The following is a 44,572-nucleotide window of genomic DNA, read 5'->3' as shown; positions in this document are numbered from 1 at the left end:
GGGCGGGGACTTGGGGGGCCGTTCGGGCTTGCGAGGCATGGGCGCGGCACTGTAGCCGCGCTTGAGGCGGCGGCGTGTCCTTCAGTTAGTGGCGGACGGGTTCGTCGGGGTCATCGCCCTCGGCGGAGCCCGGCGTCGGGCCCGGCTCGTCGCCGTCCGCCATGCGGTGGGACTCCTCCTCCAGCCCCCCGTCCTCCGCCGTCCCGGGCGTGCGGCCGGGTTCCTCGAAGACCTCTTCGTGGGCTGGCGCCTGACGGCCAGGGCCGGGCTCGGTGCCTCCCACGATCATCGACTCGTAGGGCATGTGGTTCACGCGGTGCTCCTTTCCGTGAGGCTTCGGTCGTTCCAGGAAAGGTAGCGACGCGCGGGCATCCCGCCGCGCGGGGTGGGGTGCCCCCCTGCCTGCTCAGGGGTCGTCCCTGCCCGGGAAGTGTTTGCGAACGGTGTGCAGCGCGGCCAGCCAGAGCCGGGCCTCGTTGCGCGTGAGGCGGGAGCGGCGCAGGGGCGCGACCAGGTCTCGGACCGCCGTGCGCCCGGGCTTTTCGTCCACGAGGAAGCCGCCAGTGCTCAGGAGCGCCTCTAGCGTCGCCTCCACGCGGGCCAGCTCCGCGTCCGTGGCGGCCAGGGGCAGGGGACCCGGCGGCGGGGCGGTGTCCGCCAGGTGCGCCATGCGGACCTCGTAGGCGTAGAGCAGCACCGCCTGCGCCAGGTTGATGGAGGGCTGCTCCGGCGCGGTGGGCACCGCGGACAGATCGTGGCAGCGCTCCACCTCCGCGTTGGTGAGGCCGCTGCGCTCATCCCCGAAGACGAGCGCCACCGGGCCCTGCTGCGCTCTCGCCACCAGCTCCTCCCCCACGGCCCGGGGCGACAGGCGGCGTTTGCCCTCAACCTTGCGGGAGCTGGTGCCCACCACCCAGACGCAGTCGGACACCGCCGCGTCCAGCGTGTCCGGCCGCTTCACCCCACCCAGCACGTCCTCCGCGTGCACCGCGAGCCGGTGGGCGGGGCCCAGGTCCTCCACCTCCGGCGTCACCCAGGCCCAGTCGGACAGGCCGCAGTTCTTCAGGGCGCGGGCGGCGGCGCCCAGGTTCTCCGCGTTGCGCGGGCGCATGAGGACGAATCGGACGGGCAGCACCATGGCCGCGCACCCTACCGCCCCATGCGCCATGCAGGGACCCCAGTTGACCGCCGGGCTTGTCCCGGCGGGCAGAGGCCTCATTGAGCGCCGGGCTTGTCCCGGCGGGCAGAGGCCTCATTGAGCGCCGGGCTTGTCCCGGCGGGCAGAGGCCTCATTGAGTGCCGGGCTTGTCCCGGCGGGCAGGGACCCCAGTTGACCGCCGAGGTGTCTCACCGCCAGTCTGCACCGCGAAATCCCGCGTCCCGCGCGTCCGGAGGCCACCCGCGAGTGTGGCTGCCTGGACACCCTGTGGGCCCGCGGACGCGCATGGGGGAGCGCCGGCACGTGGTCGCCGGGCCGCACTTCCCGTGCGCCTCCGAGAGCCCCACGCGCGGCACGCGGCATGAAATCGGTTCCGCCGCCACCTCCTGGAGGAAACATGTCCCCGCAGTCCGCAGTCCCGCCGAAGGCCGCGCGCGCTCCCCGTGCCCGCTGGCTCTTGCCGGCGTTGCTCGTGGGCGCGCTCGCCGCTGGCTGCAAGCAAGAGCCCGCGAAGACGCCGCCCGCCACCCCCGCGTCCACCGAGGCGCCCGCCGCCAGCGCGACGTCCCCGTCCACCCCAGCTCCGGTGCAGGCCGCGAAGCTCACGCCCGTCATCCACGAGCTGGCCAGCGAGAACGCCGTGCCCACGGGCGTGGTCATCGAGTTCGCGCTGCCGGTGCGCCCGCGCTACGAGAGCGTCGACGGCAGCATCGTCACGGTGTCTCCGGAGGTCGGGGGCAGCCTGCGGTGGACGGGCCCCTCGTCGCTGCTCTTCACTCCGTCCACGGGTTTCGCCGCCGGCACGACGTACACGGTGTCCGTGGACGCGGTGAACACCGACGCGGGCATCATCAAGCCTTCGTCCGCGCGCGAGTGGCGCTACAACTTCACGACCTACGCCTTCAAGTTCGCCCAGATCTACCCCACGCGCATGGACCTGCTGAAGAACCGCGTGGAGGCGAACGTGGACTTCTCCGGCCCGGTGGACCTGGCCGCAGTGCGCTCCCGCACCAGCTTCCGCGTGGGTGACGCCGTCATCAGCGACGTGAAGTGGAGCACCCGCGCGGACACGCGCAACTCGCTGTCCGTGGCGCTCACCCACCCGAAGCTCAAGCCCGGCGCGACGGTGCAGTTCGCGCTGCGCGAGGGGCTGACGGCGGCGGGGGGAGCCTCCACCGTGCAGGCGCCCGCGGCCACGGGCACCCTCCTGCTGAACGGCGGCAAGCGCCTGGACATCACCTACGTGAGCCTCCAGGAGGGCTCCAACGGCCACTTCTACGAGGTGAGCTGCCGCGACGTGGCGGCGGACGCCCCGGCGAGCCCCACCGACGAGCAGTGGGACTCGTACTACTACAACGACGACAACAAGGGCTGCTCGCTGAGCGACGCGGTGGCCCAGGAAGCCATCCGCTTCAAGCCGAAGGTGAAGTTCACCGTGGCCCCGTCGCGGCGCGGCTTCCGCATCTTCGGTGACTTCAAGCGCGGCCCGCACACGCTCTCCATCGCGGAGGGAACGCTCTCCGTGGGCGGCGGCACGCTCATGGGCGCCTGGTCGCGCGGCTTCTCCGTGCCCGCGCGCCAGTCCCAGGTGCGCTTCAACGCCAACGGCCGCTACCTGCCGCGCAGCGCGTGGCGCAACCTGCCCCTGCAGCACCTCAACCTGGAAGAGGTGACGCTCACGGTGCGCAACATCCCGCCGGAGAACCTCGTCTTCTGGATGGGCAGCGACTACTCGGAGAGCGCCGACGAGCGCACGAGCAACGTGCTGGTGCGCAAGGCGGTGCCGCTCAAGTCCACGCCGGACGCGCTGCTGACTACGTACATCGACGTGGCGTCGCTGGTGCCCGCGAACACGCGCGGCCTGGTGGAGATCGTCGCCGAGCGCGGTGACTACAAGGCCGCCGCCCGCATCCTGCTCACCGACCTGAGCCTCGTGGCCAAGCGCGGCGGTCCCGCCGTGGGCTCCAAGGACTCCGGCGAGGTGTGGGTCTGGGCCCTGGGTCTGGAGAGCACGGAGCCCCTGGCCGGCGTGGAGGTGTCGCTGGTGAAGAAGAGCGGGCAGTCCGTGGCCCGCTGCACCACGCAGGGCGAGGCGGGCTGCCAGCTGAAGGTCCCCGCGCCCGGCGTGGATGAGAGCGCCCCGTTCGCGCTGGTGGCGCGCAAGGGCGACGAGCTGACGTACCTCAAGTACGACGAGCTGAAGACGGAGATCGCCAACTCGGACGTGCAGGGCGAGCCGTATCGCGCCGAGCAGCCGTACCGCGCCTCCATCTGGTCCGACCGCGGCGTGTACCGCCCCGGTGACACCGCGCACGTGGCCGCCGTGCTGCGCGGCCAGGACAACCTGGCGCCGCCCGTGGGCATGCCGGTGGAGGTCCGCGTCATCGACCCTCGCGAGCGTGAAATCCGCAAGGTGACGCTGAAGACGAACGCGGCGGGGCTCGTGGCCTTCGACCAGGCGTTCGCGGCGTTCCAGGACACGGGCCACTACTGGGTGCGCCTCAAGGTGGCGGACCGCGACCTGGCCTCCTACGCGGTGAACGTGGAGGAGTTCGTCCCGGAGCGCATGAAGGTGACGGCCAGCACCACCGCGCCGGGCTACGTTCAGGGCACGGAGATTCCGGTGGGCGTGGAGGCCGCGTACCTCTTCGGCGGCTCCGCGGAGGGCAGCCCGGTGGAGATGACGTGCCGGCTGGAGTCCGTGGCCTTCAAGCCCAAGCAGAACGCCCAGTACACCTACGGCGTCTGGCGCCAGGACGGCAACCTGCCCCGGCCTGTGACGCTGGGCCAGGTGAAGGGCACGCTCGACGCGAAGGGGCAGGCGATCCTCAACTGCCCGGCGCAGGCGGCCTCCGGCCCCATGAAGGGCGCGGCGCGTCTGTCCGCGGTGGCCAGCGTCTTCGAGTCCGGCAGCGGCCGCTCCACCATCGGTGAGGCCACCGTGCCGGTGCACCCGGAGGCGTACTACCTGGGCCTGCAGGCCAACACCCAGAAGGTGAAGGCGGCCACGCCCTTCACGCTGACCGGCGTGGTGGTGGACTGGAACGGCCAGCCCTTCACCGAAGGCAAGGCGCCGAAGACGGTGCAGCTGGAGTACCAGCTGCTCGAGGAGAACTACGGCTACTACTACGACGAGGAATCCGGCTACGAGCGCTACCAGCGCTACCTGCGCCCGCAGCGTGAGGGCGAGGCGACGGTGAAGGTGGAGAACGGCCGCTTCACCGCCACGGTGCTGCCGGGCCGCGACGGCGCGGGCTACCTCGTGCGTGCTCGCGCGGGCAACACCCAGACGGACCTCGCCATCGAAGGCGAGGGCCGCTACTACTGGTGGGGCGAGGGCTCGCGCGTGGACCAGACGCCGCGGCCGTTGAAGCCCACGGCGTTGGATCTGTCGCTGCCCGCCAAGGGCAAGGTGGGCGAGGCCCTCACCGTGAAGATGAAGGCGCCCTACCGGGGCCGCGTGCTCTTCACGGTGGAGACCGACCGCGTGCTCACCACCGCGTGGAAGCAGGTGGAGCCCGGCGAGGTGTCCTGGTCGTTCACGCCGTCCGAGTACGCGCCCAACGTGTACGTGAGCGCGTTCCTGGTGAAGGACCCGCACCTGGAATCCGCCCAGGCGTTCATGCCCGACCGCGCCTTCGGCGTGGGCAGCATCGCGCTGGAGCCGGTGGACTTCACCCAGGCCGTCGCGCTGACGGTGCCCAAGGAGGTCCGCAGCAACGACACGCTCACCGTGGACGTGGCGGTGGAGGGCGTGGAGGGCCCCACCTTCGCCACCGTGGCGGTGGTGGACGAGGGCATCCTGTCACTCACGCGCTTCCAGAGCCCGGATCCGTTGAAGGAGATCTTCACGCGGCGCGCGCTGGGCATCCAGACCTACGAGACGGTGGGCTGGGCGCTCCTGGTTCCGCCGGGCGGCAACTCCAGCTCCACCGGTGGTGACGAGGGCGGCGCGGAAGGCCGCGTGCAGCCGGTGAAGCCCGTGGCCCTGTGGAGCGGCGTGGTGGAGGTGCCCGCCAGCGGCAAGCTGAAGGTGCCCTTCAAGCTGCCGCAGTACCGGGGCGCGGTGCGGGTGATGGTGGTGACGGCGGGGGCCAAGCGCATTGGCCGGGCCAGCGCGCAGGTGCTGGTGCGTGACCCGCTGGTGCTCCAGACGACGCTGCCGCGCTTCCTCACCCAGAACGACGAGATTCAAATCCCCGTCTTCGTCACCAACCTGTCCGGCAAGGCGCAGGACGTGAAGGTGTCGCTGTCCGCGGAGGCGCTGGCGGTGCCGGGGCTCGCGATGCCGGAGGGCGTGGGCTCGCCGCTGGAGCTCAAGGGAAAGAGCGAGGGCCGCGCGAAGCTGGAGGACGGCAAGTCCCGCACCTTCGTGTTCCAGGGCCGCGCGGTGCAGTCCGTGGGCGCGGCGCGGTTGGTGGTGACGGTGGAGGGTGGTGGCTACACGTCGCGCGAGCAGCTGGACGTGCCGCTGTCTCCCGCCGGTCCCCGTGAGCGCAAGATCCAGCAGGTGGAGCTGGCGGAGGGCACCACGGACCTGAAGGCGCTGCTCGCCGGCTGGGTGCCCACCACGGAGCGCACCAACGTCTGGGTGACGAACAATCCGTACGCGAAGTCGCTCCAGCACCTCTCGTACCTGGTGCGCTACCCGTACGGCTGCATCGAGCAGACGACGTCCTCCACCCGCCCGCTGCTGTTCGTGAGCCAGCTGGTGGAGCGCGTGGATCCGACGCTGGTCTCCACGGCGAAGGTGGAGGACATGGTGCAGTCGGGCATCAACCGGGTGCTGTCCATGCAGACGGCCTCGGGTGGCTTCGCGTACTGGCCGGGCCAGACGGAGCCGATGGCCTGGGGCACGGCCTACGCGACGCACATGCTGCTGGACGCGCGCAAGCTGAAGTACCCGGTGCCGGACGACCGCGTGGACAGCGCGCTCGCGTGGATGGGTGACGAGCTGACCCGGAAGGAGGGCCGCGTGGGGCAGGACGACCACTACGGCCAGCACTCGGAGGCGTACATGCACTACGTGCTCGCGGTGGCGGGCAAGGGGCGCAAGGCGCGGGCGCAGGCGATGGTGAGCGCGCTGGAGACGGCGGCGAAGAAGGCCGCGCTCGGCGGCGAAGAGCAGGAGGACCTGTACCTGCTCAAGGCCGCGCTGTGGCTGTCCGGCGACCGCCGCTACGAGAAGGAGCTGCGCAACCCGGACGTGTCCACCGTCACCGATGACCGTCGCAACAACTGGTCGTTCTACTCGGACCGGCGTCGTCGCGGGATGATGCTCAGCACCTTCCAGGACCTCTTCGGCGACGCGCCGGAAGGGGAACCCCTGGCGCGCATGGTGGCGACGGCGCTGTCGTCCCGCACGTCGGCGTACTACTCCACGCAGGAGCTGGTCTGGGGCATCACCGGCCTGGGCAAGCGGCTGCAGGGCACGGCGACCAGCTTCTCACCGCCCACGCTCACGGTGGCGGGCAAGACGGTGACGCCCGTCGCGGAGAAGGACTCGCGCGTGTCGGATCGCACGTGGTCCCTGGCCCGCGCCAGCGAGCGCGCCAGCGTGTCGCTGGACCTGAAGGAGAAGGGCAGCGGCAGCGTGTACCTCATCCTCAACAGCGAGGGCGTGCGCACCACGCCCGAGGTGAAGGTGGGGGGAGAGGGCCTGACGCTCAAGCGCACCTGGCGCTCGCTGGACGGCACCGCGCTGGACATGAAGGCGCAGCCGGTGAAGCTGGCGGACCTCATCTACGTGGAGCTGGAGGTGACCAACACCCGGGGCGAGCGCGTGCAGAACATCGCGCTGGTGGACCGGCTGCCGGCGGGCTGGGAGATCGAAAACGCCCGCCTGGGGCGCGGCGGCAGCGTGGACTGGGTGGACGCGGATTCGGTCTGGGCCGCCGACTACGTGAACGTGCGCGATGACCGCATGGAGGCGTTCGGCGCGCTGCAGGCCCATGAGACGAAGAAGCTCGTCTACGCGGTGCGCGCGGTGACCGCGGGCAGCTTCACCCTGCCGTCCGCGGAGGCGGAAGCGATGTACGACTCCTCGCTCTGGGCCCGGGATGCCGCGGGCACGGTGCAGGTGTTGGGTCCCTGGAAGGACGACCTGCTCTAGGCCCCATGCGTCGCGTGCGTCTCAACGTGAGGAAGTGGGTAGGGGTGGCGCTGGCGGGGCTCGTGCTGTTGGGCACGGGCCTCGTGGCGGCCTGGTGGGTGCCGCTGCCGGAGCGGTTGGCGGCGCCTCCCTCGGTGGTGATGGCGTACCGGGACGGGTCGCCCGCGTACGTCTTCCTCGCCCCGGACGAGCGGTGGCGCATCCCCGCGCCGAAGGACCGCATCGACCGGGCCTATGTCCGCGCCCTCCTGGCGCTGGAGGACAAGCGGTTCTTCCAGCACCCGGGCGTGGATCCGCTCGCGGCCCTGCGCGCCCTCGGTCTCAACCTGAGCCGGGGGCGGCGGGTGTCGGGAGCCTCCACGTTGACGATGCAGTTGGTGCGCGTGCTGGAGCCCCGTCCCCGCACGTTCACCTCGAAGGTGATTGAGTCGTTCCGCGCCGCCCAGTTGGAGGCGCGGTTGTCCAAGCAGGAGGTGCTGGAGGCGTATCTCCAGTTCGTGCCCTACGGGCGCAACGTGGAGGGCGTGGAGGCGGCGGCGCTCGCGTACTTCGGGCACACCGCCCAACACCTGAGCCCGGCGGAGATCGCCACGCTGCTGGCGGTACCGCAGAACCCGAATCGGCGCTTCCCGTCGCCGGAGAACCAGGACCGGCTGCGCTCGGCCCGGGACGACATCGCCCGGAGGCTCCTGGAGTCCGGAGGGCTGGCCGTGGAGGGCGTCGCGTCCGACACGGTGCTGGCGGAGGTGCGGGCGACGACGGTGCCGGACGTGCTCACGCCGTTTCCGAGGGAAGCGCCGCACGCGGCGGTGTGGCTCAAGGCGAAGCGGCCCGGAGAGACGTGGCTGGCGACGACGCTGGACGCGGGCACGCAGCGCTTCGTGGAGCGCACGCTGGGCGAAGCGGCCCGGCGGTTGGATCGGCAGGGCATCCACAACGGCGCGGCGGTGGTGGCGGACCGGGAGACGGGTGAGGTGCGCGCGCTGGTGGGGAACTTCAATTTCTTCGATGAGAAGCACGGCGGGCAGATCATCGGCTTCGCCACGCCGCGCTCGCCGGGGTCGGCGCTCAAGCCGCTGCTCTATGCGCTCGGGATTGATCAGGGCCTGGTGGGGCCGGAGACGCTGGTGCCGGACATCCCCATGGCTTACGGCGGCTACCAGCCGCGCAACTTCGACGGTCGATTCCTGGGGCTGGTGCGGATGGAGTCCGCGCTGTCCCAGTCGCTCAACCTTCCATTCGTGAGGCTTCTGGAAAGGATAGGAGTGGAGGGCTTCCTGGGTTCACTGCGGCAGGCGGGAGTCACCAGCCTGGATCCACGGCCGGGGCACTACGGCCTGTCCGCGGCGGTGGGCGGCTTGGAGCTGACGCCGCTGGAGTTGACGGGCGTGTACCTGGCGCTGGCGGGAGATGGTCAGGTGCGTCCGCTGCGGGTGCTGGCGCAGGACACGGCGCCGAAGAAGGCCCAGGCGTTGGTGTCTCCGGGAGCGTCGTGGCTGACGCGACAGGCGTTGGCGTTGAGGGATCGGCCGGACTTCCCGGAGCGGAGGCGGCTCACGGGGCTGCCGGCGCGGGTGCACTGGAAGACGGGCACGAGCTTCGGCAACCGGGATGCGTGGGCGGCGGGCTCCGGTCCGAAGCACACGGCGGTGGTGTGGCTGGGCAACTTCGACCACGCGTCGAGCGTGCACCTGGTGGGAGCGGAGAACGCGGCCCCGCTGCTGTTCGACATCCTGGAAGGCATCGGCCCGCGAGGCACGGCGGTGCAGGAGGAGGACGCCGCGCCGCCGAAGGACCTGGTGAGCGTGGAGGTGTGCGCGTACTCGGGGCACCTGCCCACGGACGCGTGCACGCAGCGCAAGCGGGTGGACGCGGTGCGCACGGCGGTGCCGACGACGCCGTGTCCGTACCACCACCGCGTGGAGGTGGACGTGACGACGGGGCTGGCGGTGGGGCCGGGGTGCCGTGACGGGCGCAAGACGGAGTCGCGCGTGTACCTGACCTGGCCGTCCAGCCTGCGGCGGTGGCTCGCGGAGCAGCAGCGTCAGTTGCCTGAGCCGCCGCCCCTGGCACCCGGCTGCGTCGCTGGAGGCGAGCGAGACACGCCGACCATCCTCTCGCCGCCGGAAGGGACGGTGGCGCTGCTCATCCCGGGCATGAACACGGAGGAGCAGAAGATCCCCCTGGAGGCGGAGGCCGCGCACGACCGGGAGCTGACGTGGTTCGTGGACGGCGCCGTCCTGGGAACGGCGAAGGCCGCGGAGCGCCTGTGGTGGAAGCCGAGCGTAGGCACGCACGACATCCTCGTCACCGACGACCGCGGCCTCACCGCTCGCCGCACCTTGGTGGTGCGCGAGCGGCAGTAGGGCTCAGCGCACCTCCCAGCCCTCCGCGCCGCGGGCGTAGTGCTTGCCCGCGGGCAGCTCGCCGTAGAACAGCGCGTCCTTCACGCCCACCACCGACGTGCCGTCGAACAGGCCCACCTCGCCCTTGGCGGGGAAGGTGATGCCCAGCGAGCCGGCCGTGAGCCGCACCGTCTGGCCCGGCGCCACCGTCGTGTTGCCCAGCACCGCGCCCATGGGGGCCTTCACGATGGTGGGCGCGTAGTCACCGCCCGCCAGGTTCACCCGCAGGTTCGTGGTCAGCGTCATGCCCTGGAGCGACACGGCCTGCGTGCCGTGGTTGGCCACCTCCACCCAGCCCGAGCGCGGGTCGAACGCTTCCAGCACCAGCGTGGACCGAGCCGCCTTCAGCCGCTTCACCTCCGCCATCACGAACTCGCGGCGCACCTTCACGAAGCGCTTCATGTACGCCTTGCCCACGCTGAACTTCGCGTAGTCCATGTACGGGTCCTGCTGCATGGACGCGTTGATCAACGCATGGAGCTGGTCGATGTACGGGTCCATCACCGCCGAGGTGAAGACCTCGTCCAGCGCCTTGTCCAGCCGCGCCTCCAGCCGGGCGCGCAGCACGGGGTTCAGCACCACGCGCGTGCCCATGTTGGAGAACGCCGGCAGGTAGCCCGGGTAGCTCCCCTGTTCCAGCTTGCGCTGCTGGTACATCTTCTCCACCCAGCCATCCAGCAGCGTGAAGCTGAACAGCGGGTGCTTCATGTTCTTCGTGGAGACGGACTGGTCCTCGACGGTGTTCTCGTGCCACCAGCGCGCGTCCACGTTGTTCAGGTCCCACGGCACGTAGCGCCAGCGCCCGGTGATGTCGTCGTGCATGAAGTAGCTCTCGGAGTCCTCCACGTAGTTGTTGGACATCAGCGCGTCCAACACCATGGAGCGTACGTAGGACTCAACCTCCAGGTTCTTCTCCAGCGCGGCCACCAGCCGCGGCTCCGGCGTGTGGTTGATGACGTCCAGCACCTCCCACAGCGCATCGTCGGGCTCGCTCTCGTTCGTCTTCTTCACCCAGTCGCCCTGGTAGGGGACCTTCCACGTCTTGAACTCCGTGTCCTTCCAGCCCGCGCGGTAGATGGACGCGTCGTCATCCGGGAACTGCCTCGCTTTGACGAAGGCCTTGTTGACCTGCTCCACCTCCAGGAACACGCCCTCGTAGTGGCCGTTCACGGAGAGCCGCACGAACGTCGCCTTCGACGCCGGCACCCGCATCGCAGCCAGCAGGTCGTAGGAGATCTTCTCCGCGATCATCGACGCGTCGGCGTACTCGGCGATGAGGTTGAGCGACGTGCGCCCCTCGAACTTGTCCTTGTCCGCGAAGCTGACGTTCCAGCTCTTCTTGTTGAAGAAGCGCGCGGAGGCGCCGCGCAGCCGCACCTTCACGGGGAGCGTCTTGCCGTTCGCCTGGAACGTCGCGTCCTGCTCCTCCGTCCACGGGTCGTTGATGAACTTCTCCAGCACCTCCGGAGGCATGATCAGCCCGTACTCCGGCACCGTCGTCTGGAGCTTCGGCAGCGTGTAGGGCCGCTCCACCTCCGGAACGGGCCGCGGATCCGTGCCTGCATCCGTGCTCCCGCCATCCACGGGGTCGGTGCCCGCATCCACGGAGCCGCCGTCGGAACCCCCTGCATCCGGGGTGCCCGAGTCGGGCGTGCCGGAGTCCGGATTGCTGGGGTCCGTGATACCGGGGTCGGTCACGGAGGGCGGTGAGTCATCGGGATTCGATGTTCCGGCACCGCATGCGGCCAGCAGCATCGAGAGGCTGATCAGGAGTCGTACGCGCATCATCGTCCTACCCCTGAGCAAGCCCCATGCCTCCCTGCCAGGAAGGCGGAAGGAGCCGCCCGTCGCCTGCAAGGAAGTCCACAGGGGCGACGCATGGGCCCTGGATCACCCAGCGAATGGAAAACTCTTTCCCTCCCCGGAATGCTCGCCTGCCCTCTCCAGGAGCCTCTGCCGGACCGCGTGAGGCCTGCCCGCCTGCCCTCCAGAACAGGGGAGGCAGGCGTCATCGCCCTCCGGGGCGAGCAGCCGGGCAAAGGCCACGGAACGCCGCGCTGTGCACGGACACGACCGCCGGACCTAGCTTTCTTGAGAGCAGGCTGGAGGACGGCCCAAGTCCGTCAAGGGAGCGATGATGGAGTCCTGGAACCAGACCTCGACCGATGCCGTGCGCGCCCACGCGCCATCCACGATGAACCGGCGCATCGACGCGCATGTGGAGTCGTGCGTCCGCTACATGGCGGAGCAGGGGGACCGCTCGGAGATGAGCCGGTACCTCGAAAAGCTGGAGCACGAGTGGGACGTGCACCGCACTCTGGTCGTGGGCGTCCCCGCGCTGGCGCTCGGCGGCCTGCTGCTGGGCCCTAGGTCCGGCCGGGGCTGGCGAGTGCTCGGCGGAATCACCCTGGCCCTGCTCCTCCAGCACGGCCTCACCGGCTTCGGGCCCCTCTCCGTGCTCGTGCGAGGGCTGGGCGTACGCACCCGCCGGGAGATTGATTTGGAGAAGTTCGCCATCAAGGCCCTGCGCGGGGACTTCGAGCGCATCCCCAACGACGGGGGGCCGCTGGCTCGCGCCAACGCCGCCCTCGTCGCCGCGCAGTCCTGACACGGGAGCGCGCCTCCCTTGCGAAGAGGGAAGCGCGCCCCTGACCTCAGTGCACCATGGGCGTGGTGTAGCCTCCGCCCAGGGCGGGCATCAGCGCAGGGCCCGGCGTGGAAGAGCCCGGCCTGCGGTCGCCCTTGGTGTCGAAGAAGCCGTTGAGGCCGGCGACGCCGATGGAGAAGTTCGTCACCCAGCCCTCGTCGGGCATGCCCGCGGCGGCGTTGATGTCGAAGGGCCGCGCGAAGTGCAGGCGCAGCAGCAGGGGCCCCAGCGACAGGTTGAAGCCGACGACGGCGTTGAGCACGCGGTGGTCCCAGAGGTCCCTCGCGCCGTCACCCACGCCGCCCATGTCCACCGCGGCGATGGCCTCCAGGTCGCTCAGGAAGGCCACCCGGATGATGTCGTTGAGGGGCAGCTGCGCCTCCAGCGTGGAGTAGACGAAGTGCTGGCCCAGCAGCCACCGCTCGTCGCCGAAGTTCACGCCGCGCAGGGTGTCGAAGCTGGACAGGTAGTAGGAGCGCGCGTAGCGGCCGCCCGCCGTGGTGCCCGCGCCCAGGCGCGCGAAGAAGTTGGTGCGGCCGTAGATGGGGAAGTACCGCTCCGCGTCCAGGCGCAGGTTGCCGTACGCCTGCCCGTCGAAGGGCTGCACGCCGAGGGTGCCCTCCAGCAGCACGGAGCTGCCCGAGAGCGGCCCCGTCGCGTAGTGGTACTTGATGCTGTCGTAGCCGACGCGCCCGCTCAGCTCCGTCTGGAAGCGGATGTGCTGGTTGTCCGCGCGCCACGCGGACAAGAGCTCCATGTTCGACTCGTTGCGCTCCGGGAACGCCAGGTAGAACTCGCTGAAGTCATCCAGGAAGTACTTCGTGCCGCCGATGCTCAGGTCGCCCTGGAGGTAGAAGAAGGTGCTGAGCGGGTAGCGCAGGCTGCCCAACGCGCCGAAGTAACGCTCCGACGACACGAAGAACGGCCGCTGCTCCGGCGGCAGGTTGTCGAACGTCTTGTCCACGCGGAAGCGCAGTGACTGGAACAGACCGGCGCCCCATGTGGTGCGCTTCTCGTCGTTGACGTAGAGCAGCAGGCCGTCCGTCAACTCGAAGGAGCCGTACACCGCCAGCGTCAGGACCATCTGGTGGTCGCGCAGCCGGTCGGACGCGGACGCGAACACCTGACCCACGAAGCCGCCACCGCCCGCGCCGGCGAAGCCGAAGATGGGCCCCAGCTCGATGTTCTCCCGCGTGAAGGGCCTGTAGGCCTGCGCGTCGGTGAGTGGCTTGAGCGCCATGGGGGAGGGCGGATCCGCCACCGGCTCCTTCGGGCTCTCCAGCGACAGCATGCGCGGCGGACGCAGCAGGGACGGCTTCCGCTCACCGCTCATGTGGAAGAGCATCCACAGGCCACCGTCAGGGCCGGGGCCCGGCTCGAAGACGCCCGTCGTCAGGTCGGTGCGGCGCACGATGCGGCCATCCGCCAGCCGCTCGTGCAGGTCGGAGCTGCTCTTGTTGAAGGCCACGAAGAACACGCGGCCGTCCGGCAGCGCCAGCGGATCCGCCTCGTCGCGGTCCTCGCTGGTGAGGCGCTCGGACTGTCCCACCGGCGCGTCCGGCTTGATGCGGAAGAGGTTGTACTTGCGGTGCGACGTCGCGTCGGACGTGTAGATGATGCCGGACGGGCCCCAGGTGACCTGGCGCTCGGCGAAGACGTCGTCGGTGAGCTTGCGGATCTTCGCGTCCTCGCCCTGCGTGAGGTCCACCAGGTACACGTCGCGCAGGCCCGTGTCGTTGATGCCGATGAACGCGACGTAGCGGCCGTCCGGGGAGAAGGCCGGCGAGTAGATGGCCAGCACGCCCTGCTTGTCGACGCGGTACGCGCGCCGGTCGCCCGTCTCCAGCTTCACGTTGAGGCCCACCTCAGTGCCAATGCCCGTGCGCACGGCCGACCGGCGCACCAGCACGTCCGTGGCCCGCTTCTCGGAGGTGTGCACGTAGTCCTGCACGTACAGCACGTCGCGCCCGGTGCGCTCCGCCACGAACGCGAGCTTGTCCTTGGTCAGCGCGAAGTTGCGGCCGGACACCGGGTGCAGGGACTCCACGCCCGGCACGCCGTCGCCCGCCACCTTCACCGTCTTGCCCGGCGTGCGCGGATCCGTGAGGTACAGCCGGCTCTCGCCCGTCTCCGGAATGATGGTGCGCAGCGCCAGCACGTTGCCGTCCGGACCGCTGGCCATCGCCGTCACGATTCCCGGCGTCTCGCCAATCGAGTCCAGCGCGGGCGCCGTCTGCGACGAGTCCAGGTACGTCTTGAACGCCCGGCGCTTGAGCCAGTTCTCGAACCGCGCGGAGATGCGCTTGGGATCATCCCCCGTCAGCCGCTCCAGCAGTTCCTCGAACTTGAGCGACGGGGAGTCGCGCGAGCCGCCCACCAGCCGGGGCGCCTCCTCCAGGAGCCGCTGGGTGATGCCCGCGCCGTACTCGTCCTCCAGGAACGCCACGCGCGCCTGACCGACCTTGTAGATCCACAGGTAGCCGTACGGCCCGGGGGAGAAGAAGTCGAGGAAGGCATAGCCCTTCATCAGGTCCGGGTTCACCAGCAGGTCCCGCACCATCATCTCCGCCTCGGGGTCCAGGCCGCGCTTGGCGTAGAACTCCGCCAGGCCTTCGATGAACCACAGCGGGTAGCCGCCCAGCGGATCGCCGAACGTCTTGGCCTGCTCGGCCACGGTGCGCACCTTCTGGATGGTGAACTGGTGCGCCAGTTCGTGCGTGCTGACCTCCTCGAAGAGGTGGTGGTCGCCCAGGTACGGCAGGGACAGCTTCAGGTCCTCCGTGGAGGTGACGCCCAGCGTGCCCTCGGAGACCGCGAACACGTTCGTCTGCAGGAACTCCGCGTAGCTGCTGTAGAGGATGTACGGGAACGTCTCCGTGGGGACGTACTTGAACTGATCCACCAGGTACCGGTACGCCTCCTCGACGATGGGCGCGGCCCGCTCGGCCACCTCGCGCTCGCGCTCGTAGAAGTAGAAGCGCACGCCGCCCGTCTTCGCGCCCAGGTCCTTCGCGTAGGTGTACTTGAAGCCGCCGTCCGTGCCGCCTCCCAGCATCAGCGGCGCGCCGGAGAACACCGCGCCGCCGTCCTCGCTGGTGACGCCCGCGAGCGTGCCCGCGTCGCCCACCGAGCCTCCGTCCACCAGCGCCACCACGCCCGGGGGCGGGATGCCGCCGTCGGGAAGGCCCGTGACGGTCGGAGGGATGCCGGCGTCGGACGCGCCCATGTCGAGCGCGATGCCATCGGTCGGGGGCATCCGATCACCCGGCGGCGCCATGGTCACGTTGCCGGAAGGGGTGACCTCCGGGCCGCCCGGCGGAGACTGCGGGTCACCCGTCTGGGGCGACGTGGTGGGCGCCTGCGGATTGGCGCCGCCCTGCGTGCCGGGCGGATTCTCATGCGCGGTGTGGTCCGCGGGCTTCGCCAGGCCGGTGGCGGCGGGGCCCACGAGGATGTCGACATGCCGCCACTCGAACTCGAAGCTGTTCACGGGCGTCTTCCCCGCGCGGCGGGGAACGACGAAGACCTGGGCCAGCGCGAGCTCCGGCAGGAGCAGGGCCAGCAGCACGGCGATGACGTGCGGACGGGGGTTCAAAAAGCACCTCGGTACGGCGAGGAGACAGGCCATCAGGGGCCTGGCGGAAGGCTCCCTCTCCCACCGGAAACGCACAAGCGGTCCTTTTGTTTCTTTGCGTTGCGGTGGACGTCCCGGCGCTTCTCCCTCTGTACACGCCGGGGGACTTGGCGGCGGTCGGGATGGCCCGGTATGGAGGAGGGAATGAATCGTCTCTCTCTCGTCGCCGCTACCGCGCTCCTTGCCTTCGGTTGTGGCAAGGACAATTCCGATAACAAGGCCGAGTGTCAGCTTGAAGCCATCGACCTGACCGGTTGTGACAGGTCGACGTTGGGTGCCGTTCAGGCGGAAGGCGTGTGGAACGTCAACGTCGACCTGAATGACGGCTACTCGGGCCCTTCGTCCATCCGGTTCTCGCCCGGCGAGCCGCTCCTCGTCGGCCTGGCGATGACGACGAAGCAAGTCACTCCGGACACCTTCTTCCTGGCCAGCGACGTGGCGGGCAGCACGGCCGGCTCGACGGTGCGCTACGCGTTCGCCGGCTGCAAGGCCTCAGGGCCGGGCGAGGTGCTGGGGGTGGTGCGCGTGTGCGGCAACGGCTCGACGGTGAGCCAGGGCACCTTCACCGCCAGGCGCGTCGTGCGTCGCGAGGGCGAGGCCGAGTCCGACCGCGTGGCGCTGTTGGGCCAGGGCGTGCTGCCCCGCGGCGCCGCCAACGGCGTGGCGGTCGCGGACGGCTACGCCTACGTCATCGCGGGCAGCGAGGGCCTGTTCGTCTACAACGTGAAGGACCCCGCGAACCCGACGCTGGTGTCCGAGCAGAAGATCCCCTCGGAGACGTTCACCAACGCGCTCGTCAACGGCACGACGCTCTACCTGGGCACCTACGCGAAGGGCATCCGCATCTGCAGCCTCGCCAACCCGGAGGTCCCCACCTGCGACAAGACGGTGCTGGGGGACCTGACGGTGCGCGTGGACGGCCTGGCGAAGGACGGCAACCTGCTCTACGTGGCGTCGCCCCTGCCCAAGTCGGACATCATCATCCTGGACGTGACCCAGCCGTCCGCGCCGACCCTCGTGGTGCGCTACACGGTGGAGGGCTCCTCGCCCGACCTGAGCGAGTACCCCTACGCGCTGGCGGTGCAGGACAACCGCCTGTACGTGAGCAACTGGAGCTACGGCGTGACGGTGACGGACCTCGCGCCCCTGGCGACGACGGCGAAGTTGCCCAAGATCCTGGGCCGGTTCGGCGGGCCCTCCACCAGCGCCCTGGCGGTGGGCAAGCTGGGGGACACCACGGTCGTCTACCAGGGCTCGGACGCGTGGGGCTCCGCCATCCTGGCGCTGGACGCCACGAACCCGGAGGCCATCGTGCAGCGCGGTGAATTGCCGCTGCGGCTCGAGGCGACGCTGGGCGGCATGACCCTGTCGGGCACCACCCTCTACGTGGCCAACTACCAGGACGGCCTGCGGGTGTACGACGTGTCCACGCTGGGGACGCCGAAGGCCGCCGGGTACTTCAACACCTGGAACGAGACCGACGCGGGCCGTGGCAAGAGCTACTTCGACGGCCTGCAGGGCGTTCATGTCGCGGACGGGCTGGTGTATGGGTGGGACACGACGCGCGGGCTGCTCATCTTCCGCCACACCCCGTGACGCCAAGGCTGTGTCATGACCCCGTTGAACGGATGTGGCCGCTGCCAGACCCTGCCTGAGACGCCGGATGTACCGGGGCGTCTCTTCCTGTGGCCGCCGCTGGGTCACAGCCTGGGCAAGCTGGTGGCGCACCTGCGTGATTCGGGGGACACCTTCCAACTGCGCACCGACGTTCAGTGCGTCGTGGTGGGGATGGGGCAGGGCGGCCTGCGGAAGCTCTCCGCGAGCCTTCCCAACGTGCTGACGGCGGAGGAGGTGCGGGGCACGCGCGCCCTCTTCGTCGAGGGCGACGGCGAGCCCGGCATGGCGGACTTCCCGCGCGTGGACTCACTGCAGCGGCTCACCACGCTGCATCAGTCCGGGTGGCTGGTGGACATGCTGGCGGAGTCGCGGCTCACCACGTTCTTCCAGCCCATCGTCCACGCGCAGGACACCTCGCGCGTCTTCGCGCACGAGGCGCTGTTGCGAGGCCGCGACCGGGACGGGGCGCTGGTGCCCCCGAACCGGCTGTTCGACACGGCGCGCGAGGCGGACCTGTTGTTCCAACTGGACCTGGCCGCGCGCACCACGGCCATCCGCGAGGCGGTGCGGCACCAGCTGAGCACGCACCTGTTCATCAACTTCACGCCCACGGCCATCTACGATCCGGCCCACTGCCTGCGCTCCACGGTGGAAGCCATCCGCGAGTCGGGCATCCCGGAGTCGCACGTCGTCTTCGAGATCATCGAATCCGACCGGGCCGCGAACGCGGCGCACCTGCGCGCCATCGTGGACTTCTACCGAGCGGCGGGCTTCAAGGTGGCGCTGGACGACCTGGGCGCGGGCTACTCGTCGCTGAACCTCATCCACCAGCTCCGGCCGGAGTTCATGAAGCTGGACATGGAGCTGGTGCGGGGCGTCCACGCGGACCCCTACAAGGCGTCCATCGTGCAGAAGCTGCTGGAGATCGCCCGGCAGCTCGGCATCCAGACGGTAGCCGAGGGCATCGAGACGCCCGAGGAGCTGTCCTGGGTGCGCCGGCACGGGGTGGACTTCGTGCAGGGCTACCTCATCGCGAAGCCCGCGGGCGCACCGGCGAGCACCACCCCGCGCATCACGGATTGAGCAGCGAGTTGGACGTGCCCGAGCGCTCCAGGCTCGCGGCGCGCGCCAGCCGCAGGTCATCGCCCGCGCTCTGCAGGGCGATGCGCGCGGCGTAGCTGTCCCGGCGGTTGGCGGCATCCCGGGCGTAGGCGATCTGCGCGCGGATGCGCTCGGCCTGGACCACGACGCCGCCCTGCCCGAAGGCCGCGGCGCTCTGGCGCACGGCGGAGAAGTCCTCGTCGGCGATGTCCAGGGCGTTGTCCACGTTCATCTCGCCCTGCTCCAGCGCCTGATCCGCCGCGAGCATCCACTGGCCGCCGGATTGGATCCGCGCCAGCCGTTGCTGCCGGGCGCGCTCGGCCTCGTAGGCGCGCTGCTCATGCGTGTCCACCTGGGTCTGCACGGCCTGGGTGCGCTCGGTGGCGCGCGTGTCGCGGGCTTCCATCTCCTGCTCCAGGTCCGCGATGCGCTGGCGCAGACGCGTCACTTCCTCATTGGCCGCGGCGGCGTCCTGCGGCGTCTGGGCCGGAGCCGTCGTGCCAGACGGAGTGGCGGTGCCAGTTCCCGCCGTACCCGCGCCACCCGTCGCGGGCTGCGCGGCGGATCCGGTTTCCGGAGTGCCAGCCGCACCTGCGCCACCCGTCGCGGGGGGCTGCGTGGCGGTCTCGGTCCCTGTCGTGCCGGCCGTGCCCGAGCCGCCGGTCGCGGTGGTCGGCTCCTGCACCGTCGCGCCTGACGTATCCAGAGGTGTCGCGCCCGTGTCGTAGCCACCCCCGAAGCCAGGGGCATTCGCCTCGGTGGGACCGGATGCCGGCGCAGTCCCCGCAGCACCCGCGCCGGTGGCGGGCTGCCCCGCGGTCGTTCCGCCCGTGGTCGTAGTCGTACCCGCCGTCCCCGAACCCGTGGCGGGCTGTTCCGTCGAACTCCCCGCGGCTCCAGCGCCTCCCGTGCCCGTCTGGGGCTGCGTGGCCTCCGTCTCCGTCTGCTCACCAGGGGCGGGCTGCTGCGCGAAGACCGTGGGCACGGGCGGCGGCACATACCTCTGGGACTGCTGGACCGCGACATCGCCCGAAGTCACCGGCGGGTTGCCATCGGACATCAGGGGCGTCAGCGAGTAATAGCTGCCCTCGGTCGGATCCGACGGCGCCTGGATGACGTAGTCCTGTGGAGGCCGCGCACCGTTCCGGTCCTCATTGGCCTGCTCATAGGCATCCTGCAATGCCGCGGCGGCGGGGTCCCTCACGGACGGATCTTCCGGAGGCAATGGCTCCGGGTCGTACGCCTGACCCATGCTCAATCCCGCGACGATGGCGATCCAGAAGCGCATGCCCTGAAGATGTCCACGCGCGAACGCTTCCACATCTCCGCCAGCGCCCCTCCGCTCGCTCCTCCGGCAGGAGGACGAAAAGGGCTCAAGCCTTCGAGCTCCGGGCCAACAGCTCGTCCGCCGCGCGACGGCCCGTCTCGAGCGCGCCGTGAACGGTGCCCTCATCGCCGCCCACGTGCGTGGCCTCGCCAGCGAAGAAAAGCGTCCGTCCCACGGGCCTCGCGAGCGCCTCGACGGCGTCCATCGCCCCCGAGGGGATGACCGCGTAGCCCCCGCGCGTGTACGGCTCCGCCTGCCAGTCCTGCACGCGCCACGCCTCCAGCCGCGCGTGCAGCTCCAGCACGGAGAGATGGAAGAGCTGGGACAGCCCCTGGAGCGCGCGTCCCAGCACCACCTTCTCGCTCGAGCGGGACAGCGAGGCGGCGGTAGGGCCGCCACTCCAGCCCACCAGGTGCCGCGTGCGTCGGTGGGGCGACAGCGTCCACCATGTAGAGAACGCGGAGGCGGGCGCGTGGAAGAAGCCAAAGCGCGCGGTGGCCTCCTGCTCGCGCCAGAACGCCGTGCGGAAGCGCAGGAGGACCTTCACCAGGGAGCCCATCGCCAAGCGGTTCCAGGCGCGCTCCTGTTCCCGAACGCGCGGCACGAAGCGCACGGCACCCGGAGCGGGCGGCTTCGCCTGCAACACGCCCACGGGAAGTGTCACCACCGCATGCTCCCCCCGGAACGTCCCGAGCGGAGTTCCCCGCCGGGTCCGGGCCCGCACGAGGACCGAGCCCGGTCTCCAGCGCACCTCCTCGGCCACGGCATTGAGGAACAGCGTGTCCGGCTTCGCGAGCAGCTTGGCGGCCATCGCGTGCGGCACGCGGTCATATCCCTCCAGCACGCGCGAAGGCGTCGTGCCCCCGGACGCGTCAGCGGTCCGCTCCATCCGCGCGATGGCGAGCGTGCTCGCGACGTCCGGATCCGCCGCGTAGAAGCCCCGGACGTACGAGCGCGCCATCGCGCACACGATGGGCGGCCACTGGTGGATGCGCGCCTGCTCCTTCACCCACGCGGCCATGGGACGGTCCGGCCCCTTCGCGGACATCAGGGGCTCCTGGAACGCGAAGGCGTCCTCCCTGACATCCAGCTTCCCTCGCCACAGGAGCGCATGCGCGTCGTTGCAGGGGCTCACCGTCAGCCCCGCCCGGTGGATGCGCTTCAGCAGTCCACCGGGCTTGCCATGGACGAACTCGGCGCCCAGCTCCAGGGGCACGTCCGCCACCGTGTCCCGGAGCGTCGCCACGCGGCCGCCCACGCGGTCGCGTGCCTCCAGCACGATGACCCGCAGGCCCTTGCTCATCAATCGCTCAGCCGCGGCGAGCCCCGCGGCGCCGGCCCCCAGGATGACGACATCCGCCTCGTGGTCCATGCCGCTCCTGATCCGCCGCGCGGAAGCACCCCTCATGCAAAGACACCCGCGGCCCACCGACGAACGGGGGCCGCGAGTCAGGGTTCCCCTCCCATGCGGGAGCGGAACAGGGGAGGGGAGTGGCGGTGCTAGTAGGTCTTCGGCGAGCTGCTGGAACCCGTGTCCGGGTTCTTGGTGGAGTCGTTGCCCATGCCCTTGTTCTGGTCATCCACGCCCGAGCCGCCCTTGCCCTCGTTGATGGACGAGTCCGGCGCCATCGTGTCGGAGCCCGAGCCGCCCGTGCCCGAGCTCGGCGAGATGCTGGTCGCCATGTTCTTCTCGTCCTTCACCTGGAAGCTGGCCCGGATCTCCTGACCCTCCTTCAGGCTCTTGGCGTTCTTCACGCTCGGGTCGGTGAACTGCGTCTTGCTGTCGATGTCCAGGGGCACCACCGCGCCGCTGGCGCTGCTGATGTAGACCTTCTTGCTGTCGCTCTTGACGACCTTGCCCGTCAGCTCGTTCGCGCCCGTCATGCTCGACGAACCCATCGAGTGCGTCGCGGACGACCCCGAGCCGCCCATGGCGTCCGAGCTGCCCGTGCTCTCGGAGTTACCCTGCATGCTGCCGGACGACGTCGACGGCTGCTGCGACCCCTGCTGCGTCGTGCTGTCCTGGGCAAAGGCAACACCCGAACCCAGCAGCGCCACGGACGCGAAAACCCCAATGAGCTTCTTCATGGAATCTCTCCCGGATGATGTGTGAGTGGGACGGGGCGGCACCCACCGGGCCCCCCGCTGGGAAAAAGCTAGGGGTGATGGGCGTGGGCGGCAGGCCGGAGGGGGAAGACCGCGTGCGTGCCCGTTCGCTCCCCGGCCCGTGGGGCGTGGCCCGGAACCGACAACCGGCGCTCCAGCCGCCGGGTGGGGTGCTTGAAGCCGATTCCGGATTCACCTAGCGTGCTGGGGAAAGAGCGGAGGCTGGCCGCACGGCTGCCCCCGCCAGGAGACCGTGACCTCGATGCCCCCGCCCGCCAGGCCCTCCGCGCCGCAGCCCCAGCCCCAGGAATTGCCTGTCCCGTCCTACCCCGCCGTCGAGACCTTCATCGAGAAGGCCTCCGCCAGCGACGTCCAGGCGCTCTTCGCGCCCGTCAAGCAGGGGCTCGCCGACCTCAAGGGCCCGCGCGCGGAGATCGGGAAGAAGGCCCAGGCTGCGATCGCGCGGTCCGAGCAGCTGCTCGGCATGCTCGTGGACGTCCGCGAGAAGCTCGTCGACGAGTCGAAGCAGTCCAAGGGCCGGAAATAACGGGCTTTTCGGGAGCCCGGACGATTTCTTGTCACCAGCAGGCAACCGGCGGCTGACTCTCCCGATAATCCTTTGAAAGAGCCACGGGATGATCCCCGGCTCCCCTTTTGAATCAACGCTGGCACCAGCGCGGAGGCTGAAATGGCAAAGATCGACAGCGGCATGATGGGTCCGAACCTGCGCATGAACACCCAGATGACCACGGCTCGGCAGACGCCGAACACGAGCTTCGGTGCGCGCGTTCAGAACGGCCTGAACAGCACCGTCGGCGCCGTGGGCGCGGGCGTGGGCGCGGTGGCGGGCTTCGTTCCCGGCGCGGGCATCGTCTCCGCGGCCGTCTCCTCCGCGCAGACCTTCTCCGGCGCCTCCGGCTCCGGCATGCAGGGCGGCCCGTACGTGGGCGTGATGAACACCGGCTCCGGCGCGGTGCCCTCCACCAACCTGCCGGGCGTCGGCGGCTCGGGCCTGCCCTCCACGGGCGGCTCCACCTCGCTGGGCACCAGCGTTGGCTCCAGCTCGGGCGGCAGCGTGGGCGACCAGCTCAACACCAACGGCTCGCTCAAGTCCATGATGGACGACAACGTCAAGCTGCTGAACATGCAGTCCGCCATGCAGCACGAGTCGCAGCTCTTCACGGCTGTTTCCAACGTGATGAAGTCGCGGCACGATACGACCAAGAACTCCATCGGCAACATCCGCTAGTCTTCACGGACAGCGGAATCTGACCGGTGCAAGGAAGGCGGCCCTCGACGGCCGCCTTCCGTGCTTCCGGCGACAGGAAAGGCAGCGCGACGTCCATGGCGGAGACCCCTTCGGAGATTGCCAACAGCCTCGTGCCCCTGGCGCGCCAGCCGGCCATGGTCCTGCTGGAGTCTGGCTACCTGTGGCTGGACATGGGTCACTTCGACAAGGCCAAGGAGGTCTTTGTCGGTGCCGCCGCGCTGATGCCCAAGAGCGAGGTGCCCCAGATTGGTCTGGGCGCCGTGGAGTTCGCGCAGGGCAAGCACGACAAGGCCCTGGCGGCCTACCGGGTCGCCCAGCGGCTCGCGCCCCTGTCGTCGCTTCCCCGGGCACACGCGGGTGAAGCGCTGCTGTTCATGGGCAAGGTGCCGGAGGCCCTCAAGGAACTGAAGGCCGCCATCGACCTGGAGCCCGAAAGCGACGGCGCGAAGCTGGCCCAGGCGCTCATCCAGGCGAAGGAAGCGGGGGCCCTGCCTCCGCCGAAGAAGTAGTCGCGGAAGGCGAAGGAGGTACGTCGATGGCTGTCGGTGGAGTTGGACGTGGGGGTGGGAAGGGCCGCGCGGGCGGCGCGAAGGGGGCGTCCGGTCCGTCGGGTGCCGCCGGCGCGTCCTTTGGCGGCAAGGTGGACCGCACGGAATCGCTCGTCGGGCCTTCGGGTCTGGTAGGCTCCAGCAACATCCAGGGCCCCCAGGCAACGGATCCGATCGCGGCGCAGGCCCTCGCCATCGCCAAGCGGCTGAAGAACGGGGGCTTCAAGAGCAAGGAAGAGGCGACGAAGGCGCTCGTCTCCGAAGTACTGCAGGAGAAGTTGAACATGAAGTCCGCTGCCCTCACGGGCCGCATCGCCGGGGCCCTGCAGGATGATCCCCGGCTGAACCAGGTTCTCGAGCGGCTGTGGTCCAAGGCCGAGTGAGCGCGCCGCTTGCCTCTGGGTGAAGACAGGAAGGTCATCCTGGAGAAGTACGGCCCGTACGTGCGGTCGCTCGCGGCCACCGTGCGCAAGCAGTTCAATGCCCAGCTGGAGCTGGATGAACTGCTGGCCTATGGGCAAATCGGTCTGCTGGAAGCCGCTGAGCGCTTCGACCCCAAGGTTGGCGCCAACTTCCTCACCTTTGCCCACTACCGCATCAAGGGCGCCATCTTCGACGGTCTGAGGAAGATGGGGGTCTTGCGAGGCGCGGACGCCCGCACCGCCTATCAGGGCGAGCGCGCGACGGCGTATCTGGGAAATCTGGCGGACCGCGAGCAGGGATCAAGCAACCGCGGGTCGTCATTCGACGATGATATTGGAGACATCTCGGATGCCGTGGCGGGCCTCGCGGCGGTTTTCGCGGCGGGGGCGGAAGGGGCGGAGGCGGCGGGCTACGTGGATGAATCCCTCCCGGCGGATCAGCGCCTGGAGATGGAGCAGTTGAAGAACCGGGTGCGCTCGGCCATCGAGAAGCTTCCGGAGAAAGAGCGCAAGCTCCTGCAGGGCTATTACTTCCAGGGACGCACGCTGGAAGAGGCAGGCGCGGAAATCGGGCAGTCGAAGAGCTGGGCGTCGCGGCTTCATGCGCGGGCCATTGATCGGCTCAAGGAACTCTTGAACGAGGAGGAGGAACTCCCTCCCCCCTCGACGGATGCAAGGAGGGTGTCACATGGCGGCTCCGATGAGCGGCATCTCCGCGGGACAGGTAGCGCAGCAAAAGCTGCAGGACCAGGGCGCGCAGCAGACTCAGAAGACGGGCGCGTCGAAGTTCGACGGAGTTCTCGCTGACAAGGCGCAGGGCGCCGGCCAGGTGGACGCCGCCCAGAACGTCAACAAGGCCCAGGCCGCGCAGGCCACCCAGAAGGTGGACAACGTCCGCCAGGTGGAGACCGTCAACAAGGCGGAGAAGGCCAACCTGAACAAGGTGAGCGGCGCCGCCCAGCAGCCCGCCACCGCCAAGGGCGCCGAGCCCGTGGACGCGAAGGCCGAAGCCTCCAAGACGACCAAGTCGGGCGGCATGGTGTCCGACCTCGTCTCGGGCCTTGAGAAGGGCCAGGTCAGCATGGACAAGCTGATCAAGGAGGCCTCCTCCGGCAAGAACATGTCCAACGCCGAGCTGCTCGGTCTCCAGGCGTCCATGTACAAGTACTCGCAGGAGTTGGATCTCACGTCGAAGGTCGTCGAGAAGGCCACCAGCGGCCTGAAGGACGTCGTCAAGACGCAGGTCTGAAGTCCCCACCCCGCCGGGCCATGGCGGCATGCGAAGGGCGGTCCCTCCCAAAGTCGGGAGGGGGCGCCCTTCCGCGTTTTGCAAGGGCCCTGTTAAGCTACGCGCGCCCATGACTCGCCGAACGCCCGTCTTCGCCGCCCCGCTCCTCGCCCTGCTGTTCCTCACCGGCTGCTCCATCGAGCTGCAGCACGAGCTGACGGAGGCGGACGCGAATGAAATCTACGTCCTGCTCAGCAAGAACGGCATCAACTCCAAGAAAGAGAAGGCGGAGGGTGGCAACGAAGTGCGCTTCACCATCGTCGTCCCCAAGGGCGACGCCGCGCAGGCCGCGGAGCTGCTGAAGCGCAACTCGCTGCCGCGTCCGGTGGAGAAGGGCCTGTCCCACTTCGCCAAGGGCAGCATGGTGCCCACCGCCACGGAGGAGCGCGCCATGCTCCTCAAGGCCATGGCGGGTGAGGTCTCCAACGCGCTCAACCAGATCGACGGCGTGCTGGAAGCGCGCGCCATCGTGATGGTGCCGGAGAACAACGACCTGTCGCAGCCGGAGAACAAGCCGATGCCGTCGGCCTCCGTGTTCATCAAGTACCGCACGGTGGAGGGCGGCAAGCCCCCCGTGACGATGGACGCGGTGAAGCAGTTCGTCGCCAGCTCCGTGGCGGAGCTCAAGCCGGAGGCCGTCACCGTGCTGATGACGGAGGCCCTGGCCCCCTCGGCGGAGACCACGGAGACCAACCGCCTGCAGGACGTGCTCGGCGTGCGCATGACGGCCGCCAGCGCGAGCACCTTCAAGATGATCCTCGGCGGTGCGTTCGCGCTCATCCTGGCGATGATGGGCCTCACCGGTTGGACCTTCATGCGCGGCGGCTCGGGTGGCGCTGCCCCCGCGGCGGCGGCACGTCCCGCGCGTGCGCGCGGCGGTCGCGAGGGCTAGACCTGCACGTCGCTTCCCGCGGCCCTCCTGGGGTGGACCGCGGGACGTGTCCTCCAGGCCGGGGACACGACTTCCATCTTCAGCGGGCCACCTGGGGGCCCGCGAGGTGACCGTTGGATTCCTTCTTCACCTCGCTCAGCAAGCGCCAGACCATGATGTTGCTCACCGCGGTCACCTTCGGGGGCCAGGAGAGCATGGCGGCGCTGGAGCACCTGCCGGACGAGGAGGGCGCGCTCTTGCGCCACCGCGCGCAGGAGATCCTCCAGATTCCGCGCGAGAAGCGCCTGCCCGCGGTGGTGCAGGAGCTCAAGCGGCTGATGAAGGACCGGCGCGGCCAGCTGTGGACCGGGGATCCGGAGCGGCTGGCGGCGCTGCTCCAGCGCGAGCGCGGCGCCCTGGTGGAAGTCGCCCTGCGAGCGCTGCCCGGCAACATGGCGGAGGCCGTGCGCGGCCACCTGCCTCCCTCTCGCGTGAAGCTCACCCGTGAGGTGCGGCCGCAGGTCCTGGACATCATCCGCTGGAAGCTGGAGGAGGCGCTGTCGCGCGAGGCCGCGGGCCAGTCCGCGGGTTTCAAGTTCGCGGACGTGCTCAACCTCCAGACGCGTGAGTTGCTCACGGTGAGTGACCGCCTGGGGGCGCGCGTGCTTGGGCCGGCGCTGGCGGGCCTGCCCGAGGACGAGCTGAACGGCCTCATGGAGTCGCTGCCTCCGGACCTGTTCCAGCTCATGAGCAAGTCCGTGGCGGCCAATGCGCCGCGCAAGCTCCCGGAAGAGGACGCGCGCGCGCAGATCAACCTGCACGAGGGCTTCAACCGGCTGGCCGGCGCCATCCGCAGCGCGGGCGTGCAGCGGCTGGCGCGCGCGTGCGTGGCGCAGTCCCCGGAGTTCGCCGCGCGCATGCTGGAGAAGCACCGCGGCGAGTTCGGCCACCTGGTGGCGAAGTGGGTGCGCGAGGAGCGCTCGCGGCCGACGGCCCGGGGCGATGGCGGACGCACCGACATCGTCATGGACCTGGAGCGGCTGGCCGTGCGCGGCCTCATCGAGCGGCCCGTGCGGCTGATTGCCCCGCCGCGCCCCTCCGCCGTGCTGCCTCCACCGCCGGGGGCCCGGAAGCCCGCGCCCGCTGCCCCGGGAGCCCGTCCCGAAGCTCCGGGAGCACGCCCCGCGGCTCCGGGAGCCCGTCCGGGGGCGGCACCCGCGCCGCGCGAGGGACTGCGCACCACCGCGCCGGATCCGTCACGCCCACCCGCGCTCCGCGCCCCCAAGGCCCTGCGGGGAGCCCCCCCCGCCGCGGAGTCTGCGGATGCGGGCGCCAAGCGCGACTTCATGGCCGAGCGCGCGGCCCGTCGCGCGGGTGCGGCGTCCAGCCGTGACGCGGGCCCGGGCGCGGCTCCCCCCGCCGGACGTCCGCGTCCGGCTCCAGGGGAGGAGCGGGGCTCGTCGGTGGGGCCCGCGCCCCGCGCGTCCATGGCTTCGCCAGAAGGGGACGCGAACGGTTCGAAGATGCGCCGGATGCCGGTGGAACGCGAGCGTGGGCCCGCGCCCCGTGCCTCCATGGGGGCGCCGGAAGGTGAGGCGGGTGGTTCGCAGATCCGCCGGATGCCGGTGGAACGCGAGCGTGGGCCTCCGCCCCGCGCGTCCATGGCGGCCCCGGAAGGGGATGCGAACGGCTCCCAGATGCGCCGCATGCCGGTGGACCGGGGCTCGTCGGTGGGGCCCGCGCCCCGCGCGTCCACCGGAGCCGTTCCCGGCCGCCGTGATCCAGAGGTCCCCAGGCCCGCGCGTCCCGTCCGGCCGGAGCCAGACGGCGCCCGTATTGGACCTCCGCCCTCGCGGCTGGGTGCACGCGGTGCGTCACGCCCGCCGGAGCCAGATGCGCCGGAAGGCCGCTCCGTCCGGGCCGAGCGCCCCGCGCGGCCTCCCGCCGACGCGGAGGAGCGCGCCCCCCGTCGCCCGGAACCCTCCGGGGAAGCCGCTGACGGGGCCCGCGTGCTGCGCTCGCGCACGGGCAGTCGTCCCGCGGCGCGTCCCGAACCGGGGGGCGAGCCGGAGCGTCCGCCGCGAGTGCTCTCCAGTCAGGCATCCTCGCCCCGTTCCTCGGAGGGAACGCAGGTGGGCCGCCGGCGCCCCCCTCCCACCGACCGGCCGGGCCCGGATGACGCGGGTAGTCCGGGAGGGCGTGGACCGCGCGGCGGAACGCGCTAGCATCCGGTCTCCAAGGAGCGGCCCATGGCGATCGGCAAGGTAATCAAGGGGGACGGGTTGGCGGAGTCGGTGGTCGTCGCCACGTCCGAACGACCGGCGCTGCGTCCGCCGCGCGCGGGCGTGATGAACGCCGAGGTCTTCGAGGCGCGCCAGGGCGCCCAGGGCATCATCGAGGACGCCCAGCGCGAGCGTGAGCGCATCCTCGCCGATGCCCAACGCGAGAAGGAGGAGCTCTTCGCCAAGGCGAGGGACCTGGGCCGTCAGGAAGGCATTGCCCAGGCCACGGAGCTTCTCCTGCGCGCGAAGATGCAGGCCGGGGAGATGCTCAACTCCCAGGAGCAGGACATCATCTCGCTGGCGCTGAAGATGGCGGAGAAGATCCTCGGCCGCGACCTGGAGCGCGAGCCGGAGCTGCTGGTGGACATGTGCGCCGCGGCCATCGACAACCTCCGCAATGCGCGCGCCATGGTCCTCCGCGTGCACCCGAAGACGGCCACGGTGCTGCGCGCCAAGCGCCCGCAGCTGATGGAGCTCATCGGCCGCACGGTGGACCTGGCCATCAAGGAGGACCCGGAGGTCGCTCCCGTGGGCTGCATCGTCCAGACGGAGTTCGGCACCGTGGACGCGCAGTTGCCCACGCAGCTGGAGATGCTCCAGAACCTCCTGCAGCCGGACACCAGTCGCAAGAGCGGCCCTCCCTGAGCCTGCTGGCCCCCGCCGCGCCCTCGAGCCCCTCCCGGAATCCGCCATGGCCATCGACCTCTCGCGCTACTACGACCTCATCAAGGAAGCGTCCCTCGTCCGGGTGCGCGGCCGCGTCACGGAGCTGACGGGGCTCGTCATCAAGGCGAGTGTGCCCAACGTGCGCATCGGCGAGCTGGTGCTCGTCAAGAACCGTCAGCGCGGCCTGATGAAGTCGGAGGTCGTGGGCTTCGTGGGCGACGAGGTGATGCTCATGCCCCTGGGCGAGCTGTACGGCATCGGTCCGGACAGCGAGTGCATCCCCACGGGGCGTCCCCTCACCATCAAGTGCGGTGACGGGCTCCTGGGCCGCGTGCTCAACGGCATCGGCGAGCCCATGGACGGCATGCCCCTGGAGGGGGAGAACCTGATCGACTGGCCCGTGGACCGCGACTGCCCGGACCCCTTCACCCGCCAGCGCATCGAGCATCCACTGCCTCTGGGTGTGCGCTGCATCGACGGGCTTCTCACCGTGGGCGAGGGCCAGCGCGTGGGCCTCTTCGCCGGCTCCGGCGTCGGCAAGTCCACGCTGATGGGTCAGATTGCCCGCAACACGCAAGCAGACCTCAGCGTCGTGGCGCTCATCGGCGAGCGTGGTCGCGAGGTTCGCGAGTTCATCGAGGACGCCATGGGCGAGGAGGGCATGAAGCGCGCCGTGCTGGTGTGCGCCACGTCCGACCAGCCCGCCCTCGTGCGTCTGCGCGCCGCCTACGTCGCCACGGCCATCGCGGAGTACTTCCGCGAGCGCGGCGGCAATGTGCTGTTCATGCTCGACACGGTGACGCGTCTGGCGCGCTCCCAACGCGACATCGGCCTCGCCATCGGCGAGCCCCCGGCGCGTCAGGGCTACCCGCCCAGCGTCTTCTCCATGCTGCCGCGCATCCTCGAGCGCACGGGCAACTCGGCGAAGGGCAAGTGTACCGCCATCTACACCTGCCTCGTGGCCGGCGGTGACATGGAAGATCCCATCGCCGACGAGGTCCGAGGTATTCTCGACGGCCACTTCATCCTCAACCGTGAACTGGGCGCGCGAAACCAGTGGCCGGCCATGGACGTGCTCCAGAGTCTCAGCCGTGTGATGAGCGGCATCGTCAGCAAGGAACACAAGAAGGCCGCCGGCAAGCTGCGCGAGACGCTCTCCACCTACGAGAAGCAGCGCGACCTCATCCTGCTGGGCGCCTACCAGGCCGGCGCGGACCCCAGGACGGACTACGCCATCGAGAAGTACGACTCCATCATCGACTTCCTCAAGCAGGACACCCACTCCAACTCCCCGTACGAGGAGACCGTGGAGCAGCTCATCAACCTGTTCGCGGAGTGACCCGGGCCGCCCCCGGCACACCTACGGAACGGACGGTTTTTGGGTAGGATGCCTCCACCATGCCCCCGTACCGGTTGCAGGTGTTGCTGGACATGCGTGAGAAGGCGAAGGAGGAGGCCGAACAGGCCTTCTCGGACGCCGTCAAGGCGCTGGCGAAGGAAGAGCAGGAACAGAAGCGCCTGGAGGCGGAGCTGGAGCGCCGCCGCAAGGAGCGCAAGGCCAAGGTCGCCGAGTATTTTCAGCAGATCATGGCCAAGGGCGCCGGCATCAACGGCATGAACATGATGGGCCGCTTCGAGGCGCGTCTGAAGGACGACGAAGCCCAGGTCGCCCTCCAGATTGAACACCAGAAGGAGGTCGTCCGGACGGCGGGCCGCCTGGTGGAGCAGCGCCGCATGCTGATGGCCGAGGCCGCCAAGGAGCTCAAGGCCATCGAGAAGAACAAGGAGAAGTTCGTCAAGCAGGTGAAAAAGGAACGCGAGGATCGGGAGGAGCTGGGCCAGGAGGAGATCGGCAGCGCCTTGTTCCTGGCCCGCCAGCGCAAGTAACCTCCCACCGCCTTCCGCTGATACTGGAGAGACGCCATGAGCCGAGTTGATGACGATCGCGATGCCGCGCGCTTGGCGGAGCGGATGATCCAGGAGCGCAAGCTCGCGGAGACGAAGACCCAGAAGCGCCTGCAGGGCGAGTCCGTCTTCTCCAAGCTGGTCCAGCAGGGCCAGGCCGAACAGGCCCTGCCCAAGCAGGCGCAGGAGCTGAAGCAGCCCCTGGGCAAGCAGGTGCTGGCACGCCTCGCGCAGGGGCAGGGCAAGACCTTCGACGAGAAGCTGGCCCAGAAGGAGACCGCCTTCGCCAAGCCCGGGGAGTCCACCCAGGGCGCCCAGCAGTCCCAGCGCAACAGCGAGTCGCAGGGCCTGTCCAAGGGTGGGGAGGCCCGCAAGTCGGAGGTCGTGGAGGAGAAGCGCTCCACGGACGTCCGCGAAGGCGACATGAACAAGGCCGAAGGTCAGGCCGGCCGGCTGAGCCAGGAGAAGGGCGAGCTGAAGATCGACGTCAACGCCGGCGGTGGGAAGGGCGCGGGCGGCGGGGGCAGCAAGGAGAAGGACGACAAGGGCGCGCAGATGGCCGGCGCGGGCTTCCGCTTCAACCCCGCGCTGATGGCGCCGGTGCCGGTGGCCAAGCCCAAGGACACCGCGGGCTCCGAGCGGCTGCGCGCCATGGCGAACGAGATCGCCCAGAAGATCGTCGAGCGCGTGCGCGTGGGCACCAACGCCGCGGGCAACGCGGAGTTCCAGATCGACCTGCGCGGCGACGTGCTCAACGGCCTGTCCATCAAGGTCAGCGCGAAGAACGGAAAGATTTCCGCCGTCTTCAGCGGCAACGACCGCGACACCTTGAAGATGCTGGAAGAGCAGAGCGACGGCCTGCGCAGCGCCCTGGGTGGCCGGGGGCTGGCGCTTGAAAATCTGAGGTTCGAGGCGAAGACATGAGCCTGGAGCCGGACGACGAGCCCGGAGTCTTCGAGCGCACCATGTTGGTCGACACCCGGAAGCTGGGACCCCCGCCCCCGAAGCCCGCGCCGGCCCCGGCTCCGGTGTCACCGTGGCGGCCGTTCGCGTTCACGAACCTGGAGAAGGTGTCGCGCACGCAGGGCCAGCTGGCGGAGCGGATGCGTTGGCTGACGCCGAACGCGGGCACGTTGGAGACGGTCTGCGCGCGCCTCAAGGCCCTCTTCGACGTGGACGTGCGCCTGTCGGTGGAGTCCGCCCAGGCGCGCCCCATGACGGAGCTGCGCCGCTTCCTGGGCGACCCGTCCTTCCTGGCGGTGCTGGCCCCTGGCGCGCTCAAGGGCCGGGCCATCCTCGAAATCGAGCTGTCGCTGGCGCACTCGGCGGTGGACCTGCTCTTGGGCGGCGCCGGTGAGACGGTGGGCCTGCGCCCCCTGACGGACATCGAGGAGGGCGTGATGGGCTACGTCGTCCTGGAGGCCCTGAAGGAGCTGGTGCCCGGACTGCAGCCGGGCGTTCCCCGGCCCCGGCTGGACGGCGTGGCGCGCGGCGTGGATGAAGTCTCCGCCCGTCTGGGCGAGGACGGCCCGATGCTGGCGGTGCATCTGAACGCGGTGCTGGGCTCGCACCGCGGCATCGTGCGGCTGGTGGTGCCGTCGGCGGTGCTGGAGGCGGCGGAACCCGCGGTGGAGAGCGCCCAGCGGCGCGACCACCGCCGTCAGGACATGAAGGCGAACGGCCGGCGCCTGTCCGCGCTGCGCGACTGGCTGCGCGCGGAGATTGGCGTGGCGGAGCTGTCCGCCCAGGACCTGGCGTCCCTGCGCATCAAGGACGTGCTGCTCCTGGACATGCTGTCGGCGCGGCCGGACCGGGGCGAGCCCGGCACGGCGCAGCTGCGGCTGGGCCTGGGGCGCACCGGCCACTTCCTGGCGGACGTGTCCGTGGAGCACGGCCGCTACCGGGCGCGCATCACGGACATCATCCCCGGTGAACCGGGCAACCCCCAGGGTGGGGAGTCCGGGGGCGGGTCGGAAGACAACGAGGACTTCACCAATCCGGAGCTGGGCGTTCCTCCGGAACTCGAAGGGGCGGCATTGGACGACAAGGACGGAAGCGATCTGCTCAGCGACCTGCCCCTGCAGGTGGCGGTGGAGCTGGCGCGCGTGCCCATCACGGCCGAACAGGTGGTGGGTCTGCGCACAGGCCAGGTCATCGACCTGCGCCGTGGGGCGGGTGAGCCCGTGGACCTGTCGGTGAACGGCAAGGTGGTGGCCCGGGGCGAGCTCGTGGAGCTGGAGGGTCAGCTCGGGGTGCGCATCATCCACCTGAGCTGAAGCGTTTGCGCCCATGCGTCACACGGCAGGCGGGCAGGGGGGCGTGGTCGTGCCCGGGCCCGTGGCGGTCCTGACTCGGGTGCACTAGGCTCGCGCCCATCCATGGCGGTCCTCGGTCTCTCCTCCTCGCGCCTGTTGCTCGGCGCCGCGCTGCTCTTCGCGTCGCCCGCCGTCCTGGCGCAGGCGCCCGCGGCCTCCACGCCTGACGCCTCCGTGGCGGCACCGGCCCCTCAGTCCCCGGCGCCCGCGAAGGACGCGGCCGTCGTACAGGCTCCAGCTCAGGCCCCAGTGGAGGCCCCGTCTGCCTCTGGTGACAGCGCGGCCCGCGCGAAGCGCCACGCGGACGAACTGGACCGCGAGCTGGGCGTCTCCGAGGCCGAAGGCGGAGAAGCGCAGGAGAGCCTGGGCTGGGTGGTGGTGCGCACGGTGGCGCTGCTGGGCGCGGTGATCGCGGCCATCTACCTCACGCTCAACGTGGGCCTGCGCCGGCTGATGGGCCTGCAGGGCGTACCCGTGGGCAAGGCGTCGGTGGTGTCGGTGATGGAGCGCATCCCGTTGGACCAACGGCGCACGCTCTTCGTCCTGAAGGCCGCGGACGAGTACCTGTTGGTGGGTGGCGGCGAGGGTGGCGTGCAACTGGTTTCGAAGCTGGACCGCGACGCCGTGGAGCGCATCCGCGCCGCGCGTCCGCCGTCGTCGCCGGTGTCCCTGAGTCCTTTCCTCCAGAAGCTCCTCTCCCGCCGGACCGGTGGCACCACGCCGCCGCCGGGCGTCTGAAGGCCGTCACGTGAACCGTTCGTCTCCCGCTCGCCCGCTGCTGTTCCGCGCTCCGCCCTGGCTCTTCGCGGCCCTCGTGTCGCTGCACCCCTTCGTCGCGTCCGCGGCGAAGAAGGGCGGCGATTCGATGCCGGATGAAATGGTCAAGGAGGCGGTGAGCTCCGACTCCTTCACCTCCCGTCCGCTCATCCTCATCCTCGCGCTCGCGGCCATGTCGCTGGTCCCGTTCGCGCTGATGATGGTGACCAGCTTCGTGAAGATTTCGGTGGTGCTCTCCATCGTCCGCTCGGCGCTGGGCACCCAGCAGATTCCCCCCACCCAGGTCATCACCGGCCTGGCCATCATCCTCACCGTCTACATCATGGCTCCCGTGGGCCAGGAGATGTACCGGGCGGGCGGCATCGACGTCTGGTCCCGGGGGACGTCCGTTTTCTCCTCTGAAACGGTGGGCACGATGCTGGGGGCCGCGGACAAGTCCAAGGAGCCCCTGCGCGACTTCCTGATGAAGAAGGTCACCAACAAGGACCGCACGCTCTTCTACAGCCTGGCGAAGAAGATGCGGAAGGAGGAGGACCGCAAGGACATTGGCCCGAAAGACTTCATGGTCATCGTCCCGGCCTTCGTCGTGTCCGAGCTGAAGGAGGCCTTCCAGATTGGCTTCCTCCTATTCGTGCCCTTCATCGTCATCGACATGGTGGTCGCCAACATCCTCCTGGCGCTGGGCATGCACATGCTGTCGCCCACGACCATCTCCATGCCCTTCAAGCTGCTCTTGTTCGTGCTCGTGGACGGCTGGTACCTCATCGCCAAGGGCCTGGTCATCGGCTACCTGTAAGGAGCCCCGTACTCCCATGAATCAGCTCACGTTCATCACCCAGGAGGCGCTGTTCCTGGTGCTCGTGGTCTCCGCGCCGCCGGTGCTCATGAGCCTCCTGGTGGGCTTCCTCGTCTCGCTGTTCCAGGCCACCACGCAGATTCAAGAGCAGACGCTCTCGTTCGCGCCCAAGGTCGTCCTCGTCTTCGGCGTGCTGGCCATGACGGGCCCGTGGATTGGCGGTCAGCTCCTGCGCTTCACCTTCCACGTCTTCGACCGGTTTCCGGCGCTCATCGGCAGATGAACATCGGCGAAGTGATGGCCGAGCTGGGTGCTCGGGTCAACCTGTCGGTCACCATCTTCACGATGGCACTCATCATGTGCCGCGTGATGCCCATCCTCATCTTCAGCCCGTTCCTGGGCGGCGAGGTCGTTCCCTCGGAGATGAAGCTGGGCCTGGGCCTGCTGGTGTCCGCGGTGCTCTTCCCGTCCGTCGCGGACAGCATGGACCGGATTCCCCTGAGCGCGCTCCCGTACATCGGGCTGCTGCTCAAGGAGATCTTCATCGGCCTGTCGCTGTCGTACATCGTCAACATGGTGTTCGACGCGGCCCGCGTGGCCGGCACGCTGATGGACACCATGTCGGGCAGCAACAACGCCCAGCTCTACGTGCCGCAGCTGGGCACGCAGGTGTCGCTCTTCTCCAGCCTCAAGGTGCAGCTGTGCGTGGTGCTGTTCCTGTCGCTGGACGGGCACCACATCATCATCCGGGCGCTTGGAGACAGCCTCGCCATCGTGCCGCTGGAGGGCTTCCCGCGCTTCAGCCGCGGCGTGTGGCCCTTCTTCGACCTGATGATCCGCTCCTTCGCGGACCTGCTGAAGATCAGCCTGGCGCTGGCCGGCCCCGGCATGGTGGCCGCGTTCGTCACCGACCTGTCCCTGGGCGCCATCAACCGCGTCGCGCCGCAGATCCAGGTGTTCTTCATCTCCATGTCGCTCAAGCCGCTGGTGGGCGTGTTGATCATGTTCATCGCCATCCATGTCGTGATTGGCCGCATGCAGCAGGAGCTGGTCAACATGCTCCGCATGTTCCAGCACGCCATCCAGCTGCTGGCCTGAGCCGGCTCACGCCTCCCGGGATTCCTCCATGTCGGACGAGAGTGGCGACAAAACAGAAGAACCGTCGCACAAGAAGCTCGACGACGCGCGCAAGAAGGGTCAGACCTGGAAGAGCAAGGACCTGACGGGCGTGGCCGTGCTCGTCGCGGGCCTGGGCATCGTCAAGGGCACCTGGGACACCGTGGAGCGGGAGATCGCCACGCTCTTCCGCTTCAGCTTCGACGCCATCGCCCATTCGCAGGACCTGGGGCTGGCGACGACGCAGCTGCTCATCATGGGCCTGCGCACGCTGCTGCTCCTGACGGTGCCGGTGGTGGCCGGCGCGGCGGTGCTGGGCGGGCTGATGGACTTCCTTCAGGTGGGGTCGCTCTTCACCATCGACCCGCTCATCCCGAAGTTCGACAAGCTCAACCCCATCGCGGGGTTGAAGAACATGTTCTCGAAGAAGTCCTTCGTGGAACTGCTCAAGAACCTCATCAAGATTTCCGTCGCCGCCTACGTCGTCACCGGCGTGGTGCGGGACTCGATGCCCCTGGTCATCGAAACGGTGCGGCAGGACACGCACGGCATCATGGCCATCATGGGGGAGATCCTCTACCGGGTCTGCGTGCGCATCGTGATGCTCTTCGTCATCTTCGGCGTGTTCGACGTGTGGTGGCAGCGCAAGTCGTTCATGAAGGACATGATGATGACGAAGGAGGAGGTCAAGAAGGAGTACAAGCAGAGCGAAGGCGACCCGCACCACAAGGCCAAGCGCAAGGAGCTCCACCATGAGATCATGGAGGGGGCCCAGATGGAGGCCGTGAAGGACGCGAGCGTCATCGTCACCAACCCGGACCACGTCGCGGTGGCGCTGATGTACGACCAGAACAAGGACGGGGCGCCGCGGGTGCTGCTGAAGGGCATGGACGCCAAGGCGGAGCGCATCAAGGCGCTGGCGCGCGAGGCGGACGTCCCCCTGCTGCGCAACGTCCCCCTGGCGCACGCGCTCCTGCGCGTGGAGGTGGGCGAGGAAGTCCCGGAGGAGCTCTACGACGCGGTCGCCGAGGTGCTGAACTTCGTCTACGGGCTCAAGCAACAGCAGAACGCGGCGCCGCCTGCGCGCGCCTGAGGAGGAGGCCATGGCCAGCGACGACGAGGCGGACATCGCCATCGCCATCAAGTACGACACCAAGGCGGACGGTGCCCCGCGCGTGGTGGCGAAGGGGATGCGCCTCAAGGCGGAGAAGATCCGGGAGATCGCCAAGCAGTACGGCATCCCGGTGATGCGCAACGTGTCCCTGGCGCACGCCCTGTACCGGGTGGACGTGGGGCAGGAAGTCCCGGAAGAGCTCTACGACGCGGTCGCGGAAGTGCTGAACTTCGTCTACGCGCTCCAGCGGGAGCATGCAGGCGGCCGCTGAAGGGGGCTGGACGCGGGGCCCCCACCTGTATTGAAGTCGGGCAACCATGGCCAGAATCAACAATCAGCCCCCCAGCACCGCGCTTTGGCCCTGGGGAGGTCCCCGCAGCGTCCGCGAGCGGCTGGTGGACCCGTCCCAGCTGGACCGGGCGAAGAAGCTGCGCAAGGCGGGCAACATCAAGAACCCGTCGATGCCCTCCGCGGCGCTCCTGGACTTCATCGGTCCGGCGCACTCGTCGGAGGAGCTCCGGTTGCCCCTGCCGCCCCACCCGGGCGGTCACGAAGCGGACCTGGAGGGCTTCAGCGACCGGCCGCACCTGGCCAGCGTCGCGGGCCGGGGGGACGACGGGCAGCGCCGCATGCTGGAGCGCGGCCTGTCCAAGGTGAACGCGCCCCCGGAGCGCCTGGAGCGCCTCAAGGCCCTGTTGCAGCGCGAGTCCGCGATGCTGGGCCTGGTGGATCAGGTGAGCGCGGAGTCGCAGGAGATCATCCGCCGCATGTGGGAAGAGCAGAAGGACGAGGGCTACTGACCCATGGCGGCGCTGGACCCGGAAGATCCGCAGGACGAGGCGAAGCTCACCGCGCTCCTGCAGCGTTGGGCGGAGGGCAAGGCCACGCTCCGCGAGGTGCGCGGCTATTCCAACGACGAGCTGTACGCCATCGCCAAGACGGCCTACTTCTTCTTCTACCAGGGCCGGCTGGCGGAGGCGCGCACGCTCTTCCAGGGCCTCTACGCCATCAACCCCACGGACGTGTACTTCGCCAAGGCGCTCGGCGTGGTGGAGATGGCCGCCGGAAACGGGCAGGGCGCGCTCGCCGCCTTTGACGTGGCCGCCAAGCTGGCTCCCCAGGACCCGTCCGTCTACGTGGGCCGCGCGGAGGTGAAGTTGGCCATGGGACAGAAGCCCCAGGCCCTGGAGGACCTGCGCCGCGCGGCGGCCATGCCCCCGGCGGATGATCCGGTGGTACGCAAGGCCGGCGCCATGGTCACCGCCCTTACCCGGCGCTGATCCGCGGGGTGGGACCCGCCTCCTGGCGCGTTGGCTGGAAGCCCCGTAATCTCTGGTAGGCTGGATTCATTCACCTCAACCGATGGAGCGGTTCATGAGCACCCCCCCCAAGACACAGCTTCCGCTGCCCCCGGAGCCGCCGGAGCTGAAGGAGAAGCGCGACAAGCTGCTGGCGGAGCTGGATGTCCAGGGCAAGACGGCCCAGGGCACCTTCCTCCAGGTGGTGCGCAACATGCGCAAGCTGGTCGCCGCGTCGGCCCCCGGCACGCCGCTGGATGAGGGGATGTACAAGGACGTCACGGATTCGTTGAACCGCTTCATGAAGGACCCCATCCTGCCGCCCCCGGCCATCCTCGGGCACGTGGTGGAGTACCTGCAGTACCGCATCAGCACCTACGGCATGACCATCCAGAGCGCCGTGATGGAGATGAACCCGGAGCTGGGCGCCAAGTTCGCCGTGACGCCCCCGGTCGCCGCGCCGGCGGCCCCCGCGGCTCCCGCTCGCGGCGCGGCGGGTGGGCACAAGACGTCGGATGGCTTCGAGAACTCCAGCCGCCCCAAGATCGCGCTGACCCGCGAGGACTCGCTGCCCGGCACCGCGAAGCCGGCGGACACCCGCGCCGAGTCGCAGCAGCAGCTGGATTCCTTCAAGGCCTGGATGAAGAACCCGGCCCTGGGCAAGCTGAAGGGCTGATCCAGCCCGTGGTACCGAGGCGGGGAGCCGGGAAAAAATGATCCCGGGAAAATCCCAGGAAACTCCCGCCCCCCCTCACCGATAATCCTTTTGTAGCTGGTGCCGCACGAACCTATCTCGCAGCCCCCGGAGACACTCTCATGGCCACGATCGACGTCTTCAACACGGCAGTGAACACCGCGAAGAACACCACCGGCACGGCGATGGACAAGATGATCGACGCCGCCCCGGCCGAGCAGAAGGGCTTCCTGCAGGCGCAGAAGCAGGTTCAGCTCGAGTCCCAGATCATGAGCACCATCACGAACCTCATGAAGAAGATGGACGACATGGCGATGGCCGCCGTGAACAACCTGAAGTAATCCTTCCAGGTTGTTGGTTTCGCTCCGGCCCCGTGCTGGTGCCCTTCCAGGGTACCGGTTCGGGGCTGGTGGCGTTTCTGGCCCCCGTCGGCGCGGCGGAAGAGCGGGCCAGGTGGGCCAGGGCTTCCCGGGAAAAAATGATCGCGGAAAAGTCCCAGGAAACTCCCGTCCCCCTTCAGCGATAATCCTTTTGTAGCTGGTGCCGCACGAACCTATCTCTCGCAGCCCCCGGAGACACTCTCATGGCCACGATCGACGTCTTCAACACCGCAGTGAACACCGCGAAGAACACCACTGGCACGGCGATGGACAAGATGATCGACGCCGCCCCGGCCGAGCAGAAGGGCTTTCTGCAGGCGCAGAAGCAGGTTCAGCTCGAGTCCCAGATCATGAGCACCATCACGAACCTCATGAAGAAGATGGACGACATGGCGATGGCCGCCGTGAACAACCTGAAGTAATCCTTCCAGGTTGTTGGTTTCGCTCCGGCCCCGTGCTGGTGCCCTTCCAGGGTACCGGTTCGGGGCTGGTGGCGTTTCTGGCCCCCGTCGGCGCGGCGGAAGAGCGGGCCAGGTGGGCCAGGGCTTCCCGGGAAAAAATGATCGCGGAAAAGTCCCAGGAAACTCCCGTCCCCCTTCAGCGATAATCCTTTTGTAGCTGGTGCCGCACGAACCTATCTCTCGCAGCCCCCGGAGACACTCTCATGGCCACGATCGACGTCTTCAACACCGCAGTGAACACCGCGAAGAACACCACTGGCACGGCGATGGACAAGATGATCGACGCCGCCCCGGCCGAGCAGAAGGGCTTCCTGCAGGCGCAGAAGCAGGTTCAGCTCGAGTCCCAGATCATGAGCACCATCACGAACCTCATGAAGAAGATGGACGACATGGCGATGGCCGCCGTGAACAACCTGAAGTAGTCCTTCGCAGGTTGTTGGTTTCGCTCCGGCCCCGTGCTGGTGCCCTTCGGGGTACTGGTTCGGGGCCGGTGGCGTTTCCGGGCTCCTTCCGCAAGCCGTGCCCGCTGGAAAGGATCCGGAAACTTCCACTAGGCTCAGGGCGATAACCCTGGAAACGCTGCACTTAGAGATGAGGTTTGGATCATGGGCTCCTCCCCGATTAACGGTTCCGCTCCCCGCGTCGGAATCTCGACCACCACCTCCGCCTCGCCGGCGACCGGCTCGCAGGCGCTCGTGAAGCAGGAGAACCTGCTCCGCTCCATGACGGATTCGCTCGCCAAGGGCCTCCAGGCGCTTCAGGCGAAGAGCGCCCCGGCGGCGGGCGCCGCTGGCCAGACCCAGGCCTCTGGCCAGAGCCAGAAGTCGGCGCAGGGCGACAAGCCCACCGCCGAGCAGGCCATCCAGGGCCTGGCGGAGAAGTACAAGGACTACGTGGGCAGCCTGGGTGAGAAGGCCGGGACCCGCGCGCTGGACAAGGCGCAGAAGACGGTCGCGGACTTCATCGCGAAGAACCCGAACGCCTCCGCGGAGGAGATCAACAAGGAGGCCGAGAAGGCCTTCAACAAGGAGACCAGCTCCGAGTACATCTTCAAGAGCGTCATCGAGAAGTCGATGAGCGACACGATGGCGAAGGTCCAGGAGCGGATCGACGAGGCGGGGTGAGGTCAGCCCTCGCTGAGAAGGGGACCCCGTCTGGAACTGGCGGGGCCCCCGGGCTAGAGTCCCCCGCCGCTGCTGTCCCCGCCCCGGTGAACGCGCCGATGACGACTGAATCCAAGGCCACGGTGTCGAACGACAACGAGAAGCCCCTGTCCGGACCGGAGATGCTCGAGCGGGCCACGGAGGGTTTCAACCTCTTCCAGGACGGGAACTTCAGCGAGTCGCTGGCCGTCTTCGAGAAGCTTTCGGTCATGGACCCGGGTGAGGCCTACTTCCAGACCGCTCTGGGCGCCTGCCACCTGGCGCTGGAGGACCTGGACGCCGCCGTGGCGTGCTTCAACCGCGCCATCGAGCTGGACCCCGCTGACATCACCCCCTTCGTCAACCGGGGCGAGGCGTTCCTCCGTCAGGGCCGGACGACGGAAGCAGCCCGTGACTTCCAGCATGCCGTGTCGCTGGACCCCGATGACAAGGACCCCCTGAGCCGTCGTGCGCGCATGCTCGCCGCCGCGGCCCTGGAGAGCTCGGACGAGGCTTCGGAATCCGAAGCCCCCGAGGACCCCTCGTAGGATGACCGCAGGCTCCCTCGCCGGACAGGTGAGGGATGGCCCCCCCTTGGGCTCGGGGGCGCGCACGGATTAGGATGGCCCCGCCGATGGCCAACGCCGATCCGAACAGCTTCCTGAACAAGTACTCCGACATCGTCCTGGCCGTGGTCGTCGTGGCCATCGTCGCGATGATGATCGTCCCGCTGCCGACGATCATCCTGGACGTGTTGCTGACGATGAACATCAGCATCTCGGTGATCCTGCTCCTCATCTCCCTCTACGTGCCCAGCCCGCTGTACCTGTCGTCGTTCCCGACGCTCCTGCTGATCACGACGATGTTCCGCCTGTCGCTGACCATCTCCACCACGCGACTCATCCTGCTCACCGGCGACCCGGGCGAAGTGGTGGTGGCGTTCGGTAACTTCGTGGTGCAGGGCAACTTCGTCGTCGGCGCCATCCTCTTCCTCATCCTGGTGGTGGTGAACTTCATCGTCATCTCCAAGGGCTCGGAGCGCGTCGCGGAAGTGGCCGCGCGCTTCACCCTGGACGCGATGCCCGGCAAGCAGATGTCCATCGACGCGGACCTTCGCGCGGGTGTCATTGATCAGGATCAGATGAAGAAGAAGCGCCGCGACCTGGAGCGTGAGAGCCAGCTCTTCGGCGCCATGGACGGCGCGATGAAGTTCGTGAAGGGCGACGCCATCGCGTCCATCATCATCACGGTCATCAACATCGTGGGTGGACTCATCATCGGCGTGTCGCAGAAGGGGATGTCCGCCGGTGACGCCGCGCAGAAGTACACGCTGCTCACCATCGGTGACGGTCTGGTCGGCATGATCCCCGCCATCCTCATCTCCACCTGCGCCGGCATCCTGGTGACGCGCGTGGGCGGCGAGGAAGAGGGCGCGCACCTGGGCAAGGACGTGGGCACGCAGCTCACCGCCTTCCCGAAGGCCATCGCCATCGCGGCGGCCATGCTCGTGGGCCTGGGCCTCATCCCCGGCCTCCCCAAGATTCCCTTCTTCCTGCTGGGCGCGGGCGCGGGCTTCGGCGCCTGGTCGATGATGCGCAAGCGCGACGAGGCGATGGCCGCCGAGGAAGCCGGCCCCGCGATGGAGTCCAGCTTCGGCACGCCCGTGTCCGCCGAGCCTCCGCCCAAGGAGCAGCTCAACCCGGACTCGGAGCTGTTCATCCCCGTCGTCACGCCCATCGTGCTGGAGGTATCCGACGCGCTGGTGCCCTTCGTGGACTCGCGGCAGGACGGCGGCAAGTTCCTCTTCGAGCTCATCCCGTTCATGCGCGACGGCCTCTTCGTGGAGCTGGGCGTGCGCTTCCCCGGCGTGCGCGCGCGCGGCAACGGCGGCCTGCCGCCCGGGGCCTACCAGATCCAAATCAACGAAGTGCCCGTCGTCACCGGCCAGGCCACCCTGGGCCACATCCTGGTGAACGACACGGTGGAGCGCCTCAAGCTGATGAACATCCCCGGCTTCGAGGCCATCAACCCCGCGACGCGCCAGTCGGCCGCGTGGGTGCCCGAGCAGTTCCGGGAGATGCTCGAGTCCGCGGGCCTCACCACCTGGGACGTGCCTGGTTACATCATCCTGCACACCGCCGCCGTGCTCCGGAAGAACGCCCGCGAGTTCGTGGGCGTGCAGGAGACGCAGACGATGCTGGAGCAGTTGGAGAAGGCGTTCCCGGCCATCGTCAAGGAAGTGGTCCCGAAGATCGTCAACGTGCTGAAGCTCACGGACATCCTCGGGCGCCTGGTGGAGGAGGAGCTCTCCATCCGCGACCTGCGCGGCATCCTCCAGGCCCTGTCCGAGTACGGGCAGGTGGAGGCCGACAACGTCATGCTCACCGAGCATGTCCGCGCCTCGCTGCGCCGCTACATCTCCCACAAGTACGCGCGCGGCACCGGCACGCTGGTGGTGTACCTGCTCGACCCGAACATCGAGGAGGCCATCCGCAGCTCCATCAAGCGCACCTCCGCGGGCGCGCACCTGGCGCTGGAGCCGGAGATTGCCCAGGAGATTGTCGGCGCGGTCCGCTCGGAATGCGGCCACCTGCCGCCCAGCGCCCAGCGCCCCGTCATCCTCACGGCGATGGACATCCGCCGCTACGTGCGCAAGCTGCTGGAGTACGAGTTCAACCCCTCGTTCTCCATCCTCAGCTACCAGGAGCTGTCCCCGGACCTGAACATCCAGCCGGTGGCGCGCATCTCCTCCGGCCGGTAGCGGCGCGGGAGCGCGTGAAGGACCCAGGGCCTCCGCTTTTCAGCGGGGGCCTTGTCGTTTCAGCGCGAAGGAAGGGAAGGGCGGCGCCGTGGCGCGCGAGGGCGCGGCTCAGGCGCCCGCGAGCACGGCGATCATCAGCACCAGGAAGCTCAGCCCCACCACGCCCATGACGATGAGCGGGACGAGCTTCTTCTTGTCCGCCAGCGCGGACGCGGCCGCCGGTGCAGGCTCGGGCTCCGGCTCCGGCATGGGCATCTCCTCGCCACCGTCGGGCTGCGGCTCCTCGGAAGAGGAGGCGGACCCATCCTCGGAGGAGGCCTGCTCCTCGGGAGGCGCGGGGGCGGGCTCCGGCTCCGGC

General features: G+C 69.3%; 40 protein-coding genes and 1 pseudogene. 33 read left to right on the top strand and 8 right to left on the bottom strand.

All coding sequences use genetic code 11. The features are described 5' to 3' along the window. Positions 1-85: 85 nt before the first annotated feature. Together D7X99_RS30380 and D7X99_RS30375 are read right to left on the bottom strand one after the other, a co-directional pair. Positions 86-304, bottom strand: a complete 219-nt coding sequence (locus D7X99_RS30380; protein WP_043323852.1) for a hypothetical protein — start codon at positions 302-304, stop codon at positions 86-88. Positions 305-406: 102 nt separating this feature from the next. Beyond that, positions 407-1,138 (bottom strand): RNA methyltransferase, encoded by a 732-nt coding sequence (locus D7X99_RS30375; RefSeq protein WP_121780831.1) that lies wholly within the window; start codon positions 1,136-1,138, stop codon positions 407-409. A 418-nt stretch (positions 1,139-1,556) separates the two neighbouring features. Between D7X99_RS30375 and D7X99_RS30370 the strand changes: the two genes are divergently transcribed. After that, a complete protein-coding gene (locus D7X99_RS30370) occupies positions 1,557-7,271 on the top strand; it encodes an Ig-like domain-containing alpha-2-macroglobulin family protein (protein WP_121780830.1) in 5,715 nt (1,904 codons plus the stop codon). A gap of 5 nt (positions 7,272-7,276) precedes the next feature. Next, positions 7,277-9,637 (top strand): penicillin-binding protein 1C, encoded by a 2,361-nt coding sequence (pbpC, locus tag D7X99_RS30365; RefSeq protein WP_121780829.1) that lies wholly within the window; start codon positions 7,277-7,279, stop codon positions 9,635-9,637. A gap of 3 nt (positions 9,638-9,640) precedes the next feature. Here pbpC and D7X99_RS30360 read toward each other — a convergent pair whose 3' ends face one another. Beyond that, entirely contained in the window at positions 9,641-11,464 is a 1,824-nt protein-coding gene (locus D7X99_RS30360) for a CotH kinase family protein (RefSeq protein ID WP_121780828.1), read from the bottom strand. Between the two features lie 346 nt (positions 11,465-11,810). Between D7X99_RS30360 and D7X99_RS30355 the strand changes: the two genes are divergently transcribed. Beyond that, positions 11,811-12,284, top strand: a complete 474-nt coding sequence (locus D7X99_RS30355) for a hypothetical protein (RefSeq protein ID WP_233613845.1) — start codon at positions 11,811-11,813, stop codon at positions 12,282-12,284. Positions 12,285-12,330: 46 nt separating this feature from the next. On the opposite strand, the gene D7X99_RS30350 is transcribed toward D7X99_RS30355, so the two are convergent. Beyond that, positions 12,331-15,918 carry a PD40 domain-containing protein gene (locus D7X99_RS30350; protein ID WP_169831809.1) on the bottom strand — a complete coding sequence of 1,196 codons (3,588 nt, stop codon included), beginning with the start codon at positions 15,916-15,918 and terminating at the stop codon, positions 12,331-12,333. 183 nt (positions 15,919-16,101) lie between these two features. Between D7X99_RS30350 and D7X99_RS30345 the strand changes: the two genes are divergently transcribed. Together D7X99_RS30345 and D7X99_RS30340 are read left to right on the top strand one after the other, a co-directional pair. Further along, the gene (locus tag D7X99_RS30345) at positions 16,102-17,553 is read left to right on the top strand and encodes an LVIVD repeat-containing protein (protein WP_158627092.1); all 1,452 of its coding nucleotides are present in this window, start codon (positions 16,102-16,104) and stop codon (positions 17,551-17,553) included. 15 nt (positions 17,554-17,568) lie between these two features. Continuing rightward, entirely contained in the window at positions 17,569-18,657 is a 1,089-nt protein-coding gene (locus tag D7X99_RS30340) for an EAL domain-containing protein (protein ID WP_121780825.1), read from the top strand. On the opposite strand, the gene D7X99_RS30335 is transcribed toward D7X99_RS30340, so the two are convergent. The 3 genes from D7X99_RS30335 to D7X99_RS30325 all read right to left on the bottom strand — a co-directional run bounded on the left by D7X99_RS30335 (position 18,647) and on the right by D7X99_RS30325 (position 22,090). Continuing rightward, the gene (locus tag D7X99_RS30335; protein WP_121780824.1) at positions 18,647-19,963 is read right to left on the bottom strand and encodes a hypothetical protein; all 1,317 of its coding nucleotides are present in this window, start codon (positions 19,961-19,963) and stop codon (positions 18,647-18,649) included. The genes D7X99_RS30340 and D7X99_RS30335 overlap by 11 nt on opposite strands. An 85-nt stretch (positions 19,964-20,048) precedes the next feature. After that, positions 20,049-21,374: an NAD(P)/FAD-dependent oxidoreductase gene (locus D7X99_RS30330; protein WP_233613843.1), complete on the bottom strand. Its 1,326-nt coding sequence runs from the start codon at positions 21,372-21,374 to the stop codon at positions 20,049-20,051. A gap of 128 nt (positions 21,375-21,502) precedes the next feature. Further along, positions 21,503-22,090 (bottom strand): hypothetical protein, encoded by a 588-nt coding sequence (locus D7X99_RS30325; RefSeq protein ID WP_121780822.1) that lies wholly within the window; start codon positions 22,088-22,090, stop codon positions 21,503-21,505. Positions 22,091-22,370: 280 nt separating this feature from the next. Between D7X99_RS30325 and D7X99_RS30320 the strand changes: the two genes are divergently transcribed. The 28 genes from D7X99_RS30320 (at position 22,371) to sctV (ending at position 44,214) form a co-directional block, all read left to right on the top strand. Then, positions 22,371-22,655: a hypothetical protein gene (locus tag D7X99_RS30320; protein ID WP_121780821.1), complete on the top strand. Its 285-nt coding sequence runs from the start codon at positions 22,371-22,373 to the stop codon at positions 22,653-22,655. A 141-nt stretch (positions 22,656-22,796) separates the two neighbouring features. Next, on the top strand, positions 22,797-23,357 hold the full coding sequence (locus D7X99_RS30315; RefSeq protein WP_121780820.1) for a hypothetical protein: 561 nt from the start codon (positions 22,797-22,799) through the stop codon (positions 23,355-23,357). A 95-nt stretch (positions 23,358-23,452) separates the two neighbouring features. Further along, positions 23,453-23,887 carry a lipopolysaccharide assembly protein LapB gene (locus D7X99_RS30310; RefSeq protein WP_120530743.1) on the top strand — a complete coding sequence of 145 codons (435 nt, stop codon included), beginning with the start codon at positions 23,453-23,455 and terminating at the stop codon, positions 23,885-23,887. A gap of 26 nt (positions 23,888-23,913) precedes the next feature. Continuing rightward, positions 23,914-24,309, top strand: coding sequence for a hypothetical protein (locus D7X99_RS30305; protein WP_120580833.1), 396 nt, complete (start codon positions 23,914-23,916; stop codon positions 24,307-24,309). 9 nt (positions 24,310-24,318) lie between these two features. Then, on the top strand, positions 24,319-25,155 hold the full coding sequence (locus tag D7X99_RS30300; RefSeq protein ID WP_120580834.1) for a sigma-70 family RNA polymerase sigma factor: 837 nt from the start codon (positions 24,319-24,321) through the stop codon (positions 25,153-25,155). Then, entirely contained in the window at positions 25,037-25,597 is a 561-nt protein-coding gene (locus tag D7X99_RS30295; protein ID WP_233601465.1) for an ATP-dependent helicase HrpB, read from the top strand. The genes D7X99_RS30300 and D7X99_RS30295 overlap by 119 nt, the downstream gene beginning before the upstream one ends. Positions 25,598-25,706: 109 nt before the next feature. Next, positions 25,707-26,528, top strand: coding sequence for a type III secretion protein (locus D7X99_RS30290; RefSeq protein WP_120580835.1), 822 nt, complete (start codon positions 25,707-25,709; stop codon positions 26,526-26,528). Positions 26,529-26,641: 113 nt separating this feature from the next. Next, the gene (locus D7X99_RS30285; RefSeq protein ID WP_121780819.1) at positions 26,642-28,732 is read left to right on the top strand and encodes a hypothetical protein; all 2,091 of its coding nucleotides are present in this window, start codon (positions 26,642-26,644) and stop codon (positions 28,730-28,732) included. 24 nt (positions 28,733-28,756) lie between these two features. Beyond that, positions 28,757-29,434 carry a FliH/SctL family protein gene (locus tag D7X99_RS30280; protein ID WP_121780818.1) on the top strand — a complete coding sequence of 226 codons (678 nt, stop codon included), beginning with the start codon at positions 28,757-28,759 and terminating at the stop codon, positions 29,432-29,434. A 46-nt stretch (positions 29,435-29,480) separates the two neighbouring features. Continuing rightward, positions 29,481-30,794, top strand: coding sequence for a type III secretion system ATPase SctN (gene sctN / locus D7X99_RS30275; RefSeq protein ID WP_121780817.1), 1,314 nt, complete (start codon positions 29,481-29,483; stop codon positions 30,792-30,794). Positions 30,795-30,853: 59 nt separating this feature from the next. Further along, entirely contained in the window at positions 30,854-31,342 is a 489-nt protein-coding gene (locus D7X99_RS30270; protein WP_121780816.1) for a flagellar assembly protein FliH, read from the top strand. A gap of 36 nt (positions 31,343-31,378) precedes the next feature. Next, entirely contained in the window at positions 31,379-32,284 is a 906-nt protein-coding gene (locus D7X99_RS30265) for a flagellar hook-length control protein FliK (protein ID WP_121780815.1), read from the top strand. Continuing rightward, positions 32,281-33,636 carry a type III secretion system cytoplasmic ring protein SctQ gene (sctQ, locus tag D7X99_RS30260; protein ID WP_121780814.1) on the top strand — a complete coding sequence of 452 codons (1,356 nt, stop codon included), beginning with the start codon at positions 32,281-32,283 and terminating at the stop codon, positions 33,634-33,636. The genes D7X99_RS30265 and sctQ overlap by 4 nt, the downstream gene beginning before the upstream one ends. A 102-nt stretch (positions 33,637-33,738) precedes the next feature. Beyond that, positions 33,739-34,413 carry a flagellar biosynthetic protein FliO gene (locus tag D7X99_RS30255; RefSeq protein WP_121780813.1) on the top strand — a complete coding sequence of 225 codons (675 nt, stop codon included), beginning with the start codon at positions 33,739-33,741 and terminating at the stop codon, positions 34,411-34,413. A 10-nt stretch (positions 34,414-34,423) separates the two neighbouring features. Then, positions 34,424-35,248 carry a type III secretion system export apparatus subunit SctR gene (gene sctR / locus D7X99_RS30250; protein ID WP_121780812.1) on the top strand — a complete coding sequence of 275 codons (825 nt, stop codon included), beginning with the start codon at positions 34,424-34,426 and terminating at the stop codon, positions 35,246-35,248. Positions 35,249-35,264: 16 nt separating this feature from the next. Beyond that, complete coding sequence (gene sctS, locus D7X99_RS30245) at positions 35,265-35,531, top strand: type III secretion system export apparatus subunit SctS (protein ID WP_120528175.1); 267 nt, start codon at positions 35,265-35,267, stop codon at positions 35,529-35,531. Further along, on the top strand, positions 35,528-36,346 hold the full coding sequence (locus D7X99_RS30240; RefSeq protein ID WP_121780811.1) for a flagellar biosynthetic protein FliR: 819 nt from the start codon (positions 35,528-35,530) through the stop codon (positions 36,344-36,346). Before sctS ends, D7X99_RS30240 begins: the two co-directional genes overlap by 4 nt. Positions 36,347-36,374: 28 nt before the next feature. After that, the gene (gene sctU / locus D7X99_RS30235) at positions 36,375-37,457 is read left to right on the top strand and encodes a type III secretion system export apparatus subunit SctU (RefSeq protein ID WP_121780810.1); all 1,083 of its coding nucleotides are present in this window, start codon (positions 36,375-36,377) and stop codon (positions 37,455-37,457) included. 10 nt (positions 37,458-37,467) lie between these two features. Continuing rightward, a complete protein-coding gene (locus tag D7X99_RS30230) occupies positions 37,468-37,749 on the top strand; it encodes an EscU/YscU/HrcU family type III secretion system export apparatus switch protein (protein WP_120599200.1) in 282 nt (93 codons plus the stop codon). Between the two features lie 46 nt (positions 37,750-37,795). Then, positions 37,796-38,278: a hypothetical protein gene (locus tag D7X99_RS30225; protein WP_121780809.1), complete on the top strand. Its 483-nt coding sequence runs from the start codon at positions 37,796-37,798 to the stop codon at positions 38,276-38,278. 3 nt (positions 38,279-38,281) lie between these two features. Further along, positions 38,282-38,758 (top strand): SycD/LcrH family type III secretion system chaperone, encoded by a 477-nt coding sequence (locus tag D7X99_RS30220; RefSeq protein ID WP_120580928.1) that lies wholly within the window; start codon positions 38,282-38,284, stop codon positions 38,756-38,758. A gap of 94 nt (positions 38,759-38,852) precedes the next feature. Then, the gene (locus tag D7X99_RS30215; protein WP_121780808.1) at positions 38,853-39,452 is read left to right on the top strand and encodes a hypothetical protein; all 600 of its coding nucleotides are present in this window, start codon (positions 38,853-38,855) and stop codon (positions 39,450-39,452) included. 140 nt (positions 39,453-39,592) lie between these two features. Then, positions 39,593-39,811, top strand: a complete 219-nt coding sequence (locus D7X99_RS30210; protein WP_120580926.1) for a hypothetical protein — start codon at positions 39,593-39,595, stop codon at positions 39,809-39,811. Between the two features lie 242 nt (positions 39,812-40,053). Further along, positions 40,054-40,272 (top strand): hypothetical protein, encoded by a 219-nt coding sequence (locus tag D7X99_RS30205; RefSeq protein WP_120580926.1) that lies wholly within the window; start codon positions 40,054-40,056, stop codon positions 40,270-40,272. 242 nt (positions 40,273-40,514) lie between these two features. After that, entirely contained in the window at positions 40,515-40,733 is a 219-nt protein-coding gene (locus D7X99_RS30200) for a hypothetical protein (protein WP_120580926.1), read from the top strand. 183 nt (positions 40,734-40,916) lie between these two features. Then, positions 40,917-41,435 (top strand): hypothetical protein, encoded by a 519-nt coding sequence (locus tag D7X99_RS30195; protein ID WP_121780807.1) that lies wholly within the window; start codon positions 40,917-40,919, stop codon positions 41,433-41,435. A gap of 98 nt (positions 41,436-41,533) precedes the next feature. Beyond that, entirely contained in the window at positions 41,534-42,001 is a 468-nt protein-coding gene (locus D7X99_RS30190; RefSeq protein WP_121780806.1) for a tetratricopeptide repeat protein, read from the top strand. Between the two features lie 86 nt (positions 42,002-42,087). Beyond that, positions 42,088-44,214 carry a type III secretion system export apparatus subunit SctV gene (gene sctV / locus D7X99_RS30185; protein ID WP_121780805.1) on the top strand — a complete coding sequence of 709 codons (2,127 nt, stop codon included), beginning with the start codon at positions 42,088-42,090 and terminating at the stop codon, positions 44,212-44,214. A 108-nt stretch (positions 44,215-44,322) separates the two neighbouring features. Here sctV and D7X99_RS30180 read toward each other — a convergent pair. Continuing rightward, a pseudogene (locus tag D7X99_RS30180) lies at positions 44,323-44,572 on the bottom strand (FHA domain-containing protein); the annotation flags it as partial.

It is taken from the genome of Corallococcus sp. AB032C, assembly GCF_003668935.1.
Lineage (GTDB): Bacteria > Myxococcota > Myxococcia > Myxococcales > Myxococcaceae > Corallococcus > Corallococcus exiguus.
The sequence above is the reverse complement of the archived record's forward strand: the minus strand, read 5'-3'. Positions and strand labels throughout refer to the sequence as shown.

What these genes read in the sequence shown, in the direction of transcription:
- D7X99_RS30380 (WP_043323852.1), bottom strand. Translation starts at nt 304, where the DNA reads ATGCCCTACGAGTCGATGATCGTGGGAGGCACCGAGCCCGGCCCTGGC.
- D7X99_RS30375 (WP_121780831.1), bottom strand. Translation starts at nt 1,138, where the DNA reads ATGGTGCTGCCCGTCCGATTCGTCCTCATGCGCCCGCGCAACGCGGAG.
- D7X99_RS30370 (WP_121780830.1), top strand. Translation starts at nt 1,557, where the DNA reads ATGTCCCCGCAGTCCGCAGTCCCGCCGAAGGCCGCGCGCGCTCCCCGT.
- pbpC (WP_121780829.1), top strand. Translation starts at nt 7,277, where the DNA reads ATGCGTCGCGTGCGTCTCAACGTGAGGAAGTGGGTAGGGGTGGCGCTG.
- D7X99_RS30360 (WP_121780828.1), bottom strand. Translation starts at nt 11,464, where the DNA reads ATGATGCGCGTACGACTCCTGATCAGCCTCTCGATGCTGCTGGCCGCA.
- D7X99_RS30355 (WP_233613845.1), top strand. Translation starts at nt 11,811, where the DNA reads ATGATGGAGTCCTGGAACCAGACCTCGACCGATGCCGTGCGCGCCCAC.
- D7X99_RS30345 (WP_158627092.1), top strand. Translation starts at nt 16,102, where the DNA reads ATGAATCGTCTCTCTCTCGTCGCCGCTACCGCGCTCCTTGCCTTCGGT.
- D7X99_RS30340 (WP_121780825.1), top strand. Translation starts at nt 17,569, where the DNA reads ATGACCCCGTTGAACGGATGTGGCCGCTGCCAGACCCTGCCTGAGACG.
- D7X99_RS30335 (WP_121780824.1), bottom strand. Translation starts at nt 19,963, where the DNA reads ATGCGCTTCTGGATCGCCATCGTCGCGGGATTGAGCATGGGTCAGGCG.
- D7X99_RS30330 (WP_233613843.1), bottom strand. Translation starts at nt 21,374, where the DNA reads ATGGACCACGAGGCGGATGTCGTCATCCTGGGGGCCGGCGCCGCGGGG.
- D7X99_RS30325 (WP_121780822.1), bottom strand. Translation starts at nt 22,090, where the DNA reads ATGAAGAAGCTCATTGGGGTTTTCGCGTCCGTGGCGCTGCTGGGTTCG.
- D7X99_RS30320 (WP_121780821.1), top strand. Translation starts at nt 22,371, where the DNA reads ATGCCCCCGCCCGCCAGGCCCTCCGCGCCGCAGCCCCAGCCCCAGGAA.
- D7X99_RS30315 (WP_121780820.1), top strand. Translation starts at nt 22,797, where the DNA reads ATGGCAAAGATCGACAGCGGCATGATGGGTCCGAACCTGCGCATGAAC.
- D7X99_RS30310 (WP_120530743.1), top strand. Translation starts at nt 23,453, where the DNA reads ATGGCGGAGACCCCTTCGGAGATTGCCAACAGCCTCGTGCCCCTGGCG.
- D7X99_RS30305 (WP_120580833.1), top strand. Translation starts at nt 23,914, where the DNA reads ATGGCTGTCGGTGGAGTTGGACGTGGGGGTGGGAAGGGCCGCGCGGGC.
- D7X99_RS30295 (WP_233601465.1), top strand. Translation starts at nt 25,037, where the DNA reads ATGGCGGCTCCGATGAGCGGCATCTCCGCGGGACAGGTAGCGCAGCAA.
- D7X99_RS30290 (WP_120580835.1), top strand. Translation starts at nt 25,707, where the DNA reads ATGACTCGCCGAACGCCCGTCTTCGCCGCCCCGCTCCTCGCCCTGCTG.
- D7X99_RS30280 (WP_121780818.1), top strand. Translation starts at nt 28,757, where the DNA reads ATGGCGATCGGCAAGGTAATCAAGGGGGACGGGTTGGCGGAGTCGGTG.
- sctN (WP_121780817.1), top strand. Translation starts at nt 29,481, where the DNA reads ATGGCCATCGACCTCTCGCGCTACTACGACCTCATCAAGGAAGCGTCC.
- D7X99_RS30270 (WP_121780816.1), top strand. Translation starts at nt 30,854, where the DNA reads ATGCCCCCGTACCGGTTGCAGGTGTTGCTGGACATGCGTGAGAAGGCG.
- D7X99_RS30265 (WP_121780815.1), top strand. Translation starts at nt 31,379, where the DNA reads ATGAGCCGAGTTGATGACGATCGCGATGCCGCGCGCTTGGCGGAGCGG.
- sctQ (WP_121780814.1), top strand. Translation starts at nt 32,281, where the DNA reads ATGAGCCTGGAGCCGGACGACGAGCCCGGAGTCTTCGAGCGCACCATG.
- D7X99_RS30255 (WP_121780813.1), top strand. Translation starts at nt 33,739, where the DNA reads ATGGCGGTCCTCGGTCTCTCCTCCTCGCGCCTGTTGCTCGGCGCCGCG.
- sctS (WP_120528175.1), top strand. Translation starts at nt 35,265, where the DNA reads ATGAATCAGCTCACGTTCATCACCCAGGAGGCGCTGTTCCTGGTGCTC.
- D7X99_RS30240 (WP_121780811.1), top strand. Translation starts at nt 35,528, where the DNA reads ATGAACATCGGCGAAGTGATGGCCGAGCTGGGTGCTCGGGTCAACCTG.
- sctU (WP_121780810.1), top strand. Translation starts at nt 36,375, where the DNA reads ATGTCGGACGAGAGTGGCGACAAAACAGAAGAACCGTCGCACAAGAAG.
- D7X99_RS30230 (WP_120599200.1), top strand. Translation starts at nt 37,468, where the DNA reads ATGGCCAGCGACGACGAGGCGGACATCGCCATCGCCATCAAGTACGAC.
- D7X99_RS30225 (WP_121780809.1), top strand. Translation starts at nt 37,796, where the DNA reads ATGGCCAGAATCAACAATCAGCCCCCCAGCACCGCGCTTTGGCCCTGG.
- D7X99_RS30220 (WP_120580928.1), top strand. Translation starts at nt 38,282, where the DNA reads ATGGCGGCGCTGGACCCGGAAGATCCGCAGGACGAGGCGAAGCTCACC.
- D7X99_RS30215 (WP_121780808.1), top strand. Translation starts at nt 38,853, where the DNA reads ATGAGCACCCCCCCCAAGACACAGCTTCCGCTGCCCCCGGAGCCGCCG.
- D7X99_RS30210 (WP_120580926.1), top strand. Translation starts at nt 39,593, where the DNA reads ATGGCCACGATCGACGTCTTCAACACGGCAGTGAACACCGCGAAGAAC.
- D7X99_RS30205 (WP_120580926.1), top strand. Translation starts at nt 40,054, where the DNA reads ATGGCCACGATCGACGTCTTCAACACCGCAGTGAACACCGCGAAGAAC.
- D7X99_RS30200 (WP_120580926.1), top strand. Translation starts at nt 40,515, where the DNA reads ATGGCCACGATCGACGTCTTCAACACCGCAGTGAACACCGCGAAGAAC.
- D7X99_RS30195 (WP_121780807.1), top strand. Translation starts at nt 40,917, where the DNA reads ATGGGCTCCTCCCCGATTAACGGTTCCGCTCCCCGCGTCGGAATCTCG.
- D7X99_RS30190 (WP_121780806.1), top strand. Translation starts at nt 41,534, where the DNA reads ATGACGACTGAATCCAAGGCCACGGTGTCGAACGACAACGAGAAGCCC.
- sctV (WP_121780805.1), top strand. Translation starts at nt 42,088, where the DNA reads ATGGCCAACGCCGATCCGAACAGCTTCCTGAACAAGTACTCCGACATC.